This window comes from Ruegeria sp. CG8 (genome assembly GCF_056537165.1).
Genome location: NZ_JBQFRA010000003.1, coordinates 342,219 through 397,760 on the forward strand (window position 1 = coordinate 342,219; position 55,542 = coordinate 397,760).

55 protein-coding genes (1 of these 55 cut by a window edge) are annotated in these 55,542 nt (G+C 63.0%); 28 read left to right on the top strand and 27 right to left on the bottom strand.

Annotation, left to right across the window (positions count from 1 at the left end; translation table 11 throughout):
* Together ACR0EF_RS11835 and ACR0EF_RS11840 are read left to right on the top strand one after the other, a co-directional pair.
* Positions 1-388, top strand: partial view of a bifunctional helix-turn-helix domain-containing protein/methylated-DNA--[protein]-cysteine S-methyltransferase gene (locus tag ACR0EF_RS11835; RefSeq protein ID WP_170370256.1) — the end only. It extends 464 nt beyond the left edge of the window; 388 of the gene's 852 nt are visible here — the last part of the coding sequence; the start codon falls outside the window, past its left edge; the stop codon is at positions 386-388.
* Positions 389-565: 177 nt separating this feature from the next.
* Positions 566-1,000, top strand: coding sequence for a glyoxalase superfamily protein (locus ACR0EF_RS11840; protein ID WP_170372894.1), 435 nt, complete (start codon positions 566-568; stop codon positions 998-1,000).
* Between the two features lie 63 nt (positions 1,001-1,063).
* On the opposite strand, the gene ACR0EF_RS11845 is transcribed toward ACR0EF_RS11840, so the two are convergent.
* A complete protein-coding gene (locus tag ACR0EF_RS11845; protein WP_170372896.1) occupies positions 1,064-2,503 on the bottom strand; it encodes an aldehyde dehydrogenase family protein in 1,440 nt (479 codons plus the stop codon).
* A 217-nt stretch (positions 2,504-2,720) separates the two neighbouring features.
* On the opposite strand from ACR0EF_RS11845, the gene ACR0EF_RS11850 reads away from it, so the two are divergent.
* Positions 2,721-3,371: a peroxiredoxin gene (locus ACR0EF_RS11850; protein WP_093964131.1), complete on the top strand. Its 651-nt coding sequence runs from the start codon at positions 2,721-2,723 to the stop codon at positions 3,369-3,371.
* 53 nt (positions 3,372-3,424) lie between these two features.
* Here the strand turns inward: ACR0EF_RS11850 and ACR0EF_RS11855 are convergent, their stop codons facing one another.
* Positions 3,425-4,120, bottom strand: coding sequence for a type 1 glutamine amidotransferase domain-containing protein (locus ACR0EF_RS11855; protein WP_170370253.1), 696 nt, complete (start codon positions 4,118-4,120; stop codon positions 3,425-3,427).
* A gap of 133 nt (positions 4,121-4,253) precedes the next feature.
* Here ACR0EF_RS11855 and ACR0EF_RS11860 point away from each other — a divergent pair, with 133 nt between their 5' ends.
* Positions 4,254-5,141 carry a LysR family transcriptional regulator gene (locus ACR0EF_RS11860; RefSeq protein ID WP_170372898.1) on the top strand — a complete coding sequence of 296 codons (888 nt, stop codon included), beginning with the start codon at positions 4,254-4,256 and terminating at the stop codon, positions 5,139-5,141.
* Here ACR0EF_RS11860 and ACR0EF_RS11865 read toward each other — a convergent pair.
* Positions 5,138-5,869 (bottom strand): glycosyltransferase family 25 protein, encoded by a 732-nt coding sequence (locus tag ACR0EF_RS11865; RefSeq protein WP_254438872.1) that lies wholly within the window; start codon positions 5,867-5,869, stop codon positions 5,138-5,140. The two genes, ACR0EF_RS11860 and ACR0EF_RS11865, sit on opposite strands and share 4 nt — an antisense overlap.
* 91 nt (positions 5,870-5,960) lie before the next feature.
* A complete protein-coding gene (gene pnp, locus ACR0EF_RS11870; RefSeq protein ID WP_170341993.1) occupies positions 5,961-8,111 on the bottom strand; it encodes a polyribonucleotide nucleotidyltransferase in 2,151 nt (716 codons plus the stop codon).
* 611 nt (positions 8,112-8,722) lie between these two features.
* On the opposite strand from pnp, the gene ACR0EF_RS11875 reads away from it, so the two are divergent.
* Complete coding sequence (locus ACR0EF_RS11875; RefSeq protein WP_170341096.1) at positions 8,723-10,324, top strand: BCCT family transporter; 1,602 nt, start codon at positions 8,723-8,725, stop codon at positions 10,322-10,324.
* Between the two features lie 102 nt (positions 10,325-10,426).
* Here the strand turns inward: ACR0EF_RS11875 and ACR0EF_RS11880 are convergent, their stop codons facing one another.
* Positions 10,427-10,750 carry a potassium channel family protein gene (locus ACR0EF_RS11880; protein WP_170364134.1) on the bottom strand — a complete coding sequence of 108 codons (324 nt, stop codon included), beginning with the start codon at positions 10,748-10,750 and terminating at the stop codon, positions 10,427-10,429.
* Positions 10,751-10,866: 116 nt separating this feature from the next.
* Between ACR0EF_RS11880 and ACR0EF_RS11885 the strand changes: the two genes are divergently transcribed.
* On the top strand, positions 10,867-12,189 hold the full coding sequence (locus tag ACR0EF_RS11885) for a metal-dependent hydrolase family protein (RefSeq protein WP_170372900.1): 1,323 nt from the start codon (positions 10,867-10,869) through the stop codon (positions 12,187-12,189).
* A gap of 74 nt (positions 12,190-12,263) precedes the next feature.
* On the opposite strand, the gene rpsO is transcribed toward ACR0EF_RS11885, so the two are convergent.
* The 6 genes from rpsO to rbfA all read right to left on the bottom strand — a co-directional run bounded on the left by rpsO (position 12,264) and on the right by rbfA (position 16,420).
* Complete coding sequence (gene rpsO, locus ACR0EF_RS11890; protein WP_005980247.1) at positions 12,264-12,533, bottom strand: 30S ribosomal protein S15; 270 nt, start codon at positions 12,531-12,533, stop codon at positions 12,264-12,266.
* A gap of 144 nt (positions 12,534-12,677) precedes the next feature.
* The gene (locus tag ACR0EF_RS11895) at positions 12,678-13,697 is read right to left on the bottom strand and encodes a calcium-binding protein (RefSeq protein ID WP_170370250.1); all 1,020 of its coding nucleotides are present in this window, start codon (positions 13,695-13,697) and stop codon (positions 12,678-12,680) included.
* Between the two features lie 95 nt (positions 13,698-13,792).
* Positions 13,793-14,302 carry a DUF1643 domain-containing protein gene (locus ACR0EF_RS11900; protein WP_170364136.1) on the bottom strand — a complete coding sequence of 170 codons (510 nt, stop codon included), beginning with the start codon at positions 14,300-14,302 and terminating at the stop codon, positions 13,793-13,795.
* 22 nt (positions 14,303-14,324) lie between these two features.
* On the bottom strand, positions 14,325-15,230 hold the full coding sequence (gene truB / locus ACR0EF_RS11905; protein ID WP_170370249.1) for a tRNA pseudouridine(55) synthase TruB: 906 nt from the start codon (positions 15,228-15,230) through the stop codon (positions 14,325-14,327).
* A gap of 54 nt (positions 15,231-15,284) precedes the next feature.
* Positions 15,285-16,028, bottom strand: a complete 744-nt coding sequence (locus ACR0EF_RS11910) for a phosphodiester glycosidase family protein (protein ID WP_170372902.1) — start codon at positions 16,026-16,028, stop codon at positions 15,285-15,287.
* A complete protein-coding gene (rbfA, locus tag ACR0EF_RS11915; protein WP_093964142.1) occupies positions 16,025-16,420 on the bottom strand; it encodes a 30S ribosome-binding factor RbfA in 396 nt (131 codons plus the stop codon). Before rbfA ends, ACR0EF_RS11910 begins: the two co-directional genes overlap by 4 nt.
* Before the next feature lie 92 nt (positions 16,421-16,512).
* Between rbfA and dapB the strand changes: the two genes are divergently transcribed.
* Positions 16,513-17,322 carry a 4-hydroxy-tetrahydrodipicolinate reductase gene (gene dapB, locus ACR0EF_RS11920; RefSeq protein WP_170370248.1) on the top strand — a complete coding sequence of 270 codons (810 nt, stop codon included), beginning with the start codon at positions 16,513-16,515 and terminating at the stop codon, positions 17,320-17,322.
* Here the strand turns inward: dapB and tmpB are convergent.
* Together tmpB and tmpA are read right to left on the bottom strand one after the other, a co-directional pair.
* On the bottom strand, positions 17,319-17,909 hold the full coding sequence (gene tmpB / locus ACR0EF_RS11925) for a (R)-1-hydroxy-2-trimethylaminoethylphosphonate oxygenase (protein ID WP_170372903.1): 591 nt from the start codon (positions 17,907-17,909) through the stop codon (positions 17,319-17,321). The genes dapB and tmpB overlap by 4 nt on opposite strands.
* Positions 17,906-19,042 (bottom strand): 2-trimethylaminoethylphosphonate dioxygenase, encoded by a 1,137-nt coding sequence (tmpA, locus tag ACR0EF_RS11930; protein WP_170372904.1) that lies wholly within the window; start codon positions 19,040-19,042, stop codon positions 17,906-17,908. Before tmpA ends, tmpB begins: the two co-directional genes overlap by 4 nt.
* A gap of 98 nt (positions 19,043-19,140) precedes the next feature.
* Between tmpA and ACR0EF_RS11935 the strand changes: the two genes are divergently transcribed.
* Complete coding sequence (locus ACR0EF_RS11935; protein ID WP_170372905.1) at positions 19,141-20,001, top strand: LysR family transcriptional regulator; 861 nt, start codon at positions 19,141-19,143, stop codon at positions 19,999-20,001.
* 4 nt (positions 20,002-20,005) lie between these two features.
* Here ACR0EF_RS11935 and ACR0EF_RS11940 read toward each other — a convergent pair whose 3' ends face one another.
* The gene (locus tag ACR0EF_RS11940; protein WP_170360604.1) at positions 20,006-20,188 is read right to left on the bottom strand and encodes a DUF1674 domain-containing protein; all 183 of its coding nucleotides are present in this window, start codon (positions 20,186-20,188) and stop codon (positions 20,006-20,008) included.
* An 88-nt stretch (positions 20,189-20,276) separates the two neighbouring features.
* On the opposite strand from ACR0EF_RS11940, the gene ACR0EF_RS11945 reads away from it, so the two are divergent.
* The 8 genes from ACR0EF_RS11945 to ACR0EF_RS11980 all read left to right on the top strand — a co-directional run bounded on the left by ACR0EF_RS11945 (position 20,277) and on the right by ACR0EF_RS11980 (position 29,458).
* A complete protein-coding gene (locus ACR0EF_RS11945) occupies positions 20,277-21,536 on the top strand; it encodes an RsmB/NOP family class I SAM-dependent RNA methyltransferase (RefSeq protein ID WP_170372906.1) in 1,260 nt (419 codons plus the stop codon).
* Positions 21,537-21,624: 88 nt separating this feature from the next.
* Positions 21,625-23,364, top strand: coding sequence for a heparinase II/III family protein (locus ACR0EF_RS11950; protein ID WP_170372912.1), 1,740 nt, complete (start codon positions 21,625-21,627; stop codon positions 23,362-23,364).
* A gap of 21 nt (positions 23,365-23,385) precedes the next feature.
* Entirely contained in the window at positions 23,386-24,975 is a 1,590-nt protein-coding gene (gene purH, locus ACR0EF_RS11955) for a bifunctional phosphoribosylaminoimidazolecarboxamide formyltransferase/IMP cyclohydrolase (RefSeq protein WP_170372913.1), read from the top strand.
* Positions 24,975-25,451 carry a signal peptidase II gene (gene lspA / locus ACR0EF_RS11960; protein ID WP_170372915.1) on the top strand — a complete coding sequence of 159 codons (477 nt, stop codon included), beginning with the start codon at positions 24,975-24,977 and terminating at the stop codon, positions 25,449-25,451. The genes purH and lspA overlap by 1 nt, the downstream gene beginning before the upstream one ends.
* 50 nt (positions 25,452-25,501) lie before the next feature.
* Complete coding sequence (locus tag ACR0EF_RS11965; protein WP_170341119.1) at positions 25,502-26,017, top strand: DUF3035 domain-containing protein; 516 nt, start codon at positions 25,502-25,504, stop codon at positions 26,015-26,017.
* Positions 26,018-26,097: 80 nt separating this feature from the next.
* Entirely contained in the window at positions 26,098-27,438 is a 1,341-nt protein-coding gene (locus tag ACR0EF_RS11970; RefSeq protein ID WP_170370234.1) for a M16 family metallopeptidase, read from the top strand.
* Positions 27,435-28,745 (top strand): M16 family metallopeptidase, encoded by a 1,311-nt coding sequence (locus tag ACR0EF_RS11975; RefSeq protein WP_170370232.1) that lies wholly within the window; start codon positions 27,435-27,437, stop codon positions 28,743-28,745. Before ACR0EF_RS11970 ends, ACR0EF_RS11975 begins: the two co-directional genes overlap by 4 nt.
* Before the next feature lie 275 nt (positions 28,746-29,020).
* On the top strand, positions 29,021-29,458 hold the full coding sequence (locus tag ACR0EF_RS11980) for a cupin domain-containing protein (RefSeq protein WP_217354739.1): 438 nt from the start codon (positions 29,021-29,023) through the stop codon (positions 29,456-29,458).
* Positions 29,459-29,500: 42 nt separating this feature from the next.
* On the opposite strand, the gene ACR0EF_RS11985 is transcribed toward ACR0EF_RS11980, so the two are convergent.
* From ACR0EF_RS11985 to ACR0EF_RS12000, 4 genes are all read right to left on the bottom strand, one after another.
* Complete coding sequence (locus tag ACR0EF_RS11985; RefSeq protein WP_170372917.1) at positions 29,501-30,517, bottom strand: DUF2955 domain-containing protein; 1,017 nt, start codon at positions 30,515-30,517, stop codon at positions 29,501-29,503.
* On the bottom strand, positions 30,507-31,571 hold the full coding sequence (locus ACR0EF_RS11990) for an HlyD family secretion protein (protein ID WP_170370224.1): 1,065 nt from the start codon (positions 31,569-31,571) through the stop codon (positions 30,507-30,509). Before ACR0EF_RS11990 ends, ACR0EF_RS11985 begins: the two co-directional genes overlap by 11 nt.
* On the bottom strand, positions 31,568-32,647 hold the full coding sequence (locus ACR0EF_RS11995) for an AI-2E family transporter (protein WP_170372918.1): 1,080 nt from the start codon (positions 32,645-32,647) through the stop codon (positions 31,568-31,570). Before ACR0EF_RS11995 ends, ACR0EF_RS11990 begins: the two co-directional genes overlap by 4 nt.
* Before the next feature lie 162 nt (positions 32,648-32,809).
* Positions 32,810-33,079: a potassium channel family protein gene (locus tag ACR0EF_RS12000; RefSeq protein ID WP_367646414.1), complete on the bottom strand. Its 270-nt coding sequence runs from the start codon at positions 33,077-33,079 to the stop codon at positions 32,810-32,812.
* A gap of 314 nt (positions 33,080-33,393) precedes the next feature.
* Here ACR0EF_RS12000 and ACR0EF_RS12005 point away from each other — a divergent pair, with 314 nt between their 5' ends.
* Positions 33,394-35,973, top strand: coding sequence for an AsmA family protein (locus ACR0EF_RS12005; RefSeq protein ID WP_170372920.1), 2,580 nt, complete (start codon positions 33,394-33,396; stop codon positions 35,971-35,973).
* A gap of 69 nt (positions 35,974-36,042) precedes the next feature.
* Here ACR0EF_RS12005 and ACR0EF_RS12010 read toward each other — a convergent pair whose 3' ends face one another.
* Genes ACR0EF_RS12010 through deoC form a run of 3 tightly spaced genes read right to left on the bottom strand, consistent with a single transcriptional unit; the run spans position 36,043 to position 40,222 of the window.
* Complete coding sequence (locus ACR0EF_RS12010) at positions 36,043-36,852, bottom strand: SDR family oxidoreductase (protein ID WP_170372921.1); 810 nt, start codon at positions 36,850-36,852, stop codon at positions 36,043-36,045.
* 26 nt (positions 36,853-36,878) lie between these two features.
* On the bottom strand, positions 36,879-39,212 hold the full coding sequence (locus ACR0EF_RS12015; RefSeq protein WP_170372922.1) for an aldehyde dehydrogenase family protein: 2,334 nt from the start codon (positions 39,210-39,212) through the stop codon (positions 36,879-36,881).
* Between the two features lie 11 nt (positions 39,213-39,223).
* Entirely contained in the window at positions 39,224-40,222 is a 999-nt protein-coding gene (deoC, locus tag ACR0EF_RS12020; protein WP_170372923.1) for a deoxyribose-phosphate aldolase, read from the bottom strand.
* A gap of 197 nt (positions 40,223-40,419) precedes the next feature.
* Between deoC and ACR0EF_RS12025 the strand changes: the two genes are divergently transcribed.
* The 6 genes from ACR0EF_RS12025 (at position 40,420) to ACR0EF_RS12050 (ending at position 47,749) form a co-directional block, all read left to right on the top strand.
* The gene (locus ACR0EF_RS12025) at positions 40,420-41,373 is read left to right on the top strand and encodes a metal ABC transporter solute-binding protein, Zn/Mn family (protein ID WP_170372924.1); all 954 of its coding nucleotides are present in this window, start codon (positions 40,420-40,422) and stop codon (positions 41,371-41,373) included.
* Between the two features lie 2 nt (positions 41,374-41,375).
* Complete coding sequence (locus ACR0EF_RS12030; protein ID WP_170341145.1) at positions 41,376-42,179, top strand: metal ABC transporter ATP-binding protein; 804 nt, start codon at positions 41,376-41,378, stop codon at positions 42,177-42,179.
* A 3-nt stretch (positions 42,180-42,182) separates the two neighbouring features.
* Complete coding sequence (locus ACR0EF_RS12035; protein ID WP_170372925.1) at positions 42,183-43,388, top strand: metal ABC transporter permease; 1,206 nt, start codon at positions 42,183-42,185, stop codon at positions 43,386-43,388.
* Complete coding sequence (locus tag ACR0EF_RS12040) at positions 43,385-44,314, top strand: metal ABC transporter permease (protein WP_170360635.1); 930 nt, start codon at positions 43,385-43,387, stop codon at positions 44,312-44,314. Before ACR0EF_RS12035 ends, ACR0EF_RS12040 begins: the two co-directional genes overlap by 4 nt.
* Before the next feature lie 282 nt (positions 44,315-44,596).
* A complete protein-coding gene (mutL, locus tag ACR0EF_RS12045) occupies positions 44,597-46,453 on the top strand; it encodes a DNA mismatch repair endonuclease MutL (RefSeq protein ID WP_170372926.1) in 1,857 nt (618 codons plus the stop codon).
* 57 nt (positions 46,454-46,510) lie between these two features.
* Positions 46,511-47,749, top strand: coding sequence for a DNA recombination protein RmuC (locus ACR0EF_RS12050; protein WP_170370205.1), 1,239 nt, complete (start codon positions 46,511-46,513; stop codon positions 47,747-47,749).
* Between the two features lie 3 nt (positions 47,750-47,752).
* On the opposite strand, the gene ACR0EF_RS12055 is transcribed toward ACR0EF_RS12050, so the two are convergent.
* From ACR0EF_RS12055 to ACR0EF_RS12065, 3 genes are read right to left on the bottom strand one after another with little or no spacing between them, the layout of a single operon-like run.
* On the bottom strand, positions 47,753-48,157 hold the full coding sequence (locus tag ACR0EF_RS12055) for a hypothetical protein (protein WP_170370203.1): 405 nt from the start codon (positions 48,155-48,157) through the stop codon (positions 47,753-47,755).
* A 56-nt stretch (positions 48,158-48,213) separates the two neighbouring features.
* Entirely contained in the window at positions 48,214-48,864 is a 651-nt protein-coding gene (locus tag ACR0EF_RS12060; protein ID WP_170370201.1) for a ChrR family anti-sigma-E factor, read from the bottom strand.
* A gap of 10 nt (positions 48,865-48,874) precedes the next feature.
* Positions 48,875-49,531 (bottom strand): sigma-70 family RNA polymerase sigma factor, encoded by a 657-nt coding sequence (locus ACR0EF_RS12065; protein ID WP_170370199.1) that lies wholly within the window; start codon positions 49,529-49,531, stop codon positions 48,875-48,877.
* A gap of 150 nt (positions 49,532-49,681) precedes the next feature.
* On the opposite strand from ACR0EF_RS12065, the gene ACR0EF_RS12070 reads away from it, so the two are divergent.
* The 5 genes from ACR0EF_RS12070 to ACR0EF_RS12090 all read left to right on the top strand — a co-directional run bounded on the left by ACR0EF_RS12070 (position 49,682) and on the right by ACR0EF_RS12090 (position 52,625).
* Complete coding sequence (locus ACR0EF_RS12070; RefSeq protein ID WP_170370198.1) at positions 49,682-50,452, top strand: DUF1365 domain-containing protein; 771 nt, start codon at positions 49,682-49,684, stop codon at positions 50,450-50,452.
* Between the two features lie 87 nt (positions 50,453-50,539).
* Complete coding sequence (locus ACR0EF_RS12075) at positions 50,540-50,857, top strand: DUF3775 domain-containing protein (protein ID WP_093964170.1); 318 nt, start codon at positions 50,540-50,542, stop codon at positions 50,855-50,857.
* A 91-nt stretch (positions 50,858-50,948) separates the two neighbouring features.
* Positions 50,949-52,022, top strand: a complete 1,074-nt coding sequence (locus ACR0EF_RS12080) for a hypothetical protein (RefSeq protein ID WP_170342061.1) — start codon at positions 50,949-50,951, stop codon at positions 52,020-52,022.
* A gap of 121 nt (positions 52,023-52,143) precedes the next feature.
* Positions 52,144-52,371, top strand: coding sequence for a DUF1127 domain-containing protein (locus tag ACR0EF_RS12085; protein ID WP_170342063.1), 228 nt, complete (start codon positions 52,144-52,146; stop codon positions 52,369-52,371).
* A 50-nt stretch (positions 52,372-52,421) separates the two neighbouring features.
* Entirely contained in the window at positions 52,422-52,625 is a 204-nt protein-coding gene (locus ACR0EF_RS12090) for a DUF1127 domain-containing protein (protein WP_093964173.1), read from the top strand.
* An 81-nt stretch (positions 52,626-52,706) separates the two neighbouring features.
* Here the strand turns inward: ACR0EF_RS12090 and ACR0EF_RS12095 are convergent, their stop codons facing one another.
* The 3 genes from ACR0EF_RS12095 to ACR0EF_RS12105 are packed head-to-tail and all read right to left on the bottom strand — an operon-like array spanning position 52,707 to position 55,537.
* Positions 52,707-53,849: a saccharopine dehydrogenase family protein gene (locus tag ACR0EF_RS12095; RefSeq protein ID WP_170370196.1), complete on the bottom strand. Its 1,143-nt coding sequence runs from the start codon at positions 53,847-53,849 to the stop codon at positions 52,707-52,709.
* A 3-nt stretch (positions 53,850-53,852) separates the two neighbouring features.
* Entirely contained in the window at positions 53,853-54,908 is a 1,056-nt protein-coding gene (locus ACR0EF_RS12100; RefSeq protein WP_170372927.1) for a saccharopine dehydrogenase, read from the bottom strand.
* A gap of 14 nt (positions 54,909-54,922) precedes the next feature.
* Complete coding sequence (locus tag ACR0EF_RS12105; protein ID WP_170372928.1) at positions 54,923-55,537, bottom strand: glutathione S-transferase family protein; 615 nt, start codon at positions 55,535-55,537, stop codon at positions 54,923-54,925.
* Positions 55,538-55,542: the final 5 nt, after the last annotated feature.

Sequence of the window (55,542 nt, forward strand, 5' to 3'; positions counted from 1 at the left end):
GGACATGCTGTCGCGCTGGCCTTTGGCCGACTTTGTCGAGGATCCGATGCGCCTGCGCCCGTGGGTCCTGTCGGCCTTTGGCGCGGCCAGTGACCGGCTTGAACCAACACCACTGTACCTGATCGGCTCACCCTTGCAGATCAAGGTGTGGGAGGCGCTGATGCAGATCCCCTCGGGCCAGGTGACCACCTATTCTCAGATCGCGCAGGCCGTGGGCACGCCGCAGGCGGTGCGGGCGGTGGGCACGGCGGTGGGCCGCAACCCGGTCAGTTGGCTGATCCCCTGCCACCGCGCGCTGCGCAAATCGGGGGGGCTGGGCGGCTATCACTGGGGGTTGCCCGTCAAACGCGCCATGCTGGCCTATGAGGCGGCGCAGGCCGATGCCTGATTGACTTGGGGTTCCGCGCCTGCCACAAGGCACGCAGGTTCGGGTCTCCTGCCGCTCGCGGCCTTATGGCTTTGGTGAAACCCGGTTCAAACCACATCTGTTGCCCTTTCCCGGCGCGCGGATGGCAAGGCGAGCCCCGTCCAATACTCGCGCCCGTTCATGGAAACGAGGCAAGACATGACACAGACCCAAAACATCGCCCCAGTAGGCGAGCTGAAAGTGCAGGCCAAACGCCTGCGCGAGAAACTGCGTGGCGCCGGCGTGGCCCTGAGCTATGCGCAATCGCTTGAGATGATCGCCCATCAGCACGGCGCGCGCGACTGGAACACGCTGCACGCGATGGCCGGAAACCGGCTGCACCTGAAGGTCGGAGACCGCGTGCGGGGCACCTATCTGGGCCAGCCCTTCACCGGGGAAATCCGGGGCCTGACGATGCTGGGCGACGGTGCGCAGCGGCGGATCACGCTGCAGTTCGACACCCCGGTCGACGTGGTGACCTTTGACAGCTTCTCGGCCTTTCGCCAGCGCGTCAGCGGCCAGATCGGCTGGGACGGACGGTCGGCCCGTCACACGTCGAACGGCGAACCACAACTGGTGGTGCGCCCGGCCTGACGCAAACGGGGCAAGGTGCCTGTCCGCGCCTTGCCCCGCATTTTGAACGTTTCCGTGCCGGGGTTATTCCGGCGTCCAGCCGCTGACGGCCTTGACCTCCAAAAAGTCCTCCAGCCCCCAGACACCGCCTTCGCGCCCGTTGCCGGACTGTTTCATGCCGCCAAAGGGCGAACCGGCAGCGCGCGATTGGCCGTTCATCTCGACCATGCCAGAGCGCAAGTGCTGCGCCATGCGGTTGGCGCGGGCGCCGTCCTGCGTCTGGACATAGTTGGTCAGGCCATAGGGCGTGTCATTGGCGATCTCAATGGCCTCTTCCTCGGTGTCAAAGGGGATCATCGTCAGGACCGGGCCAAAGATTTCTTCGCGCGCGATGGTCATCTGGTTGTTGGCGTCGGCAAATACGGTGGGGCGCACGAAATAGCCTTTGTTGAACCCTTCGGGCCGACCGGGACCGCCGGCGACCAGGCGCGCACCCTCGTCGATGCCTTTCTGGATCAGGGCTTGAATCTTGGTCCATTGCAGCTCGTTCACGACGGGGCCGATATGGCGGCCCTCCTGCATCGCCGGGCCCACGGTGACCTTGTTCGCTACCTCGGCCGCGGTTTCCACCGCTTGGTCATAGATCGGACGCTGCACCAGCATCCGGCTGGGCGCGTTGCAGCTCTGACCGGTGTTGTTCATCATGTGCAGCACGCCACGCTTGACCGCCTTGTCATCGGCATCGGCAAAGATCACGTTGGCGCCCTTGCCGCCTAGCTCCAGATGCACCTTCTTCAGCGTGTCGGCGGCGTTCTTGGAAATCGCCGTGCCCGCGCGGGTCGAGCCGGTAAAGCTGACCATGTCAACGTCGGGGTGGCCCGACAGTTGCGAGCCCACGCCCACGCCGTCGCCGTTCACAAGGTTGAAGACACCGGCTGGGAAGCCCGCCTCATGCATCATCTCGGCAAAGATCATCGCGTTCAGCGGGCTTTGCTCGGAGGGTTTCAGAACCATGGTGCAGCCTGCGATGGCCGCCGCGCCCACCTTGAGCGTGATCTGGTTCATCGGCCAGTTCCAAGGGGTGATCAGCGCGGCGACGCCGACCGCCTCGTAGATGATCCGGTCATTGGGGGCGTGATCGCCCAAGGGGCGTTCGAACTGGAAGTTCTTGGCCGCACGCACGAAATTCTTCAGGTGCCAGATGCCGGCGCCCACCTGCTGGGTGCGCGACATGTCGATCGGCGCACCCATCTCCATCGACATCGCCTGCGCGAGGTCTTCGGCACGGGTGGGATAGATCTCGATCAGCTTTTCCACCAGCGCGATGCGCTCTTCGACCGGCGTGGCCATCCAGCCCGGCAGCGCCGCCTTGGCCGCCGCCACGGCCGCGTCGGTATCGGCCTGACCGCCCAGCGAGATCACCGTGCAGGGCTCCTCGGTCGAGGGGTCGATCACTTGAAAATCATTGGGCTGGCTGGGGGCGACCCACTGGCCGTTGATGTAAAAGTCGCGTTTCTCGATCATGGCGTGTCCTCTTGATCCGCATTCATTCGACCGCGCGGTCGGTTTTCTGGGGCACTCTGTCACTGCGGCCCCCTTGGGGCAAGGCAATTCTGGAAATTTGATCAAATTATTGATCGCACGTTTTTTGCCCCTGTACCACATCAATGGTTTAACCTGAGGGCAAAGTGATTAGGTTTGCACCAACCGACTCGGGTTTTCACAGGAAAGGAGATGCATCATGGGTTTGCGCATCAACGATACCGTCCCCAATTTCACCGCTGAAACGGATCAGGGCACCATCCAGTTCCACGACTGGATCGGCGACAGCTGGGCGATCCTCTTCTCGCACCCCAAGGATTTCACTCCGGTCTGCACCACCGAGTTTTCGGCCGTGGCGCAGTTGAACGACGAATGGGCCAAGCGCAACACCAAGGTGATCGGTGTTTCGGTCGATGGGGTCGAGGACCACAAGAAGTGGAAGAAAGACATCGAGGCCTATGGCAAGGCCAACCCCGGCTTTCCGATCATCGCCGATGACGGACTGGCAGTGTCCAAGGCCTTCGACATGCTGCCCGCCGAGGCATATCTGCCCGACGGCCGAACCCCGGCGGACAGCGCCACGGTGCGCTCGGTCTTCATCATCGGGCCGGACAAGCAGTTGAAACTGTCGATGACCTATCCGATGACCGTGGGCCGGAATTTCGCCGAAATTCTGCGCGCGCTGGACGGCCTGCAGATGAGCGCCAAGGGCGTGGCCACTCCGGCCAACTGGGTGCCGGGCGAAGACGTGATCATCCCGCCGTCGGTTTCGAATGACGAAGCCAAGGAGAAGTTCGGCGAGTTCGAGACGATCTTCCCCTATCTGCGCAAGACCAAGGCGCCGAGCTGACATCAAAAGGGGCGGGGCACATCATGCCCCGCCCTGTACCGCATTGAACGTCCTCAGGCCTCAAGCGCCTCAAGCACTTTCCTCGCAACCGCAGCGGACGAAGCCGGGTTCTGCCCGGTAATCAGTTTGCCGTCCTGCACGGCGTGAGGTTGGAACGGCTCCACCTTGCTGAACTGTGCGCCCCTGTCTTTCATCGTATCCTCGACCAGCATCGGCACGATTTTGGTCAGGCCGACGGCGTCTTCTTCTTCATTCGTGAAGCCGGTGACGGTGCGCCCCTTGACCAAGGGTGACCCGTCCGCGGCCTTGGCGTTCGCGAGAACGATCGGGGCGTGACACACGGCGCTGACTGGTTTCCCGGCCGACCAGAACGTCTCGATCAGATCAATCGATTTTTCGTCCGACACCAGGTCCCATAGCGGCCCGTGCCCGCCGGGATAGAAGATTGCGTCATAGTCCTGGGCGTTCACCTCGGACAGTTTGACCGTGTTGGCCAATGCCGCCATCGCTTCGGGGTCGGCCTCGAACCGGCGGGTGTCGTCGGTCTGGCTGTCGGGTGCGCTGCTTTTGGGGTCCAGCGGCGGCTGGCCACCTTTGGGCGAGGCCAGCGTCAATTCGGCCCCGGCATCCTTGAACACGTAATACGGAGCGGCCAGCTCCTCGAGCCAGAACCCGGTCTTTTCTCCGGTGTCGCCCAGCTGGTCATGCGATGTCAGGACGACCAGAATTTTCTTTGCAGTCGAAGCCATGTGTTTTCTCCTCGTTCGGCCGGTTCACCCGGCCCGTGTCTTGTGTGATCGGGATATATGGCTGTTGCCGCTTGTTGATTAGTGCCGGATTTGGCAAAGCATTATTGCTGACATGAAATAATGAGGCTGCGAGATGGCGCTGTGGGACGGGCTGGAAGAATTCCTGATGGTGGTTGAGACGGGGGGCTTCACCGCCGCGGCCCGGCGGCTTGGGGTTTCGGCCAGCCATGTCTCGCGTCAGGTCGCCCGGCTTGAGGATCGTTTGGGCGCCAAGCTTTTGGCGCGTTCGACTCGCGTGGTGCGCCTGACCGACGCCGGACGCGACTATCACGCGCGTGTGGCCGGGCTTGTGGCGGGTCTGGAAGAGGCGAACCAGTCGGCGGCAGGGGATCGGGCCCAGATCGCAGGGCGCATTCGCGTTTCGGCCGCCGGGCCGTTTGCTGAACAGTTCGTGGCGCCCGCTTTGGCGCGGTTCGCAAGCCTGCACCCCAAGCTCTCGGTCACCATCGACTTCAATTCGCGCCTTCTGAACCTGACCGAGGAAGGCTTCGACTTTGCCATCCGCTACGGCACGCTGACCGAAAGCGGGCTGATCGCGCGACGCTTGGCAACCCGACGAATGGTCTGCGTGGCCGCGCGCGGCTATCTCGACCGGAACAGAAGGCCGACCCATCCGGGCGACCTGCGGCATCATCAGTGCCTGATCACCAACAATGACCGGTGGGTATTCCGCGACCCCGGCTCGGGCGACCCGATCGAGGTTCGGGTGCATGGCCGGTGGCAGGCCAACAACCCGCACGCCATTCTTTCTGCCGCGCGGCAAGGTCTGGGGGTCATGTACGCGCCCGAGATTTTTCTGGGCGCGAAACGCCCCCCTGAGCTGGAGCCGATACTGCAGGGGTTCGAAGACCCAAGCCGCGCGAGTTGGATCGTCTATCCTGAACGGCGTCATCTGCCGCTGCGGGTGCGCCGGGCGATGGATTTCCTGGTCGAGGAACTGGGCGATGCGGTGCCCGACTAGGCGGGGCGCTGCGGATGCAGGTGCAGTTGCGCGCGATAGGCGGCGCGCTTGAACTCGCGGGTCAGCTTATCGGTCAACGGCGGTTTCGTCTGGATCGTCGAGCCACCGATTTCACCGGCCACTTCCTGGTTGCCGCTGCCCAACAGCGCGTGGACGGGCTGGCCCGTGATCCAGTGCATCTGCAGGAACGTGTCCACCGGGCGGTCAATGTGGTCGGTGGCCGCCAGCAGACGTTCCGCCGCTTTTCGGCCCACCACCTGACAGACGCATTGCAGCCCGATGACCTTGGGCAGGATCAGACGAAGGTCATCATGCTCAGCGAGGGTCTGGGCTGCGGTTTCGCGCTGCTTGACCGGGATGCGGATATAATGGTCAGGGGTCGCGATCGGGCGTAGCAGATCCAGCGCCGCCGACATCCGGTCCGGATCGACGCGCAGATCATCTTCGGCCGCGATGGCCAGATCGATCCCCTCGTCGACCATCTTGCGCCAGATCCGGCGGTGGCTTTCGAAGACGCCGATCTCGGCCGGGCGCAGGGTGAACGGGTAGCGTGGGCGATGCAGGTTGCCCGGATGCAGTGTGACCCCAGCAATCTGCGCCGGATCGCGCCCGTTGACCGCTTCGATCAGTTCGGCATTGGGCAGGTCGGCGCAGAGCTGCTCGGCATTGGGTCGGCGCGCGGTGCTGGAGGACATATGGATGACGAAGGATCGCATGGTGTCGTGCATAGAACAGGGGCGCCGCCCGGGAAAGGCCTCGGTAAAAAAAAAAGACCCCGGCCGGAACCGGGGTCTTGGATCAAGCAAGGGGCAGGGCGGATTATTCCGCGCCTTCCTCTTTCTTTTCTTTCTTCTCGGGCACGATCTCTTCGCCGGTTTCCTGATCGACGCATTTCATCGACAGGCGGACCTTGCCGCGATCGTCGAAGCCCAGAAGTTTGACCTTCACTTCCTGGCCTTCCTTCAGAACGTCCGAAGGGTGGTTCAGGCGACGGTTTTCGATCTGAGACACGTGGACCAGACCGTCACGCTTGCCGAAGAAGTTCACGAAGGCGCCGAAATCGACGATTTTCACGACCTTGCCGGTATAGATCTGACCTTCTTCCGGCTCAGCCACGATCGAGTGGATCATCTCGTAGGCTTTCTTGATCGACTCACCATCGGGCGACGCGATCTTGATGATGCCGTCGTCGTTGATGTCGACCTTGGCGCCGCTGGTTTCCACTATCTCGCGGATCACCTTGCCGCCCGAGCCGATCACTTCGCGGATCTTGTCGGTCGGGATCTGCATGGTCTCGATGCGCGGTGCGTGGATCGAGAACTCGGCAGTCTCGCTCAGCGCCTTGCTCATCTCGTTCAGGATGTGCAGACGGCCGTCCTTGGCCTGAGCCAGGGCTTTCTCCATGATCTCGGGCGTGATGCCGGCGACCTTGATGTCCATCTGCAGCGAGGTGATGCCGTTTTCGGTACCCGCAACCTTGAAGTCCATGTCGCCCAGGTGGTCTTCGTCACCCAGGATGTCGGTCAGAACGGCATAGTCGCCGTCGTCTTCCAGGATCAGACCCATGGCCACACCGGCCACCGGAGCCTTGAGCGGAACGCCCGCATCCATCATCGACAGCGAACCGCCGCAGACCGATGCCATCGAGGACGAGCCGTTCGACTCGGTGATCTCGGACACCACACGGATGGTGTAGGGGAAGTCGGTCGGAGCCGGCAGAACCGCCTGCAGGGCGCGCCATGCCAGTTTGCCGTGGCCGATTTCGCGGCGACCGGGCGAACCGACGCGGCCCACTTCGCCGACCGAGTAGGGCGGGAAGTTGTAGTGCAGCAGGAAGTTCGATTTGAAGTTGCCGTGCAGCGCGTCGATGAACTGCTCGTCGTCACCGGTGCCCAGCGTGGTCACGGCCAGCGCCTGGGTTTCACCACGCGTGAACAGGGCCGAACCATGGGTCCGCGGCAGCAGGCCGGTTTCGGCCACGATCGGGCGCACGTCGGTGGTCGAACGACCGTCGATCCGCTTGCCGCCCTTCACCACGTCGCCGCGCAGGATGCTGGCTTCGAGCTTTTTCATCGCCGAACCCAGGTTCGAGTCCTCAAGCTGCTCTTCGGTCAGAGCGGCCTTGATGGCCTCGCGCGCGGCGGCGACGGCTGCGGTGCGCTCTTGCTTGTCGGTGATTGCGAATGCGGCACGCATCTGCTCTTCACCGGCAGCTTTCACGGCAGCGTACAGCTCCGAGTAGTCGGGGGCTTCGAAGGCAAAGGGCTCTTTCGCGGCGTCTTCGGCCAGCGAGATGATCAGGTCGATCACCGGCTGGATCTGTTCGTGCGCGAAGGTCACGGCGCCCAGCATCTCGGCTTCAGTCAGCTCGTAGGCTTCCGACTCCACCATCATCACGGCGTCTTTGGTGCCGGCAACAACCAGATCCAGACGCTGTTCAGGGTTCAGGCGCAGGTCCTGCATGTCGTCCACGGTCGGGTTCAGGACGTACTCGCCATCCACGAAACCAACCCGGGCACCGGCGATCGGTCCGCGGAAGGGCGCGCCCGAGATGGTCAGGGCCGCCGATGCGGCGATCATCGCCACGATGTCGGGGTCGTTGACCAGATCGTGGCTCAGTACGGTGCACATCACCAGAACTTCGTTCTTGAACCCGTCAACGAACAGCGGACGGATCGGACGGTCGATCAGGCGTGCGGTCAGCGTCTCTTTCTCGGTCGGACGGGCCTCGCGCTTGAAGAAGCCACCCGGCACCTTGCCGGCGGCATAGTATTTTTCCTGATAGTGCACGGTCAGCGGAAAAAAGTCCTGACCGGGCTTCTGTTCCCGGGCAAAGGTCACGTTGGCCATGACGCTGGTTTCGCCCAGCGTGGCAATCACGCTGCCGTCAGCCTGACGGGCAACCTTGCCGGTTTCCAGTGTGAGCGTTTCCTCGCCCCACTGCATCGATTTCTTCGTTACATCAAACATATGCGTATCCTAGATGGGAGCACTCCCGCCCCTGCGGGTCTCCCGTTTTGCGTGGCGGCCCCATTGCCGCCGACCCCAATTTATCTTCCATTCGAGTGCCGGGGTCAGGGCACAACGTCTCAGATACCGCGCGCATACATGAGATTGCGTCGGATTGAAAGGGATAAGGCCGCAGAAGGCACACGGTCCTGCATCCGTCGTGGTTCGCCGTTGCGTCAGCCGAAACCGCGAACGTTCCGATGCGTAAGCCCGCATAGCATCTGGCGTGTACCCGCTCGCAAACAGGACCATCGCTCGTCATCGAGGATATCCAGATCGGAAATCGGTGCGGCCGAGGCTGGAGAGAAACTCCGGGCTGCGACGGTGGTAGGAAAGCCGCGAAACTAATGCGACCCCGTCCTCTCGACCTCGGTCAGGCCATCGCTGGCCATGCGCAGACATATTCCCGTAGGCGAATGCATTTTGTGAAAAAGTGATTGCAGTGTAGCCTCTTACCACGGAACCCGCGGTCCAGACGACGAAAAGGCGCCAAGGGGGTAAGACTACTCACTGTCGTCCGAAGGCCGAATACCTTGGCGTTTGCAATTCGCGCGAACGAAAGGGACGGCCACATGTCTCAGACCAAGAAAATGCTGGATCCGGATCCGCGGATCTATGATTTCGAAACGGAATACGAGCTGGGGCAGGACAATGTTCGCCCATTCGGGTTGGATATTCACAACCCGGTTTTTCTCATCTCAAGCATCCTGATCTTCGCCTTCGTGCTGATCGCTCTGGCCAATCAAGAGGCCGCAGCAACGTTCTTCGGTTGGCTGCGGCCGTGGCTGACCAGCACCTTCGACTGGTTCCTCGTCCTGTCGGTGGATGCAATCACGCTGTTCTGCCTGGCCCTGATCGTTCTGCCGGTGGGCAAGGTGCGCATCGGCGGCAAAGACGCCAAGCCCGATTACTCCTACGCCGGCTGGATTGCGATGATGTTCGCGGCCGGGATCGGCATCGGTTTGCTGTTTTTCGGCGTGTTAGAGCCGGTCTACTACAATTTCGCCGAGGATGGCGGCGCCCGTCCTTTGGGCATCGACATCGCGGTGCCGGGCAATGAATACATTGGTGTTGTCGGTACCATCCACCACTGGGGGCTGGAGGGCTGGGCGGTCTACGCCGCCGTGGGCCTGAGCCTTGCGATCTTCAGCTACAATCTCGGTCTGCCGCTGACCCTGCGCTCGGCCTTCTACCCGTTGCTGGGTGAACGTGTCTGGGGCTGGTGGGGCCATGCGATCGACACGCTGGCGGTGTTTGCCACCCTGTTCGGCCTGACCACATCGCTGGGGCTGGGCGCGCAACAGGTTGCCGCCGGTCTCTACGAGGTGTTCGGCATCGAACCCAGCCCCACCGTCGTCGTCCTGCTGATCATAGGTATCACGATGATCGCGCTGGGCTCGGTGCTGATGGGAATGGACGCGGGTGTGAAGCGGCTCAGCGAGATCAACATGATCATGGCCGTGGGCCTGTTCCTGTTCGTGATCGCAGTGACCGGGATCGGCACGGCGATCTCGCGCTATTTCAGCGTGATGACCGATTACGTCAGGCTGCTGCCGGCTTTGTCGAACCCGTTCGGGCGCGAAGACACCAGCTTCTTCCACGGTTGGACAACCTTCTACTGGGCCTGGTGGATCGCGTGGTCGCCTTTCGTGGGCATGTTCATTGCCCGCATCTCCAAGGGGCGCACGGTGCGTGAATTCGTGATCTGTGCGCTGCTGGCGCCCACGGCGGTCTGTGCGCTGTGGATGTCCACCTTTGGTGGCGCGGCAATCGACATGCTGAACGTCGGCGGTGCCGAGGGCGTCAAGGCCACGGTGATCGACAGCTATGCCCCCGAAGGCGCGCTGTTCGGCTTCCTGAAAGAGCTGCCGCTCTACGGCATCGTGGCCCCGATCGCGCTGATTTTGATCGTGGTCTTCTTTGTCACCTCATCCGACTCGGGGTCGCTGGTGATCGATACGATCACCGCAGGCGGCAAGATGGACGCCCCGGTGGTGCAGCGTGTGTTCTGGTGCACGCTGGAAGGTCTGGTCGCAATCGCGCTGCTGCTGGGTGGCGGCCTTGCCGCGCTGCAAGGTGCGGCGGTGTCAACTGGCATCCCGTTCACGCTTGTGGTGCTGATCATGTGCTACTGCCTGTGGCTGGCGCTGAAGTCTGAACGCGCCAAGATCTGAGCCGACTTCATCGACCAATAAACGCCCGCCAAATGGCGGGCGTTCTTTCGGTTAAACCGGGCCCAGTCATAGTTCCAAGGATTTGACTCGGGTCGGAAGTCTCTATTCAGGATCTCGCAACAAAGCCTTCGCAAATTGAATGAACATTGCGATGAACACTCCGACCCCGACAAAAATGTAGATCACGGTGAAGACCTTGCCGATCTTGGTCGCTGGGGACAGATCGCCGAACCCGACCGTCGATAATGTGGTTGCGCTGAAATACAGCGCGTCCACCCAATGCCAGCCCTCGACGCTGCTGTAGAACAACGTGCCGGACAGTAGAATGAGCATACATAGCAGCAAACCACCCCGAAAATGCGGATCATCCCACGATCGGACGATCGCCTTGAGCAGACGGTAGGCATTGAGGATCAGAGCTATCATTCTGTACGCCTTCAGATTGTTTTGACGATTTCTTAGGGTTCGGCTTCTCGAGTGAAATTCCGCATCTACAAATCGGATTATTTGCTAAGATGGAGGTGTTTGACAGGAGATACTTCATGCGTATTTATCTTTTGGTGGCGCTGCTTGCCGCCACCTCGGTTTCCGCGCAGCAAGACCCGGCTCAGACCCTGATCACCAATGTGCATGTATTTGATGGCGTCAACGACGGGCGCATCGAGAACGCGAATGTTCTGATCGAGGGCAACCTGATTGCAGCTGTGTCGACAGACCCGATCTCGGCCGAAGGTGCAACGGTGATCGACGGTGGTGGGCGCACCCTGATCCCGGGTCTGATCGATGTGCACTGGCACACTCTCTATTGTTGCAGCCCGCAAAGCTCGGTTGTGACCGATGATATTTTGGGTGTCGCGATCCGTGGCGCTTTGGGGTCCGAAGGCACTCTGATGCGGGGATTCACCAGCGTCCGTGATGTTGGCGGCAATTCCTTCGCCATCAAGAAGATGATCGACGCCGGCGAAATCCCCGGTCCGCGAATCCTGCCATCCGGTCCGCCGATCACGCAGACGGGCGGGCATTTTGACTACCGCCCTTATCAGGCAGTTCCGACAAACGAAGGCGATGCTTTGTGGTATTGGTACAGCGTTGGCCTGATGATGCAGGCAGACGGCGTCCCGGAAGTGACCAAGCGGGCCCGGGAAGTCATGCGTATGGGGGCCACGCAGCTAAAGATTTCGGGCGGGGGCGGTGTGTCGTCCACATACGACCCGTTGGACGTTCGCCAATACACAAAGGATGAAATCGAGGCCTTTGTCGAAGTGGCCGACACCTACAACACCTATGTTGCCTCTCATCTGTTCACCGACGACGCTGCGCGCATCGCGATCGAAGCCGGTGTGAAATCCATCGAACATGGCTTCCTCATGAGCCGTGAAACGATGGAAATGATGCGTGACAATGACGTGTGGCTGTCCGTGCAACCGCTACTGGATGACGAAGACGGGTTTTCCTTTGATGACCCCGTCAGCCAACAGAAGTGGATCGACGTGACCGACGGCACCGATTTCACCTACAGGACCGCAAAGGATGTGGGTGTCAAAACCGCCTTCGGGACCGACATCCTGTTCGACCCGAAATTGGCCGAGCGGCAGGGCGCGTTTCTTGCCAAGCTGCAGCGGTGGTATTCTCCTTACGAGGTTTTGCAGATGGCCACTTCGACCAATGCCGAACTGCTAGAATTGTCCGGCCCCCGGCATCCCTATCAGCAAGGACCGCTGGGCCAGATTACCGAAGGCGCTTATGCCGATTTGATCCTTGTGGATGGCAACCCGCTGGAAGACATCGATCTGGTTGCAAACCCACACGAAAACTTCGACCTGATCATGAAAGACGGTGTGATCTTCAAGAATACGCTGAACTGAATCCCGCGCTCCTCTGACAAAAAACGCCCGCCAAATGGCGGGCGTCTCGAACTTGAAAGCGGTGTATTCCGTGCTTAGCGGCGGATGCCCAGCTTTTTGATCAGGTCCTGGTAGCGCGCTTCTTCCTTGCCCTTCAGGTAGTCCAGCAGCTTGCGGCGCTGGGCGACCATCTTCAGCAGACCACGGCGGCCGTGGTTGTCTTTCTTGTGGGTCTTGAAGTGCTCGGTCAGGGTGTTGATGCGCGAGGTCAGGATGGCAACCTGGACTTCCGGCGAACCGGTGTCGCCGTCCTTGGTTGCGAATTCTTTCATGACGCGTGCTTTTTCTTCAGCAGTGATCGACATCGGGGTCTCCTTCGAAGGTTAGAGTTGATGGCGCAGGCCGGGATGTCGTCCAGCACAGGCCCATGGAGAAAACCGCACCGATTCCGATGCGGATGGGCGCGTATAGGCGCAATCGGAATAAATGGCAAAGGGATTCTGCGTATCTCAGCCCGTGGGGCTGGTCAGGGTCGGGTCCAGACCCGGAGTCAGTTGGATGTCCTCGGGCCCAAGACCTTGGGCGCCGAACAGATAGGCCACCTCACGCCCGTTGACCAGAACGCGCGTCAGAACGGCGTTGTCCGCGTCTTGTTCGATCCCGATTTCGGGCGCGTCAGGGCCGTTCCATTCGATCAGAAGCTTGTCTTCTCCGGGGGTGAAATCCACGATGCTGACTTCCTTCCCGGTGCCCGTTCCATCGATGGCGATCTGGTCCGCTCCCTGACCGCCGGTGACGACATCTCCGACGCCTGCCAGGATCGTGTCGTCCCCTGCGCCGCCGTTCAGAAAATCGCTGGCGGGCGTTTCGCCATCGTCGCGTCCGGTCAGAGTGTCGTCGCCCTCACCGCCGAACAGTCTGTCTGCCCTTGCGCCGCCGGCGAGCATGTCTTCGCCGTCGCCGCCTTGCAGCGCGTCTTCGCCCTCACCGCCGGCAAGGTCATCGTTGCCCTGACCGCCGAACAGATCGTCATTGCCTTCGCCGCCAACCAACTGGTCGTCGCCGGCATGACCGTACAATATGTCGTCACCGGCATTCCCCGAGAGGTCATCGTGACCGTTGCCACCGTGCAGAACATCATTGCCAGTGTTTCCGTTTAGCGTGTCATCCCCGTCCGCGCCGAACAACGTATCATTTCCGGCGCCACCATCGATAATGTCATCGCCGTCATAGCCGTTGATCTGATCGTTGCCCTCGGCCCCGCTCAGATTGTCCACGCCCGGTCCGCCGGCGATGACAAGGTTTCCGTCCACGTCCGACAGTATGGTTCCGGTGGACGCATCCTCGGCCTCGGCCGGCTCTTCGAAAGAATCGTCAATCTCAAGCAGATTTCCTTCGGGAATGTCTTCGACGGCATCTTCTTCGATGACATCGTCGTTGTCCTCGTCCTCATCCCCCGAGAATACGTCGCTGATCGCGTATGCTGCGCCGCCCATTGCGGCCAGGCCGAACAATCCGAGCAGAAACATGGGAACCCTCCGAAAGCGTGCCACCCCGAGTGTGAAATATCCCATGCTGCCAAAGGGTTGGTCAAAGCCAACCTGTGTCTGTGGTTAACCCTTTGTCACCGGTTCCACGGTTCAGGTTGCTGAGTATACGCGATGTAGAGCGGATGCTTGGGGTGCCCTGCCTTGCTGAGCCCCAGGTGGAACAGCGGCTGGCCGGTGCCGCGCAGCAGACGCTCGACCGTCGGGCCGCGATCCAGATGCGCGCCATGCGTGCCCCAGGCGGCGATCACCTGATCGGCCCAGTCCACGCCGGCCAGGATGGCGGCGTCGTTCTCGGGCCCCACCGGATCGGCCGCGGCGCGCATCTTGCGCGGGTCAGTGTCGCGCCAGGCAAAGATGTTGGTCACCTGGAATGCCCCGAACCCCAAGGCCCGCGCGCGCCGCTCGCAACGCTCGACGGTCGGGTCATTCTGCACCTCGGTCGCGGTCGAGGGATTCAGCATCACGAACAGCGCCCGGCGCCCGGCCGGATCCCAGATGCGGGTCAGGCTGTAGCGATAGCGTTCGCAGTCGGAATAGACGGCTGTCGAGGGCGCGTCGCCCTTGGTGTGGGACCGGGTGATCATGCGCCTTCGCTTAGCACGGGACCTAACCGGCGAACACCCGGCTGGGGTGCAGTTCACCGGATTTGTAGACCCCCACCGCCACGGCCTTGCCGTCGAACGATGCCCAGGCCTCGTCGCCGTATTCCACGTCGCCGGCCAGAACCATGCCGGGGTTGCCGTTGCGCAGGCGGGTGGCGCCTTCGGGGGTGCATTTCAGCTCGGGCAGGTCGGCCAGCCCTTCTTCCAGCGGGCGCAGGTAGTCATCCAGCGCCGGGGTTTTCGCCATCGCGTCGATCTGCTCGATGCTCAGGCCGTCCTCCGCCTCGAATGGGCCGGACCAGATCCGGCGCAGCTCCTTGACGTGGCCATGGCAACCCAGCACCTCACCCAGATCGCGGGCGATCGAGCGGACATAGCCACCCTTGCCGCAGGTCATTTCCAGCACGACATGGTCGGGGTCGGGCCGGTCGACCAGCACCAGTTCCTCGACCCACAGGGGCCGGGCGGCCAGTTCCACGTCCTCGCCGTCGCGGGCCAGCTTGTAGGCGCGCTGGCCGTCGATCTTGACCGCCGAGAACTTGGGCGGCACCTGCATGATCTCGCCCACGAAGGGCAGCAGGGCCTGCTTGATCTCGTCATCGGTGGGGCGCAGGTCGCTTTCCGCGATCACTTCGCCCTCGGCATCGTCGGTATTGGTGGCCTGGCCCAGACGCACGGTAAAGGTATAGGCCTTGAGCGCATCGGTGATGTAGGGAACGGTCTTGGTGGCCTCGCCCAAAGCGACGGCCAGAACGCCGGTGGCTTCGGGGTCGAGCGTGCCGGCATGGCCCGCCTTCCTGGCATCCAGCGCCCAGCGGACCTTGTTGACCACGGCGGTCGAGGTCATGCCCGCGGGCTTGTCGACCACCAGCCAACCGGAAATGTCACGACCCTTGCGTTTGCGTCCCATGATGCACCTAGAATTCTGCTGAGGCGCGCGACCTAGCGGATCGGTCCGGCGCTGTCAATTTGTCGGGATGTCCTCGACCACGCCGACGATCGGCCCCAGCGAAAATCCCACGTCCGACCGGTTCGCCGCCCGATCATACATGCGCGAGATGTTGCCATCGAAAAACAGCGCGTTGGGCGTGTTCAGCACGTCGCGGAACAGGCGGCCGAATTCATGGAAGGTGACGTAATCCTCGGAGATCACGAACACCGCGCGGCTGCCATCGGCGCTGGTGCCCACCCCGTTGCGGATATAGCGCGAGGTCGAATCCTCGAGAAACCGCGGATGCAATTCTCCGTCGATCACCAGCATCGGGCCGGATTGGGTGGCAAAGCGGCACTCGGGTTTGCGGTCCAAATAGCCCAGCGTCTCGAACACGTCGGCGCGGCCTTCGCGGATGCAGAACACCCCGTTGGGCACCAGGCCGAAATTGCCGGGGCCGGGGTTGGGAATCACGCGCATGAGTTCCTGCCCGTCTTCGACATAGTGGCCCACGGGCGAGCGGTCCTCGTGATACATGCCGGCATTCATCGCAAAGCTCAGGCGTTGGCCCGCATCGGCCAGTTCCTCGTTCACCGACGAGAAATGGCCCAGTACTTGGCCCGCGTCGTCATACAGGAACAGGCGCAGGTCCTCGGTGGTGGCGTCGACCTCGCACACGGTATAGCGCCGGTCTTCGTGGGCCACGCGCTCGCAGGTCACCGCACCGGCCTGTCCGGCCCAGAGCAGCGCGAGCAGAGCGGCCGCCCTGCGGATCACTCGTCCAGATCCCGGCGCACGGCGTCCTGTTCGAACATCCGGCGCGTGTCGTCCATGCGGTCGAACGTTTCGTCCAGCCGGAAGCGTAGGTCGGGGGCGAATTTCAGGCCGACCTTCTTGCCGACCATGCGGCGCAGCTCGCCTTTGTTGCGGGCCAGCAGCTCGATCACGGTGTCCTGCCCCTTGCCGCCCAACGGCAACACATAGGCGGTGGCGATCTTGAGATCGGGCGAGGTGCGCACTTCGCCCACGGTGATCGACAGGCGGTTCAGGTCGGGGTCGTGCACGTCGCCGCGCGCCAGCACCTCGGACAGGGTGCGGCGGATCAGTTCGCCGACGCGAAGCTGCCGTTGCGAGGGGCCGGGGCCGTCGTGGAATTTGTTCTTAGCCATGTCCCCGATCTAAGCGCAAAGCGGGGCTTTGCCAAGCGGCCCCGAACCGGGTAGGAGGCTTTGAGCCGAATTTCAGAAGAAGGACCAGCGCAATGACGCATATTCCGGGAATCGTCGTGACCGGGGCTTCGGGCCGGATGGGGCAGATGCTGATCAAGACCATCACCGACAGCGATCAGGCGCGGCTGGTCGGCGCGGTCGAGCGCACGGGCCATGACTGGATCGCTCAGGACGTGGGCACCGCGATGGGCGGCCAGCCGCTGGGCGTGACCGTCACCGACGATCCGCTCGAGGCCTTTGCCCAGGCCCAGGCGGTGATCGACTTCACCGCGCCCGAGGCGACGCTGGAGTTCGCCGCGCTGGCGGCGCAGGCGCGCTGTGTGCATGTGATCGGCACCACCGGCATGAGCGACGAACAGATCGCCGCGCTGGAACCTGCCGCGCGCCATGCGGTGATCGTGCGGGCGGGCAACATGAGCCTGGGCGTGAACCTGCTGGTGCAGCTGACCAAGAAGGTCGCCGCCGCGCTGGACGAGGATTTCGATATCGAGGTGATCGAGGCGCATCACCATCACAAGGTCGATGCGCCCTCGGGGACGGCCCTGATGCTGGGCGAGGCCGCGGCCGAGGGGCGGGGCGTGAACCTTGCCGATGTCGCCGACCGGGGCCGCGACGGGATCACCGGCGCCCGGCAGCGGGGCCATATCGGGTTCCACGCCATCCGCGGTGGCGACATCGTTGGCGAACACGACGTGCTGTTCGCCGCACCGGGCGAGCGGATCGTGCTGCGCCACGTGGCGACCGACCGGGCGATCTTTGCCCGAGGCGCGCTGAAGGCGGCGCTGTGGGGGCAGGGCAAGGCCCCCGGCCAATATGACATGGTGGATGTGCTGGGGCTTTAACCCTCGCCCAGATGCCGGTCGACCATGCGCTGAACCATCGGCGCGAAATGGTTGAAGCCGGGGGTGTCCATGTCGGGCCGTTTGCCTGCCTCGTCCAGATACCGGACCTGGATGATTTCCTTCAGGTTCGGGTTGGCCTCGAATGCGGTGACTTCCTCGGCACTCATCGGGCCGCCCTGCAGTTCCAGCGTATGGACCGAGGCCGCCGACAGGCGGTTGAAATACTCGGGCCTGGTTGCACACAGGTACCGCTTGGCCGCGACGTGATAGCGGCAGCAATCGGTGATGACCGACGGAAAGAACCGCTCCAGCACCTCGGCGCCGGCATCCTCGTGGTGGCGATCCTCGGTGTCGTCGGGGTGGTAGGTGCCGAATTCCGAGGTGAAATGCCCGATATCGTGCAGCAGAGCGCCCACGATGATCTCTTCGGGCATGCCGTTCTGCTCGGCGATGGTGGCGCCCTGCAGCATGTGTTGGGCCATGGTTACCGGCTCGCCCAGATATTCTTCGCCCCCGCGCCGGTCGAAGATATCGGCGATGAAGGCCACGATGTTGTCGCGGGTCAGGGTCTGGAAATCGGATTTCATTCCGCCGCCTCCGGTTGCGCCATCCGCATCGCGGCCAGGGTCGACAGCAGCCCATCCTTGTCGGCATAGCACCCCTGCAGCCAGCGCGACCCGGCACCCGAATAACCCAGACGCGCGTGCAGGACGCGGGTGTTGTCGACGATGAAGCTCTCGCCCGGTTCCAGCTTGAACGCCACGCCCATGGCCGGTTCGTCGATGATCTCGCCCAAACGGCGGTAGGCGGCGTAATAGGCCTCCATCCGGTCGAAGGGCACATCCACGAACGGGGCCGAGGACCGGTTGTTGAAGCGGATGCCGATCAATTCGCCATCGGGCGACAGCTCGATCATCGGACGGCGCGCGCGCAGGCAGACCCCGTCCGAACCGCGGTATTCGAACCGCGCGGGATAGCCGGCCAGCAGGGCAAAGCCCTCGGGGTTTTCGTCGCGCAGGCGCTGGGCCGCGCGAAAGCCGTCGACCACGATCGACTCCCCGCCCTCGGCGCTGTTCTCCAGGCAATAGAGGATCTGCAGCGTGGGCACCGGGTCGCGATAGGGGTTGTCGGTATGCGCCTGCAGGCCAAGGCCGGTATAGGCCAGATTGGTCGGGTTCACCTCGGTCCGCACCTCGAAACAGGGGCCATAATTGGTCTCGCGCACATAGCCGAACAGATCGGCGACCTTCAGCAGCGAACCGGGCTCGGTCGGGCCGCCGGTCAGCATGGCAAAGCCGTATTCGGCGACCGCCGCCAGCCAGTCGCGCTTGGCGGCGGGGTTTTCATGCACCTGCGTCCAGTCGCCAGCCGGGGCCGCGAACCCGCCGTCCCAGGTGGTGATACCCGGCGACAGCCAGCCCATCGGGCGGGTCTGGTCCCGATCATAGACATGCGCGGCCAACCAGTTTGCGGGGAAGGTGACGGTCTTGTCTTCGGGGGCGAAGGTCACCTGCAGGTCGCCGCCCGCCACCTCGGCTGCCTGTATCGCGATCTCTGCCGGAATGTCGCCGATCGTGATCAGGCGCTGGCCGCTGCCGGGGTCGCGCGTCTGCGGGTCCAGCGCATTGTCGCGCAGCCAGATGGCGTGGAAACGGGCGCGGGTGCCGTCTTCGAACTCAACCGAAACGACCGCCGGGTCATGGGTGGCGTGGCGCAGCATGGGGCTCTCCTGTTCAGCGCGGGCTTTGATTGAGGAGATACGCGGGATATGGCATTACGACAATTAAGGCTTGTTCCATCTGAGGGTTGGAAAATCTAATGAGCAAGAAAAAGGTCGGCCTGCCCCCGCTGGACTGGCTGCGCGTGTTCGAGGCGGCCGGGCGGCTGGGCGGATTCTCTGCCGCGGCGCGCGAGTTCGGCCTGACCCAGGCGGCGGTCAGCCAACGTATCGCCAATCTGGAATCCTGGCTGGGTCGGTCCCTGTTCGTGCGCGAGGCGCGCGGCGTGTCGCTGACGGTCGAGGGCGAAAGCTATCTGCCGCTGGTGCAGGACAGCCTGCGGGCGTTGGAACGCAACACCGAGGATCTGTTCGGCACCGCCCCGCGCGCGTTGCGGGTGGCCGGGCTGTCCTCGCATATCCAGGCGCTGGTCCTGCCCAGCCTGGGGGCATTTCGCGCCCTGCGGCCCGAGGTGCAGGTCACCACGGATTCGGTGGCCCGGCGGTCCTCGCTGGAGGACGAGCGGACCTGGCTTCAGATCCGCTATGGGCGCGGCAGCTGGCCGGGGCGCGCCGCCGACCTGATCGCGCCCGAGATTCTGACCCCGATGGCGGCGCCGGGCGTCAGCTGGGGCGCGCCGGTGATCGACCTGCGCGGCGAACGGCCCGGCTGGCAGGACTGGATGCAGAAGACGGGCGACACGGATCTGCCACGCACCGGTCTGAGCTTTGATTCGATGGAACACGCCCTTGGCGCGGCGCGGCAGGGGCTGGGGGTCGCCTTGGGGTCGGTCGCTCTGGCCTCGGCAGATCTGGCCTCGGGCCGTCTGATCCGGCTGGGGCGTCCCGATTTGAAAACCCGCGACGGATACTGGCTGACCTGGCCGCGGGACCGGGCGCAGTCGAAAAAGCAGCAGGCCCTGATCGGCGATTTCCTGCAGGCCCTGCGCGCGGCGGTCTGAGCGGTCAGAAATCGATCGCGATGCCCTTCTTCTCCCAATCGCCATAGCGCGCGGGATCGAGGCCGTCGCGTCCGCCCAGCTCCTTGGGCAGGGGTTTGGCCTCGGCTTCAGCCTTGCGCCGGCGCTCTTCGGCCTCGGCCAGGGCGCGCCGGGCGGCGGGCGGCAGGTCTGTGCGGTCGTCGCTCATGACATCGGGTTCCTTTCCGTGCATGGCCTTGATATACGCCCTCGTCCGCTGATGGCAATGCGGGCGAAAACCTTGCAAAGGCGGTTTCATGACCAACACCCCGACTGCGGCGCGGCGCAGCGCCATCTATCTGCTGGATCAGATCCTGGGCGAGGGGCGCTTGCTGTCCGAATGCCTGGCGGCCGGGGCGCTGGACCGCCTGGCCCCCGAAGACCGCGCCCGGGCGCAGCGGCTGGCGCTGGAGACCCTGCGCGGGCTTGAGCGCGCCGACCGCCTGCTGGAGGAGCATCTGCGGCGCACACCGGCGCTGACCGTCCAAAACGCGCTGCGTCTGGGAACGGTCGAACTGTGCCAAGGTGAGGCTGCGCATGGCGTCGTGAACGCGATGGTCGATATCATCGGCCGCTCGCGCAAGCACGGGCGGCTCAAGGGGCTGGTCAACGCGGTTCTGCGCAAGATCGCAGCCGAAGGCCCCGAGGCCTGGCCGAAGATGCGGGTGCCGCGCCTGCCGGACTGGCTGCGCGAACCGCTGATCGCGGCCTGGCGCGCGGAGGCGGTCAAGGGCATGGAGCAGGCCCATTTCGCCGGCGCGCCGCTGGACCTGACGCCAAAACCCGGCGCAACGATCCCCATGGGCACCGAACTGCCGACCGGCTCGGTGCGGGTTGCTGACGCGGGGCAGGTCTCGGCCCTGCCGGGCTATGCGGCCGGAGACTGGTGGGTGCAGGATGCCGCCGCCGCCTTGCCGGCGCGGATTCTGGCGCCCCGGCCCGGCGAGCGGGTTCTTGACATGTGCGCCGCGCCCGGCGGCAAGACGCTGCAACTGGCGGCGGCGGGGGCTGAGGTCACCGCGCTGGACATTTCCGAGGCCCGGCTGGCGCGGGTGCGGGAAAACCTCGAACGGACCGGTCTGTCGGCCCGGGTGGTCGCCGGAGACGCGCTGGACCATCAGGGCCAGTACGACGCGGTCCTGCTGGACGCGCCCTGTTCGGCGACCGGCACCATCCGGCGGCACCCGGATCTGCCCTTTGCCAAGGACGGCTCCGAATTCGGTGGGCTGATCGCGTTGCAGGCCCGGATGCTGGCCCATGCCTGGACCCTGCTGAAACCCGGCGGGCGGCTGGTCTATTGCACCTGCTCGCTGCTGCCTGACGAAGGCGAAGTGCAGATCGAAGAGGCTTTGCCGCAGCATTCCGACATGCAGGTGGACCGTGCCGCGCTGCAGGTGCCCGGCGTTCAGCCCGACTGGCTGACCGAGGAAGGCGGGCTGCGCCTGCGTCCCGATTTTTGGGCCGATCTGGGCGGAATGGACGGGTTTTATATCGCCTGCCTGAACAAATCGGCCTGACCGGTCGCTTTTCGATGACTTGACGAACCGGCCCGGCTATCGTTGGTTCAAACGCCAGCAGAGCGGCAGGGGCAGAGCAACACACGTCATGTCGAATTCGGACACCATGGCCAACCGATGGGTGCGGTTTCAGAACCGTCTCTACGCGCGCCTCAGCCAGCGCCGGAAACCCGTCAGCGGCTTTGTCGGTCAGCCCGAGCCGCGCACCGTCGGTTCATTTGCGCGCGGGCGGCAACTGGTGGCGGGAAATCTATTGTTTGCCGGTTACCTTGTAGAAGCCCCGGACACGGGCTTGTGGGAGGTCGTGGCCCCCAACGCCGCATTCGATGCTGAACGCCACGGGTTTGCCTGGCTGGACGATCTGGCCGCGGTGGGTGATGCCGCGGCACGGGAAAAGGCGCAACGCTGGGTCTGGGGCTGGATCGAAACCCACGGCAAGGGGCAGGGTCCGGGCTGGGCTCCGGACCTGACCGGACGCCGCCTGATCCGCTGGATCAATCACGCGCTGTTCCTGCTGCGCGGTATGGACGAGGCCCATAGCCGCCTGTTTTTCCGGTCTCTGTCACAGCAGACCTGGTTCTTGTCCAAACGCTGGCACGCGGCGACACCGGGGCTGCCCCGTTTCGAGGCGTTGGCAGGTTTGGTTCAGGCCGGTTTGGCGCTGGAGGGGATGGAAGACATCTCGGACCCGGCCGTTCGGGCTTTGGCGCGGGAATGCGAGGCCCAGATCGACGCCCAAGGCGGCATTCCCACGCGGAATCCTGAGGAACTGCTTGAGGTCTTTACCCTGCTGGCCTGGACATCCGCTGCGCTCAGCGAAGTGGGGCGCGGTACGCCCGCCGCTCAGACGGCAGCAATCAAACGGATTGCCCCGACCCTGCGCAGCCTGCGTCATGCAGACGGCGGGTTGGCCCGGTTTCACGGCGGTGGCCGCGGTATAGAAGGCCGGTTGGAACAGGCGCTGGCCCAAAGCGGGGTCAAGCCCAAACCCGTCAAAGGTCTGACCATGGGCTATGCCCGTCTGGCCGCCGCCCGCACCACGGTGATCATCGACGCAGCACCCCCGGCCAAAGGGGCGGCCTCGTACATGGCGCACGCCTCGACGCTGGCTTTCGAGCTGACCTCGGGGCGACGGCCATTAATCGTCAACTGCGGTTCGGGCGAAAGCTTCGGGTTGGAGTGGCGCCGGGCCGGGCGGGCCACGCCTTCGCACTCGACCCTTTGCCTGGATGGATACTCCAGCGCCCGGTTGGCTGCCCCGACCAAGGGAACCGCGAACGAAGCGCTGGTGGATGGCCCGAGCGAGGTGCCGGTAGAGTTCGAGGATTCGTTCGAAGGCGCGCGCGTGATGGCGGGCCATGATGGGTACGCCAAGGTGTTCGGACTTACCCATGCCCGTACGATCGAGCTGCGCTTTGACGGGCGCGAGGTAACAGGTGAAGACATCCTTCTGACGGCCACCGACAAGGCAAAACGCCAGTTTGACCGGGCGGTTGACGCATCCAAGCTGTCAGGGATCGGTTTTGACATCCGGTTTCACCTGCATCCGGACGTGGACGCAGCGCTGGATCTGGGGGGGTCTGCGGTGTCGATGGCGCTCAAAAGCGGCGAGATCTGGGTTTTTCGCCATGACGGCGCCGGAAAATTGTCTCTTGAGCCAAGCGTTTATCTGGAAAAAGGCCGTCTGAAGCCCCGCGCGACAAAACAGATCGTTCTCTCCGGCCGCGCAATCGAGTATGCGACGCGCATCCGGTGGACGCTGAGCAAGGCGCAGGATACAGCCTATGCCGTGCGCGACGTGCACCGGGACGAGCCCGATTTCGACTGAGCCAAAAGGATCTTTGGACCCATGACCGACCTTCACCCCGTGCGCCGCGCGTTGCTTTCCGTTTCCGACAAGACCGGATTGATCGATCTGGGCAAGGCCCTGGCCGACCGCGGGGTCGAGCTGCTGTCGACCGGCGGCACCGCCAAGGCGCTGCGTGATGCGGGGCTTGCGGTCAAGGATGTCAGCGAGGTCACGGGGTTCCCCGAGATGATGGATGGCCGGGTCAAGACGCTGCACCCGATGGTGCATGGTGGCCTGCTGGCGCTGCGCGACAATGACGCCCATGTGGCGGCGATGCAGGAGCATGGCATCGGCCCGATCGACCTGCTGGTGGTCAACCTCTACCCGTTCGAGGAAACGGTGGCCAAGGGCGCGGGCTATGACGAATGCATCGAAAACATCGACATCGGCGGTCCCGCGATGATCCGCGCCGCGGCCAAGAACCACACCTTCGTCAACGTGGTGGTGGATGTCGAAGACTACTCGGCCCTGCTGGATCAGCTCGAGGAAAACTACGGCAAGACGTCGCTGGGCTTCCGCCAGTGGCTGGCGCAGAAAGCCTATGCCCGCACCGGAGCCTATGACGCAGCCGTGTCCAGCTGGCTTGCCGACGCGCTGCAGATCGACACGCCCAAGCGCCGCGTGTTCGCCGGCGAACTGAAACAGCCCCTGCGCTATGGCGAGAACAGCCACCAGCAGGCGGCGTTCTATGTCGATGGCTCGGGCCGCCCCGGCGTCGCCACCGCCGTGCAGCATCAGGGCAAGGAACTGAGCTACAACAACATCAACGACACCGACGCCGCCTTTGAACTGGTGGCCGAGTTCGACCCGCGCGACAGCGCCGCGTGTGCCATCATCAAGCACGCGAACCCCTGCGGCGTGGCCAAGGGCGCGACGCTGCTCGAGGCATACAAGGCGGCGTTCGACTGCGACCGGACCTCGGCCTTTGGCGGGATCGTGGCGCTGAACCGGCCGCTGGACGCGGAAACCGCGCGCGAAATCACCGGCATCTTCACCGAGGTCGTGATCGCCCCCGGCGCCACCGACGAGGCCAAGGCGATCTTTGCCGCCAAGAAGAACCTGCGCCTGCTGACCACCGAGGCGCTGCCCGACGTGCGCGCCGGCGGCAAGACCGTGCGCCAGGTGGCCGGCGGGCTGCTGGTGCAGGACAAAGACAACGGGCATATCGAGATGGATGACCTCAAGGTCGTAACCAAGCTGGCCCCCACGCCTGAGCAGATGCGCGATCTGCTGTTTGCCTGGAAAGTGGCCAAGCACGTCAAGTCGAACGCCATCGTCTACGTCAAGAACGAGGCCACGGTGGGCGTCGGCGCCGGTCAGATGAGTCGAGTGGACTCCGCCCTGATCGCCGCCAAAAAGGCCGAGCGTATGGCTGAAAGTCTGGGCCTGCCCGAGCCGCTGACCATCGGGTCGGCCGTAGCCTCGGACGCGTTCTTTCCCTTCCCCGACGGGCTGATGGAGGCCGCCGCCGCAGGCGCGACCTGCGTGATCCAGCCGGGCGGGTCGATGCGCGATGACGAGGTGATCGCCGCCGCCGACGAAGCCGGTCTGGCCATGGTGTTCACCGGCATGCGGCATTTCCGTCACTGATGCGGGCCCGGGTTCTGCTCTGGGCCGGGCTGGCCGCATTTGTGATCGACCAGCTCAGCAAATACCTGGTGGTCCACGTGTTGCGCGTGGCCGACCGGCCCGGCGGCATCGACGTATTGCCGCCGCTGCTGACCTTTCGGTACGGCGAGAACCGCGGCATCAATTTCGGCCTGTTTCAGGGCAATTCCGAAGCCGCGCGCTGGTTTCTCATCGCTATTTCGCTGGCCATCAGCATCGGCGTTTTCGTCTGGCTCTGGCGCACGACCGCATCAACGCGGATGCTGGTTTTCGGCGGATTGCTGATCGGAGGAGCGTTGGGGAACGTGGTTGACCGGGTGTTGTATGGATACGTTCTGGATTTCCTGAACATGTCCTGCTGCGGCATCAACAACCCGTTCGTCTTCAACCTCGCCGACGTGTTCATTTTCGCCGGTGCCCTCGGGTTGGTGCTGTTCGAAGGCAAAAAGCCCTCGTGACGCGCCGGATGTTATGCGATAAAAGCGCCTGAAACAGGCTGGAGACCAAGATGCGGATGCCGCGCGCCATTATTGCTCTGACACTTGCTGCTGCGGTCGCAGGATGTTCCGATATCGGCCTGCGCCATCTCGAAGCGCCGGGGCCCGGGCCTGACGAGTTTTCGGTCATGCCGGTCAAGCCACTGACCCAGCCCAAAGATTATGCGTTTCTGCCCGCGCCGACGCCGGGTGGCGCGAACCTGACCGACCCAAACCCGAATGCCGATGCCGTGGCTGCGTTGGGTGGAAATCCCGGGGCGCTGAACCCCGGCACTGGTATTCCGTCGTCTGATGGGGCGCTGGTGACGGCTTCCAGCCGCTATGGCGTTTCCCCCAACACCCGCCAGGTTCTGGCGCAGGAAGATGCGGATTTCCGCAAACGTCAAAGCCGTTGGACGCGGTTGCGCCTGTTCAAGGTGGACCGCTATTCGCAGGTCTACAAGCGCAATTCCATCGATCCCCAGGTGCAGACCGAAGCTTTGCGAAGACAGGGCGTGGAAACACCCTCGTCGCCGCCGGATGAATAATTCTTAACTTTCCGTCATCGCTCTTGAACCCGTTCGGCGTCACCGTAGTTTGAACACCGTAACGAAACGGAGGATGCCCCATGGCTCGGGCCTTGGCGTTTTGCGCCGCTTTGATGACCGCAACCCCGGTTTTGGCTGAAACCGGGCACGAGGCCGTCACCACCTTTACCCTGGATAACGGCATGGATGTCGTCGTGGTCGAAGATCACCGCGCGCCCGTGGTTCAGCACATGGTCTGGTATCGGGCCGGATCGGCGGACGAGCCGATCGGGTCGTCAGGTGTGGCACATTTCCTCGAGCATCTTCTGTTCAAGGCCACCGATACGATGGAGGCGGGCGAGCTTTCCGCCACCGTTGCGGCCAATGGGGGCAACGACAACGCCTTCACCTCGTATGACTACACGGCCTATTTCCAGCGCGTGGCCGCCGACCGGCTGGAGTTGATGATGAAGATGGAGGCCGACCGGATGCGCAACATCCGGCTGACCGAGAGCGACATCGCCACCGAGCGCGACGTGATCCTGGAAGAGCGCAACCAGCGTACCGAGAACAACCCCCGTGCCCTGTTCGGCGAACAGATGAGCGCGGCGCAGTATCTCAACCACCGCTACGGCGTTCCGGTGATCGGCTGGAAGCACGAGATGGAGACATTGGACATGGAGGACGCTCTGTCTTTCTACCAAACCTATTATGCGCCTAACAATGCGATCCTGGTGGTGACCGGCGATGTGGATCCGGCTGAGGTCAAAGCCTTGGCCGACACCTATTATGGTGTGATCCCCGCCAACCCGGACCTGCCTGAACGGGTCCGATCACAGGAGCCGCCTCAGACCGCCGAGCGGCGGCTGACCTTCAAGGATGCGCGGGTGTCGCAACCATATGTTCAGCGCAGCTACCTCGCGCCCGAGCGTGATGCCGGTGCGCAGGAAAAGGCTGCGGCGTTGTTCCTGCTGGCCGAACTGCTGGGCGGCAGCACCACGTCCTACCTGAACGAGAAACTGCAGCTTGAACAGCAGTTGGCTGTATATGCCGGGGCGTTTTATCGTGGGGTGTCGCTGGATGACACGACCTTTGACCTGATCGTTGTTCCGGCTGAAGGCGTGTCGCTGCAAGAGGCCGAGGATGCGATGGATCAGGCGGTGGCCGATTTCATCGCCGAAGGCGTCAACCCGGAGGATCTGGACCGGATCAAGATGCAGCTGCGCGCCGCACAGGTCTATGCCCGAGACAACGTCGATGGAATCGGCAACCGCTATGGCCGGGCGCTGACCAGCGGCCTGACGGTCGAGGACGTGCAGGCCTGGCCCGACATCCTGCAGGTCGTCACCGGCGAAGAAATCATCGCCGCCGCGCGCGAGGTGCTTCAGCCCGAAGCGTCGGTCACCGGCTGGCTGATGCGTGATGACGAGGTGACCCAATGATCCGTTTCCTTGCCCCCTTGATCGCCCTGCTGATCGCGCTGCCTGCCTGGGCCGAGATCAAGGTTCAGGAGGTCACCTCGCCCGGCGGCATCCGGGCCTGGCTGGTCGAGGATCACTCGATCCCCTTCACCGCGCTGGAGTTGCGGTTCCGCGGGGGCACCTCGCTGGACGATCCCGACAAGCGCGGTGCGGTCTACCTGATGAGCGGCCTTCTCGAAGAAGGCGCGGGCGACATGGATTCCCGCACCTACGCGCGGGCGCTGGAATCTCTGGCCGCGTCGATCGGATACAGGGCCACCGATGACAGTGTTGCGATCTCGGCCCAGTTCCTGACTGAAAACCGGGACGACGCCGTTGAGCTGCTGCGCACCACCATCCAGAAACCGCGCTTTGATCAGGACGCGATCGACCGGGTTCGGGCGCAGGTCCTGTCCGGGCTGCGCTCGGAACAGACCGACCCCAATGACATCGCGGGTGAGGCATTCGCCAAGATGGCCTATGGCGATCATCCGTATGGATCCAACGGCAAAGGCTCGATCGACAGCGTATCGGCCCTGACCCGGGACGACATCATCGACGCATACAAAGGCGTCTTCGCCAAGGACCGTCTGTATGTGGGCGCAGTGGGCGACATCACACCCGAAGAGTTGGGTGCATTGCTGGACAATCTGCTGTCGGACCTGCCCGAAACGGGCAAACCGATTCCCGGGAATGCCGAGGTAACGATCCCCGGCGGCGTCACCGTGGTCGAGTTCGACACGCCGCAATCGGTGGCGCTGTTCGGCCAGAAGGGCATCGACCGCGACGATCCGGATTTCTTTGCAGCCTACATCCTGAACCACATCATCGGCGGCGGCGGCTTTGAAAGCCGCCTGATGCAGGAAGTGCGCGAAAAACGCGGCCTGACCTATGGCGTCGGGACCTATCTGGTGCCCAAGGATCTGGCCTCGGTCTATCTGGGGTCGGTATCCTCGGCCAATGACCGGATCGCGCAGGCTATCGAGGTAATTGGCGACGAATGGCGGCGCGCCGCGACCGAAGGTTTAACCCAGAAAGAGTTGGACGACGCCAAGACCTATCTGACCGGTGCCTATCCGTTGCGCTTTGACGGCAATGCCCAGATCGCGGGCATCATGGTGGGCATGCAGATGGAAGATCTGCCGATCGACTACATCGCGACCCGAAACGACAAGGTGAACGCGGTGACGCTGGACGAGGTGAACCGCGTCGCGGCCGAGCTGCTGGACCCGGACGGGCTGCATTTCGTGGTTGTAGGCAAACCCGAGGGGCTTGAGACCACGAACTGACGCGAAGGGCCGGCAGTCGGCAGGCCTTTTGCAAAACTCCCGACGAGCGGTCATTCAGCGCCGCTCGCCCCGGGACCCCGTGATCCGGAAGCGTGTGCAACCTCTGGATCGTCCGCGTATCCGGCACCCGTTCCGTAAAACCGGTACGGTGTTCACGGTCATGCGGGTCCACCGGCGGGCTTGTTTCACTTGATGGACAGATGTCATCATGAAGCGGAACTGTTTTCGCGGGTAAGGAAGGATCATTGATGCCTTATAATTTCTGGCATTCGAAGTTGACCGACCCTCCCATCCACGTCCCGGCGATTGGACTGCAGTTGTTTGTCCGGATACCGCACGACACCACCGACGAGAATATATCGGTCATAGAGACAATCAACGAACCGGGGTTTGGCCCGCCTCTGCACCGTCACCCACAAACTGAAATCTTTCGCGTTTTGGACGGGCAGTATCTCTATGAGTGCGATGGTAAGCGCTTTGTTGCAGAAACAGGGGATGTCGTAACGATCCCCGGGGGCGCCGCGCATGCGTTTCGCAACCTTTCCGACGGGCCGGCGCGGCAACTGGTCATGATACTGCCATCCTTCGACACGGTCGCCTTTTTCAACGGGCTGGGAGACATCATGGCAGACGGAGTTCCCGACCGGGACGTGCTGAATGCATTCTCCGAGAAATGGCAGATCGAGTTTCTGGGGCCGCCCCTGCAGCTTTGACGTCAGTCCAATTTGCCTCGGGCGCCAAAGTTGGCGGCTGCGTCAAGCATTCACCGGGTTTTCGCGTTTCTTTTCCGGCCAGAACTCATCCACGACCACGTAGGCTATGATGACGAACAGGGCCGCGCTTGCGACTTGCAGAACGCGAGTGATGCTTTTGACATCGGCCTCGTCCGAAAACGGTGAAATCGACCCGCCGTAGACAATCAGGACCGTCGTCAGGGCCGATCCGGCGGCGGCGGCCAGCGGGATCTGGGATTTGCCGAGCGCGCCCAGCGTCACGCAGGCGAAAAAGCACAACAGGATCGGCGTGAGAATGACCGGCGCGATGACGTTGACTTCGTAGCAGATGATGGACGCCGCTGCGCCGAGCAGGTTTGCCGTCAGCATCGCCTTGGCCACGGCTTTGCCGGCGGCAGGCATCGCAGCGAGCTGCTGGCTGAGAAGGGCCACAAAGAACAGAACCAACAGGGCAGACGCACCAGCCACAAAAAACGCCAGGGCGAAAGGAACCGTGACAAGCGACATTCTGACGATGCGCCGATGCTTGTCAAAGTCAGCGGCGGATGCGGCTTTGGCCTGCGTGGCGTTCTGGGGGGCGGCCGGAATCAGCGTGAACATCAGCGTCGATACGAAACCGGCAAACAACAGATTCAGCGGGATCCAGAATACAAGCACCAGCGCCAGATCCTGAGATTGCAGAACGAGGTTGGGGATCATCAGCGCCCCCATCAGGGCGATGACGCCCGGCAGGACACCGGCACCAGACACGGACCATATGAAGGACAGGATTATCCCGATCGCCACCAATATCAGAAACACGACCGGATAGGGCGCGAAAACCGATGAGAGCAGGAAAGAAACGAACATCAACGCAATCGAGAAAACGAACAGTTTCGCAAACGCGGCCAGGGGCAACGCGGTAGGTGCCTGAAGGAAGAGCGCGGTGAACACCGCGCCAACAACCGCCAATGGCCACCCGAGAAAAAGCCCCAAGGAAAAGACGGCGGTCACACCCAGTGCAAGTCTGTAAACGGCGTTTCTGTCCTCAGTACGCATAAGAAAAGATCGAAACCAAACGAATGTATGTCCGACCGACCGCGTTCAGTATCCCGTTGTCGCTGAGGTACATGATGACATCCGCCTGACCGTTCAACTGAAACCTGAGGTCGTCTTCCGCGCTTCCGGCCTCGTAGCCCGGCAGTATGATGCGCACGGGAAACCGTTCAGGTTCACGCAGAAAGCCTTTGGTGCTCGGCGGGCTTGCCAATTGTCCGGGTGTGTCGCCGCCACTCAGCGAGACCGCCGCGCTGAAGCTTTCGATTTTGCCCGGGATGATCTGACCGGGGTGCATATCCAGCACGACATCCACCGGAGACCCGACGGTGGCGCGCCCCAGATTGTTCTCGGTGAAATACGCCTCGATCCACACGTCCGTCGCATCAAGAAACGTCAGCAGATCCTGGCCGGACCGGGCGTATGTGCCGGGTGCAATCAACAAGTTGGATATGACGCCCGTAGCCGGCGCGCGCAGTTCGGTCCATTCCAGATTGAGCTCGGCATCGGCCAAAGCCGCCAAGGCACGTTGGATTTTGGGATTCTCATTCCCTTCGTCCCCAAGCCTTTGCTTGGCCTTCTCCAGATCTGCTTTGGCGTTTTCATAGTTCGCCTCGGACTCGGCCAGCTGGCCTCGGGCATCGTCGGCTTTCGAGATGGCAATCAGCCCTTTCTTCTCGAGCGCGAAGACCCGCTCCGTCTGAATGCGCATCGTATCCAGATCGCTCTGCGCGCGGGCCAACTTGGCTTGCGCCGCACTTACCTCGGCCGAGGACGCACCCACCTCCTGAGTGGCCGCCTCAAGGTCGGCCTGGGCTCTGTCGCGATCAATCTCGTAGGGTCTCGGGTCGATCCGAACCAGCAGATCGCCGGCCGAGACGACCTGCCCGTTTTCTACCAATACCTCGATCACGGTTCCCGTGACCTGCGGAACGATTTGGGTCGCCACGGCCTTTACCCGTGCGTTCCCGGTGAACGGCGTCTTGCGGTCGGCAACCAGATACCAGGTGAGGAAGATGAGAATGACGGCCAGTGTCGTCCAGATCGTCTTCCTCATTTTGCGGCTCCCTCGGCGGTGTCATCGGTCGTTGGTGAGGCGTCGATCCAGACCTTGAATAACTCGTAGAAGACGGCGAACAAGACCGGACCCATGAAGATGCCGATCAGGCCATAGGCCATCATCCCGCCCAGCACCCCGATGAGGATCACGAGCATCGGGGTCTCCAGGCCTTTTGAAATGAAAACCGGCCGCAGGAAGCTGTCCATTATGCTGACGGGAATGGCCAGAACGGTGAAGATCAGCGCCGCACCGCCGGACATGGAACTCCATGCATAGATGACCAGCGGCAGAAGGACGAGGCCGGGGCCGATCTGGATGATCGAGAGGATCAGGCAGATGAACGCCAGCGTCGCGGCCGAGGATATCCCGAACAGCGCCAACAGGACCCAGACAACGACGGCCTGAATGGCGGCAACCCCGATTACTCCCTTGGTGACGTTCCGGATCGTGGCCCCAGCCAGAGTGACGAATTCGCCGCCGCGTGGCGCAAAGACGCGGTTGGCAAAGCGCTGAAGGCCCTGCACCAGATCCGGTCCGGGGCTGAACAGGGCGCCCATGATCAACACCGACAGCGCAAGGCCGAGAAGCCCGATTCCGATCCCCAGGACTTTGCCAAAGAGCGATTTGGTGATCTCGAGGATTTGTGGGCCGTATTTTGCAAGCGCACCATCCAAGTTCCGTTCGAACATGCCCCAGGCATCGGCAAGCTTGGCGCCGACCAGAGGCAGATCCTTCAGGCCTTCCGGCGCCGGCGGTATCTTCAACTCGCCCTTGTCAGCTTGCTCGGCAAACTCGGACCCCAGTTCCGCAGCCCCAGATACCGCCGTTGCTACCGGCCCCAATGTGAGAACCAGACCCAGCAAAACCAGGATCGTCGTTGCCAGCTTCTTCCGTCCTCCCAGCTTGGACTGAAGCCAATCGAAGGCCGGATAAAGCGCAACGCAGAGAATTGTGGCCCAGATGACCACGCTTGCAAGCGGGGCGACCATGACCAAGGCGCTGTATAGGAACAGCCCGAGAAACAGCAACCTTATCGCAAGATCGACAATCTTTGCGTCCTGAGTCTTTTCCATTCCATCCCCCTGGTATGTTTTTCCGTATGTTACACTCAAAAAAGCAAATATGTATATTTTTTGAGCTTTTAGGGGTTTCCGGCAGAGCGGTGGTTGACTCAGCCCCCACTTTGCAAGCGGATCCTGAGGTGCAAAGCACGCGGCTGCTCACCTTGCCAGAGCCTATTTTTGCGAGGTCTCGTCGTCTTGGGACAGGATCGTGTCGGCCACGGTCGTGGCGGCGGTGACGAAGATACCCAGACCCACGATTATGTACGCCATCGTAAAGATCTTGCCCGCAGCGGTTTCGGGAGAAAAGTCGCCAAAACCCACGGTCGAGATCGTTACTACGGAAAAATAGACGGAGTCCAACCAGCTCCACCCCTCGACAAAATGGTAGAACACGGACGCCCAAAGGATCATTCCGACGGTGAAGGCGAGTATGCCCTTCACTCTGCCGTCCTTGAATGCGACACCTATCCCACGCGTTATTCTGGTTAGTGAATTCATCATGCCCTCATTCGCAAAAGAATTCACATATAGCAGTAAATGGATGATTGTGTGAATCCAAAGGGTGAGTTGGCCCGGGCAACGGCGATCTCGTGGCCTCGGAAGGCGCGCGAAACATGTATTCCATTAACATGATGGATAAATGCTCTAGGGTAATCACATGCTGAATCGGGACGCTGAGGGATAACGTGCGAATAATTGTCAAAGGTGTCTTGATCTGTTGCGCGGTCGCGCTTTTGGTTTTTGCCGCGGCTTGGTTGTTTCTGTCTTCCGCTTTGTTCTCGTCGGTGCGGACCAGTTTCGTTGAGAACCTGATCTCAAAAAAGCTGGGTCAGCAGGTTTTGATTGAGGATGAGGTGCGTTTGGGCCTTGGCCGTCAGTTGCAGGTATCAGCATCTGGACTGGTCCTTCCCGCTACGCCCAAGGCCGAGGCGGATCTGGCAGCGATTGATCAGATCGAATTCGAAGTATCTGCACGGGACCTGTGGAACAGCAAGCTGTCGGTGAGCAATCTTTCAGTGTCGGGGGTTCATCTGAACTTGATCAAAGACGAAGAAGGCGTGACCAACTGGCAGTCCTTTTCGCGCGCCGGGGCCGAAACCGACAAGACTGCGGAACGCCCGACCCAACCTTTGGCCGGTATCCTGACGGATAGCACGATCGACCTCAAGGATGTCACCGTACTCTATCAGAACGACCTGAACGGCATTGGACTGGACTTGCAGCTTCCAGAACTGGTTTTGCAGCGCGATGCCGAAACCGATGTTGCCTCGGCGGTCGGAACGGGGTCGCTCAACGGTCAGAGTTTTGACTTGAAGGGCACGTTTCCGCCCCAGGACCCGTTCCAAGTGGCATTGAACTTTGATCAGATTTCGGTTGAAGCTCAACAGATTCCTGTTGAGACCGGCCTTCAGGTCAAGGCGACCCTCGAGGTCGATCAATTGGGTCAACTGCTCGATGTCTTGAAACTCAACCGCGTGTTGGAGGGTTCGGGCAATGTTGGTGCAACATTCAAGCTGGCAGACGGCGTCGCAAGGGTTGATGACCTGTCTGTTCTGGCCGAGCTGGATGGTGGCCAAAGCCTTTCCGTCACCGGACAAATCGGGGAATTGGGCAATCCAGAAGACGTTTCTCTGACGACCCGCATTCGCCTGTATCCTGAGGATGCCGAGCCGGCGCCGGCAGCCTCGCGGTATGACCTCAAGCTTATTGCCGTGGATATGGTCATCGACAGTGTCCCTGGACAGGTCCCGCAACGGCAGATGGTCATCAAGACGAACGGTTTCACCTTGGACACCTCTGGTGAGGGCCCGCCGCCGATCAAATTCTCCGAGCTTGCCAGAACGCCCGAAGGCGCCCTGAGCGTGGGCAACATCAATTTGAGGATCGGAAACCCTGCCGATCCGTTTATCATTCTGACCGGTTCGGTCGAGGATGCGTTGCAGTTGCAGGGCGTATCCGCCGAAGGTTTGATCGATATTCCGGCAAGCAGTCTGATCTCGCCCGAACTGCTGGGCCCCGATGACCAGCTGGGCAGGTTTTCGGGAAACTTTCATTTGAACGGAAACATCGAACAGCTTGCTTTGACCAATCTGGATGGTCAGACAAGCGAAACCGAGGTCTGGAGCCTGGAGGTGCACGGGTCCGTAGAAAATGTCCTCAAGTTCGAGAATCTGGATCTGGCAATCGACGTGGATGTTCCGTCGGGCGCAGATCTTCTGAAGGCCTTGTCGCTGGAGCCGGTGGACACCGGTCGAGCCCATCTTGAAATCGACCTGGTAAGTGAAGGCACCGATTGGAATGCCAAAGCCAATGTCGAGGTTTCCGAGTCGGTCTTGAAAATCGCGGCGGATCTTGATGACGCAACAAGCGATCCCGTGCTGCAGGGGTCGATCGAGAGCGATCTGATAAAAATCGATCAAATCCGGACCATCGTTCAGGCGGCCGCCCAACTGCGCAAGATAGGTGGTTCACCGCCGGAGCAGGAAGATGCCGAGCAAGGCGACGGTGACACAGGTCCGTTGAGGGATGTGACCCTCAAACCCATCGGGCGGGCCATTTTGCTGTCGGGTGTGAATGTAGATGTCGACATAGACCTGCGTCACATTGAGGGTGCAAAGGGCATCAGCAGCCTGCAGAGCGAACTGACTCTGGACGAAAACGAGCTACGGGCCGGACCTCTGAAGTTTGAATACGGAGGTGGTCATTTCGACGTCAGCGGGCAAATGGATCTTTCGAATGAGGCACATCTGCTGACCCTGACCGGAAAGGCGGGCGGATGGCAGTTGGATGACCTTCTGCAAAACCTGAACTTCAAGAAAGGCGCCAGCGGCACGGTGTACGCAGATTTCTCGGTTACGGGGGGCACGGATACCGTCAAGCAATTCGTCGGCAGTATGAGTGGCAATGCCACGGTTTCCATGCGTGACGGTTCGATCGAAACCCAGCTTCTGGATCTGGCCGGGCTGGGTATTCTTCCGTGGGTATTTACCAAGGAAAAACAGAAAGTGGCGCCAATCGTGTGCCTGCGCGCGCCGATCAGCATTTCCAACGGAAAAATCGAGACGAAACAGACGACGCTGGAAACAGATCATGTTCAGGTCGTTGTCTTTGGCGCTGTCGACCTGACGGACAAGGTGTTGGACCTGAACATCCAACCAAGAAAGATTGGCGAGCCACTTGCGCGCAGCCCGTGGCCAGTGACCCTGAGGGGCGCGCTCGCTGAGCCCAAGGTCAAAGTCAAGGATGGTCCGAAAAGGCTGAAGCGGTCGGATGGTGCAGACCAGATGCCGGCACAAAGAAAGCTCTGCATCCCGGATATCCTGCAGTTGCAGTAGAGGCGGTTTGCCAAGCGGCCACGGCCCTGCCTGTGTTCGGCAAGGCCGGCCGAGCCTGTCGGACGCGGATCACCCCTTTTTCATGCTGCGCAGCATCTGCCCCATCATCTGGCCGAACTGACCCGAGCCGCGCTGATACAGCGCCCCGTCCACGGCCAGAACCGTACCGCTGACATAGCTGGCCATGTCCGAGGCCAGGAACAGACAGGCGTTGGCCACGTCCTGGGGCGTGCCCCAGCGGCCCAGCGGCACGTCTCGGCGCAGCTGCTCGCCCGCGTCGGGGGTGGGGGCCAGACGCTTGGCGCCCTCGGTGCCTTCGATGAAACCCGGCACCACCGAGTTCACCCGGATGCCTTCCACGCCCCATTCCATCGACAGGGTGCGGGTGATCTGATCGACCCCCGCCTTGGCCGCGCAGACATGGGCCTGGCCCTCGTAGGGCAGATAGGATTGCGGGGCCGAAATGTTGATGATGTTGCCGCCGGGCCGTTTCAGATAGGGATAGGCGCCTTTCAGCACATGCACAGTACCCATCAGGTCGATCTCGACCACGGTGCGGAAGGCGTTGACCGACATCTCCGCCATCAGCGCCGGGAAGTTGCCCGCCGCCCCCGAAACCAGCACGTCGAAATCACCGAGCGCCGCGTGGAACTGTTCCAGCCCCGCGGCGACCGCCTCGGCATCACGCACGTCGAAGGCCGCGCCGATGGTCTCGGCCGCGCCGGCTGCCTTCAGCGCGGCGATGGTGTCGTCCACCTTCTCCTGCGAGCGGCTGGCCACGGCCAGTTTGGCGCTCGAGGCCGCGAAGGCCTCGGCGATGCCCCGATTGATACCGCTGGTCCCGCCGATGACGATGACCGTCTTTCCTGCAAAGTCCATGTAGAGCCTCCCGCTTTGGAGGGGCCCTACTCGCCGTAGGGCACCCAGATGTTCTTGATCTCGGTCGCAGCCTGCAGGAAGCGGCGGGTGTGGTCCATGCCCCAATCGAATGCCGTCGCGTTATTGACCCAGGTCCGTTTCAGGTTCCCGGCCGAGACGACCTCGATCTGTGCTGACAGGTCCGACGACGAGAAGGACCAAACCGCATCCACGTTCAGATGCGAGGCCAGCGGTTTGGCCAGCTCCTCGTGGCTGCCCGTCAGGATATTGACCACGCCTGCGGGCACGTCCGAAGTGTCCAGCACCTGATAGAAATCGGTGGCCGCCAGCGGATAGGGCTCGGACGCCACCAGAACCACCCGGTTGCCCATCGCGATCGCCGGCGCCATGGCCGAGACCAGACCCAGCAGCGGCGCCTCATCAGCGCAAAGCGCGCCGATCACGCCAACCGGTTCCTTCATTGCAATCGCCACGCCCCGGATAGGAACGCCATGCACCTGGCCGTCATACTTGTCGGCCCAGGCGGCTGCAGTGAACAGGCGCTGGATTGCGGCGTCGACTTCTTTCGCGCCGTCCTTGCGGCCGGTCATTGCGTCGATGCGATGCGCGAACTCGTCGGCGCGGGCCGAGAGGTTCTCGCCGATGTAATACAGAATCTGCGCGCGCAGATGGCCGGTTGTTTTCGACCAGCCCGCCGCGCCTGCCGCGGCCTCGACCGCGTTGCGCACGTCCTTGCGGTTGGCCAGACCCACATGGCCCAGCAGCCCCGCCTTGCCCCAGACCGCGCGGGAATAGCCGCCATCGGGCCGCGCCTGCTTGCCGCCGACATACAGTTTGGCCGTGCGGTCGACCGGATCGACTGGGCCGCCTTCGCCCACAATAGGTTCGATCTTGGCCAGCGGCTTGGCTTTGCCCTTGGGCTTGGTATAGGCGCTCAGCCCTTCCCAGCCGCCTTCCCGGCCAAAGCCGCTTTCGCGCACGCCGCCAAAGCCTGCGGCCGCGTCGAACAGGTTGGTGGCATTGACCCAGACCACGCCCGCGACCAGCTTGGGCGCGATGTCCAGCGCAAGGTTGACGTTCTCGGTCCAGACCGTGGCCGCCAGTCCGTAGCGGGTGTTGTTGGCCAGCTCGACCGCCTCGGCCGGGGTACGGAAGGTCGACGAGACCAGAACCGGGCCGAATATCTCCTCCTGCATCAGCGGGTCCGAGGTTTCGAGGCCGGTGATCAGCGTCGGCGGGTAGTAGCAGCCGTTGGCGGGCAACTCACAGGCGGGTTGGTAAACTTGGCCCACCGCGTTGCCCTCGACCATCGATTTGATGGTCTGCAGCTGTACCGGGTCCACCACGGCACCCACGTCGATACATTTGTCCAGCGGGTTGCCGATGCGCAGCGTGTCCATACGCGCGCGCAGCTTGGCGTAGAACCGCTCGGCGATGCCCTCCTGCACCAGCAAGCGCGAGCCCGCACAGCAGACCTGGCCCTGGTTGAACCAGATCGCATCGACCAGACCTTCGATGGCTGAATCGATGTCGGCATCGTCAAAGACGATATAGGGCGACTTGCCCCCCAGCTCGAGCGTCAGGGCCTTGCCAGACCCGGCGGTGGCCTCGCGGATGCGGCGCCCCACGATCGTCGAGCCGGTAAAGGCGATCTTGTCCACGTCCGCGGCCACGATCATCTCGCCCACCGCGCCGTCGCCGGTGACGATGTTGACCACGCCCTTGGGCAGACCGGCCTGCATGCAGACATCGGCAAACAGCAGCGCCGTAAGCGAGGTGTATTCGGCAGGTTTCAGAACCACCGTGTTGCCCATGGCCAGCGCCGGGGCCACCTTCCACGCCAGCATCAGCAGCGGGAAGTTCCACGGGATGATCTGGCCGCAGACCCCCAGCGCCTGCGCGTCGGGCAGCTCGGCTTCCATCAGCTGGGCCATGCCTGCGTGATAGTAGAAATGCCGCTGCACCAGCGGAATGTCGATGTCGCGCGATTCCCGGATCGGCTTGCCGTTGTCCAGCGTTTCCAGCACTGCGAACAGGCGGGCATGCTTCTGGATCAGCCGCGCGATGGCATAGAGGTAACGGGCGCGGGCCGGGCCGCCCAGCTTTTCCCATTTGGGTTGCGCCTTGCGGGCGGCGGCCACGGCGGCGTCCACATCGGCTTGGGTGGCCTGGGTCAGCTTGGCCAGAACCTCGCCCGTGGCCGGGTTGCGGCTTTCAAACCCTTGGCCGGGCTTGGTGAAGGCGCCGTCGATGAAATGGCCGAACTTGTCGCCCTGGTCGACCAGCCATGCCAGGGCTTCGGCGGCACTTTCCGGGGCGGGTCCGTATTCCATGGTCTCGAAAATCTCTTTGACTGTCATTGTTCCTGTCCTCAGCCCATCGGGTGCCGGTATCCGGCCGAGTATGCCCCGGTGACGAAATGTTCCAACTGCCGCTCGATATCGCCCAGCAGGGACGACGCGCCGAACCGGAACAGGTCGGGTTGTAGCCAGCGGCCGCCCAGCTCGTCCTTGATCAGCGAAAGGTAGACCAGCGCGTCCTTGGCCTTGGAGATCCCGCCCGCGGGCTTGTAGCCCACGCGATAGCCGGTGCGGTCATAATAGTCACGGATCGCGCGGATCATCACCAGCGACACGGGCAGGGTGGCGTTGACGCTTTCCTTGCCGGTCGAGGTCTTGATGAAATCGGCCCCGGCCATCATGCAGACCAGCGAGGCGCGCGCCACGTTGCGCAGGCTGCCCAACTCGCCGGTGGCCAGGATGGCCTTAACATGCGCCTCGCCGCAGGCCGCACGAAACGCTTTCATCTCGTCATACAGCGCCTGCCAGTTGCCCTGCAGCACATGGCGGCGCGAGATCACGATGTCGATCTCCTCGGCCCCGGCCTTCACGCTTTCCTCGATCTCGGCCACGCGCAGGTGAAAGGGCGACAGGCCCGCCGGAAAGCCGGTGGACACGGCCGCGACCGGAATGCCGGTGCCTTTCAGCGCATCCACCGCCGTTTCGATCATGTCGTGATAGACACAGACCGCGCCGGTGGTGATCGGCGGCATGTCCAGCGCCTTCAGAAGCGCGGGGGACACCGGCTGCCGGGCCTTGGCGCACAGGCGGCGCACGCGGCCCTCGGTGTCATCGCCCGATAGGGTGGTCAGGTCGATCATGGTGATCGCCTTCAGCAGCCAGGCGGCCTGATGCTCTTTCTTGACCGACCGGCGCCCGGGCAGGGTCGCGGCGCGGCGTTCAATGGCCGAGGTGTTGGCCTGCACGGCGCGCACCCAGTCCAGGTCCAGATCCATGCCGGGGTTTCGGGGCTCGGTCACTTGCGGCAGATGCGCGGTGCGCACGGGGCTTTCTGAGCTCTGCGTATCCATTGTCACGTCCTTTGGGAGGTTTGCGCCAAAATCGCACGGGAAACGGCCAAAGGAAAGGCAAACTGGACGCCTTTGGCCACTTTTTTGACCAAATGGACAAATCCGGCTTTTTCTTGCGAGTAATTCGCAACACGGTTGACTTAGTTGCGAATGGTTCGCATATTCATTCTCAACTGGTACTCGGAACGAGGTCACATATGATTCGCCGCAGTTTTCTTTTTGCCCTTGCTCTTGGTGCCGCGCTGCCCTTGGCGGCGTGGGCCGAGGCGCCGCTGAAGGTCGTGGCGACGACCGGAATGATTGCGGACGCCGTGCAGCAGGTCGGCGGTGATCAGGTCGAAGTCAAAGGGCTGATGGGTCCCGGAGTCGACCCGCACGGCTATCGCCAGACCCGCAGCGATATCGTTGCCGCGACAAGGGCCGACCTGGTCTTGTGGCACGGCTTGTATCTTGAGGCGCAGATGGAAGACTTCTTCCACGACCTCGGGCGCAAACGCAAAGTCGTTGCCGTGGCGGATGCCATCGACAAGTCTAAACTGCGTGCACATGCCGACTATGCCGACAAATACGATCCGCATGTGTGGATGAGCCCGGTCTTGTGGAAAGACGTCGTGGTCGAGGTGCAAAAGGCGCTGACCGACGTGCGGCCGGACTCCGCCGCTTATTTCGCCGCCAACGCCCAGCGTTTTCTGGCTGAAATCGACCAGTTGGACGCTTATGGGAAAAAGGTGCTGACCCAGGTGCCCGAAGACAACCGGGTGCTGGTCACCGCCCATGACGCCTTTGCCTATTTCGGCGAGGAATTCGGGTTCGAAGTGTTGGGGATACAGGGTATCTCGACCCAGTCCGAGGCGGGGCTGAACCGGATCGGAGAATTGGTCAACACTTTGGTCGCGCGCAACCTGACCGCCGTCTTCGTTGAAAGCTCGGTCTCGGATCGGTCGATGCGGGCGTTGATCGAGGGTGCGGCGGCGAAGGGTCATACCGTCTCGGTCGGGGGTGAGTTGTATTCGGACGCCATGGGCGAGCCGGGCACCTACGAGGGCACCTATATCGGGATGCTGGATCACAACATCACGGTCATTGCACGGGGCCTGGGTGCGGATGTGCCCGAACGCGGCATGACCGGCAAGCTGTCGGCGGGGCTCTGACCATGTTGGAACTTGCGGCTGGCAAATCGTCATCAAACGGGGACCTGACGGTGCAGGACAGCCCACTTGTGATCCGGGGGATGACCGTATCCTACGGTCAGAAGCCGGCCATTTTCTCGGTAGACATGACGGTGCAACCCGGGGCCATGACGGCCATCATCGGACCGAACGGCGCTGGCAAATCGACGCTGCTCAAGGCGGCGCTGGGTATCGTCAAGCCGCTGTCGGGCCAGGTGCTGGTGTTCGGCAAGGCGTTGGACCGGCAGCGGGCCCGAATCGCCTATGTTCCGCAGCGCGCCAGCGTCGATTGGGATTTCCCGACGCGGGTCATCGACGTGGTCCTGATGGGCCTGTCGCGGGAACTGGGCTTGCTGGGCCGGGTCCGGATGCGACACATGGCCCACGCGATGGAGTGTCTGCATCGGGTCGGGATGCATGAGTTTGCGGACCGCCAGATCGGCCAGCTTTCGGGTGGTCAGCAGCAACGGGTGTTTCTGGCGCGCGCACTGGCTCAGGATGCCGATCTGTACCTGCTGGATGAACCGTTTGCCGGGGTCGATGCCGCCACCGAAAAAGCCATAATCTCGGTCCTCAAGTCCCTTAGGGAAGCCGGCAAGACGGTGGTCGTGGTCCACCATGACCTTGCCACGGTCACGGATTATTTCGACCACGTGTTCCTGATCAATACCCGCAAGGTCGCCGAGGGCCCGGTGGAGCAGGCCTTTACCGCCGAGACTCTTCAAGCCGCGTATGGAGGCCGGCTGGCCACCGCCCAGATCGACCAGATCTCGGGCGCTGCGGGCTGACACATGCTGTGGGACGCACTGACCCTGCAATTGGGGTACAACGCCACCTTGGTTGCCATCGGGGCCACGCTGCTTGGGTTTTCGGCCGGCGTGACAGGCACCTTCCTGTTTCTGCGCAAGCGGGCGCTGGTTAGTGACGCAATTAGCCATGCGACCCTCCCGGGCGTCTGCATCGCCTTTATGGTTTTGGTGGCGCTGGGCGGAACCGGGCGAAACCTGATCGGACTGCTGAGCGGCTCGGCGATTTCGGCCGCCGTGGGTCTGTTGTGCATGAACTGGCTGATCCGCCGCACCCGTCTGGCCGAAGACGCGGCGATCGGGGCGGTCCTGTCGGTCTTCTTCGGCTTCGGTATCGTTCTGCTGACAATCATCCAGACCATGGGGGTGGGCCGACAGGCCGGGCTTGAGGGGTTCTTGCTGGGCTCGACGGCCGGGATGCTGTGGTCTGACGCTCTGATCATCGCGATCGGCGGCGCTGCAACGCTGCTGCTCGTCATGATCCTCCGCCGCCCCATGATGACGGTGGCGTTCGATTCCGAATATGCGGCCGCCTTGGGGCTGCCAGTGCATCGCATCGACCTTGCGATGATGGGACTTGTCATGGCGGTCACGGTTGTCGGGCTGAAGATCGTCGGATTGATCCTGATCGTGGCTTTGCTGATCATACCCGCCGTCACGGCGCGGTTCTGGTCGGACCGGTCCGACCATGTGGTGCTGTTGTCGGGGGTCATTGGTGGGTTGTCGGGCTATCTGGGTGCGGCGGTGTCCGCCTCGGCGCCCAACTTGCCGACCGGACCGATCATCGTCCTGTTCAGCTTTGGCTTTTTTGTCGTATCGCTGTTTCTGGCTCCGGTGCGTGGCGTGTTGGCCGCGATCGTGCGGCATCTGCGGTTCCAGCGGCGGGTTCACATCCGACAGGGGTTGCTGGCGCTTGCTCAAGGCCAGAACATCTATGAGCCCTACACACTGCGCCTGCTGCGTCAGACCGGACTTGCCCGGCCCGACGGGGTGGCTACGGATGCCGGCAGAGCGCAGGCGGCCAAGGCGCTGCGCGACGAGAAACGCTGGGAAATCGTACGCGCCGACAATGCGCACGAGGCAGCCGCCGCCCTGTATGACGGATTGCGCGACATCGAAACGGTTCTGACCCGGGACCAGATCGACGACATTGACCGCCGCATCGGCGGACCACGGGAGGTTCGCCCATGAGCGGTGAAGAATTCGTTCCCCTGTCCCTGACGCCGCTGCTGATCGGGACCTTCGCGGCCATCGCCTGCGCATTGCCCGGAAACTTCCTTGTGCTCCGCAAACAGGCACTGATCGGCGACGCCATCAGCCATGTGGTTCTGCCCGGAATCGTCGTGGCCTTTCTCGTCACCGGCGCGATCTCAACCTGGCCGATGATGCTGGGCGCCGCGGGCGCGGCGGTTGTCGCCGTTGTGCTGATCGAGACCATCCGGAGGCTGGGCCAGATCGAACCGGGCGCCGCAATGGGCGTCGTGTTCACCACCATGTTCGCCGGAGGGGTGCTGCTGTTGGAGCAGACCGACACCTCGAGCGTTCATCTGGATGTCGAACACGCACTGTATGGCAGCCTGGAAAGCCTGATCTGGCTTGACGCGACTGGCTGGTCCTCGCTGCTGGATCCGGTCGCGCTGGCCGGTCTGCCACCCGAGCTTGCTCGGATCGCCCTGACATTGGTGGGTGTCAGCCTGTTCGTCTGGCTGTTCTGGCGGCCGCTCAAGATCTCGACCTTCGACGAAGGCTTTGCCCGGACGATCGGCATTCGAACCGGGGCGCTGGGAATGGCGCTGGTGATTGCGGCGGCGATTGCAGCCGTGGCCGCGTTTGATGCCGTCGGCTCGATCATCGTGATCGCAATGTTCATCTGCCCGCCGGCCGCCGCCCGGATGATGACCGACCGGCTTGAGACCCAGATTGCCTGGAGTGTTGTCTTCGCCATCCTATCCGCCGTGTCCGGCTATATCCTGGCTGGATATGGCCCGCTGTGGTTGGGCGGGTCGGACGCCGTCAGTGCGGCCGGGATGATTGCCACCATGTCCGGCCTGATTCTGGCTTTCGCGGCCGTGTTTGGCCCCTGCCGGATGCGCGCAGCAGCGCCGGGTCCGGGCTGATCCGGCGTGTTCCCGCCACCCGGTCCGGTCGGTGATCGGCCAAACTTTGCCCACCAAACGGGGCAAGCGAACCTTAAGCAGATTTGTCCAACGCACCGTGTTAGACACCGCGCCATTACATCTTTAATGACCACCACTCACCACGGATCGTCCGGGCAATCGTGAAACTCTTGGCAACCAATTCGGGTTGCGCATCTCGATTGGCCGGGCGATCCGACCCCCTAGACCAAAGCAGCGTAAACCGGTGGCAGAATCGCGTGCGATTGTGCTAGGTCTAGCGGTATGGCGCAGGCAAACCCCAATATCAGCGAAAATCGCCCGGCAATCCGGCAACTCGACGAGGCCGCGATCAACCGTATCGCCGCCGGTGAGGTGGTCGAACGCCCGGCCTCGGCCGTCAAGGAACTGGTGGAGAACGCGATCGACGCCGGAGCGACCCGGATCGGCATCGACATCGCCGATGGCGGCAAGACCTTGATTCGCGTCACCGACGATGGATGCGGTATCGCGCCCGAGGATCTGCCGCTGGCCCTGTCGCGCCACGCGACCTCCAAGATCGACGGGTCGGACCTGCTCAACATCCACACCTTCGGGTTCCGGGGCGAGGCGCTGCCCTCGCTGGGCGCGGTGGGGCGCCTGACCATCACCAGCCGCGCGACGGGGACCGAGGCGGCCCAGATCCGCGTGGCCGGCGGCAAGATGGAACCGGTGAAGCCCGCCGCCCTGCGCGCCGGCACCGCAGTCGAGCTGCGCGACCTGTTCTATGCCACGCCCGCGCGGCTGAAATTCATGCGCACCGACCGGGCCGAGGCTCAGGCGATCTCGGACACGGTCAAGCGGCTGGCCATGGCGGAACCCTCCATCACCTTCACCCTGCGCGATGTCTCGGGCGGGGGCGAGGGGCGCGTGGTGTTCCGCGCCGACCGCGAGAACGGAGACCTGTTCGACGCGCTGCACGCCCGTCTGGCCCGCATTCTGGGGCGCGAGTTCGCCGAGAATGCCTTGCGGATCGACGCCACCCGCGAGGGGATCAGGCTGTACGGATATGCCGCGTTGCCGACCTATTCGCGCGGGGCCGCAGTGGCGCAGTTCCTGTTCGTCAACGGCCGACCGGTGCGCGACAAGATGCTGACCGGCGCCCTGCGCGCGGCCTATTTCGATTTCCTCAGCCGCGACCGGCACCCGGCGGCGGCGCTGTTCATCGACTGCGAGCCCACCTTGGTGGACGTGAACGTGCACCCCGCGAAATCCGAGGTGCGGTTTCGCGATCCCGGCGTGGCGCGCGGGCTGATCGTCTCGAGCCTGCGGCACGCGCTGGCCGAGGCGGGGCACCGCGCCTCGACCACCGTGGCCAACGCAACGCTGGGTGCGATGCGGCCCGAGCCGGCCCCCGCGGTACCCGCGCGGGTCTATCAGATGGACCGGCCCTCGCCCGCGGCGCGGGCCATGGCCTATCAGGCGCAGGCGCCCGGCTTTGCCGATCTGGCCAATGCCTACAGCGGCAGCGTGGTCGAGCCCGTGGCCGAAGCCGAGCAGCCCGACCAGACCCCGCCCGAGCACCTACCCCTGGGGGCCGCGCGCGGGCAGGTGCATGAAAACTACATCATCGCCCAGACCGCCGACGGCATGGTGATCGTGGACCAGCACGCCGCGCATGAACGGCTGGTCTATGAGAAACTCAAGACACAGATGGCCGAGAACGGCGTGGCCGCGCAGGCGCTGCTGATCCCCGAGATCGTCGAACTGTCCGAGGGCGACTGCGCCCGCCTGCTCGCGGTGGCCGACGACCTGTCGCGCCTGGGCCTGACCATCGAGCCCTTCGGCGGGGGCGCGGTGGCGGTGCGCGAGACCCCAGCCATTCTGGGCGAGGTCAGCGCGCGGGCGATGATCCTCGACATTCTGGACGAGCTGGCCGATCAGGGCGAAAGCCAGACGGTGCAGGCGCGGATCGAGGCGATCCTCAGCCGGGTGGCCTGCCATAGCTCGGTCCGCTCGGGCCGCCGGATGCGCGCCGAAGAGATGAACGCCCTGCTGCGCGAGATGGAGGCCACGCCCCATTCCGGCCAGTGCAACCACGGGCGGCCGACTTACGTTGAGCTGAAGCTGAGCGATATCGAACGGTTGTTCGGCCGCAGTTGATCCGGCCGCCGATCGGCGGTAGAAAATAAGAAACAAAACAAGAACGCACAGGTTGAGATGATCGAGATTGCAGGCACCCGATATTCGCTGGAAGACCCCATGGTGATGGCCGCCCTGATCGGGGCGGGCGTGGTTCTGTTGATCCTCGTCCTGCTGTTTCTGGCCCTGCGCGCGGCCAACCGCTCGGCCCGGATGGCCGAGCCGCTGGCGCAGCAGCTGGCCTATCTGGGCCAGCATGTGCAGCAGTTGGGGCAGGGGCAGGAGCAATTGCGCGGCGGGTTGCAGCATGTCTCGGACACGCAGGCCAATGCGCAGGTGCAGGTGATCCAGACGGTCGAGGCGCGGCTGTCGGCGGTGCAGCAGCACATGAACGACCGGCTGGCCGACAACGCCATGAAATCCGCCCGCGCGCTGGCCGAGATGCAGGAGCGGATGAAGGAAACCCTGCATGGGTCTTCGAAACAGACCGCGACCTCGCTGACCCAGTTGCAGGAACGGCTGGCTGCCATCGACAAGGCGCAGGACAACATCACCAAGCTTTCGGGCGACGTGCTGTCGCTGCAGGACATCCTGTCGAACAAGCAGACCCGCGGCGCCTTCGGCGAGATCCAGTTGAACGACATCGTGTCCAAGGCGCTGCCCTCGGACAGCTATGTGCTGCAGGCGACCCTGTCGAACGGCAGACGCGCCGACTGCCTGATCCGCCTGCCCAACCCGCCGGGGCCCATCGTGATCGACAGCAAGTTCCCGCTGGAGGCCTATGAGGCGCTGGTGGGCGCGGGCAATGACATGGAGTTGAAGGCGGCGGTGCAGATGTTCCGCAGCACGGTGCGCAAGCACATCACGGACATCTCGACCAAGTACATCCTGGATGGTGAAACCGCCGACGGGGCGCTGATGTTCCTGCCCTCCGAGGCTGTCTATGCCGAATTGCACGCCAAGTTCCCCGAACTGGTGCAGGAGAGTTTCTCGAAACGGGTCTGGATCGTCTCGCCGACCACCTGCATGGCCACGCTGAACACGATGCGGGCCATCCTCAAGGACGCGCGGATGCGCGAACAGGCGGGCGCGATCCGCAAGGAACTGGGCCTGCTGCACAAGGATGTCGAGCGTCTGGGCGACCGGGTGGCCAATCTCGACCGGCATTTCGGGCAGGCGGCCAAGGATATCTCGGAAATCAAGATCAGCGCCGAAAAGGCCGGCAGGCGGGCGCAGCGGCTGGACAATTTCGATTTCGAGGAGCTGGCCCCGGAGGACCGCGCCAACGTGGTGCCGCTGGGCAAGTCCGAGGGCTGACGCCTACTGGATCGACAGGTCCAGATTGTATCCGATGGTCTTGCCGGTATCCCGATCATTGCCCATCAGGTAGACGCGGATGGTATAATCTCCGTCCTCGGGCAGGGTGATGCGGGCTGTGTTGCCGTCGATTGAGCCGTTGTAGATCGCGACCCCGTCGCTGCCTGGCGGCAGGATGTTGAAATAGACTACGCCGCTGCCGTTGGTATCGCTGACCTGAAGCTCGGCGAACAATTCCTGCCCACCCTTCGCACCCAGCACGTAGTCGAAATATTCATCACCGGTAATGGTGCCGTTGACCATGGTGCCGAAGTTTCCGGGCTGGAATTTCACCTCAGCTGTCCTTTGGGCCAAGGCCGGCACGGCCACAACAGCAATGAACAGAGCTGCCAGAGCTTGTTTCAACATTCTGCATATCCTCCCGGTGGTTCCCGGCTCCAAGCCTAGCACAAACGAGGGACCGTTCAGATTCGCAGGAAGGGCTGCACCAACCGTGGGATCAGGCTATTGAACTTCAGCGGAGCGTCGGTCACCGCCAGGCAGATGCAATCCTCGGACATGTCGGCCACGGGTGTGTGTTCCAGATCCTCGTCTGCAATCTCGACATCGCCGCGGGCGAAATGATCCACCTCGTCGGAAAACGCGCCTTGCAAAACCATGGTCAGTTCCATGCCCTTGTGGCCGTGGTCGGGTACCGCGGCACCGGCCGGGATGAACAACAGGCGCGCCGTGGCATCGCGCGAGGTTGGCAGAATGGCCTGCTTGACGCCCATCCCAATCGACTTCCAGCGGATGCTGGTCACGTCACCGCCGACGTAATCCTGCAATGGGGCCGGCAGAACGTCGCATTTCGCGCGCGCGGGCTTGGGGGTCGGAGCACCCTGCGCGATCAGAGCCATTGTCGATGACAAGGCATCCGCGGACAAAGGTGCGGCTTCGACCTGGTCCTCAAGCATGTGTCCGCCCACCGCGTCATAACTCTCAGCGCGGGCGCGACAATGGTCGCACAGGGACAGGTGGGTCGCGACCATCAGGTCGAACGCTTCGGGCAGTGTGCCCGAGGCGTAGGCCATCAGCAGGTCGTCCGTCAGGTGATGTTTGATCTCGTTGCTCATCTCTATCATCTCAGTTCATCGCGTGGCGCAAGCGGTCCAGCGCCAGCCGTATTCTTGATTTGATGGTGCCCAACGGAAGCCCGGTCTGCGAGGCGATCTCGCGATGGCTCAGGTCACCAAAATATGCCTTCTCTATCAGTTCCCGCTGTGCCTCGGGCAATTGCAGCAGGGCCGTCTTCAGTTGCGCCGTTTCCTGTTGCAGCGCGATTACGTCTTCCTGTTCGGGTTCCGCTTCGGGACCCCATGTCAGTTCTTCCGGTTCAGGACGCCGCTGTTTGCGAATGGCGTCGATGCGTTTGTTCCGCGCGATCGTAAAGACCCATGTCGCCACGGTGGCCCGTGACGGATCAAACAGATGCGCCTTGTGCCACAACGTGGCCATGACTTCCTGCGCGCACTCCTCGGCCAACGTCGCGTCCGATCCCGACCGGATCAGAAACGCTTTGACCCGAGGGGCAAAGTGCTGGAACAGCTCGGCAAACGCCGCCTGATCCTGAGACTGCCGGATGCGTTGGACGTGAGACACCCACTCGCATCTTGGCGCGCCATTATTCTTCGTACCGTTCACCGACGATCCCTTGGTTCGTTTCGTGCCGCGCCCCGCCGATCGCGCCGCCGGGGCGGTCGCGACATCGTCCGGAACAACGGTGTCCATCTCGGTAAACATAACTGTATTACGCTGCCGCACCCAAGTCGGATCACGCCTGCCCGAGATTTTTGATCCGGTCGCGCGTTTTTTTCGTATCATGATTATGGATGTTCGCTGAAAAACCCAGCCGATCCAGAATGTTGACCGCTAGAAAAGATCAGTCCGACCATGCCAGAAATCGACTTCGTTCCGGCCCATACCTTTCACGGAAGGAAAGGTGCGATCGAGAACGCCTTTCGCTACTCGGTCGACTACATCCTGCTGGATCCCGAACAGGCATCGGAAACGCCCGCGTTGTTTTCGGTGGATAAACCCAACCTCACCGGCTGGCGGACCCGCGATCACGGAGGGGAGCCCGGTGTTGGTCGGGGTGCCCCTTGGCTCCGCGACAGTCTGCGGGCGATGCAAATCCCCCAACCCGCGCAGGTTCTGCTGCTGACCCAGCCCAGAGTGCTGGGCCATGTATTCAACCCGGTCAGTTTCTGGTTTTGCCTGAATGACGCAGGCGCGCTGTTTGCCGTGGTGGCCGAGGTCACCAACACTCATGGAACGCGGCACAGCTATGTCTGCCACAAGCCGGGGTTTGACGTGATCGCTCCCTCTGACCGGATTTGCGCGACCAAAGTGATGCATGTCTCGCCGTTTCAAAAGATCGAGGGCACTTACACTTTCCGGTTCGACCTGCGCCCGGACCGGGTCGGGGTTTGGATCGACTACGGCCGCGACGGGGGCGGTTTGATTGCTACGCTCACGGGCGTCCGGCAACCTCTCACCAATGGCGCGATCCTTCGTTCGCTGCTGCGACGCCCGTTTGGTGCGCGGCGGGCGGTTGCATTGATCCACTGGCAGGCGCTGAAACTGTGGATCAAGAAGGCCACTTTCCGACCGTTCCGCACCGCACCGGTGCCATCTCACCCCGTCTCGCGCCCGCACGAGTGACGATCTGCAGTTTGCGCAAGATCAAGGACGCAGGCGCGATGCAATGGTTGAGATGGACTTCAATTGCGGACAGAGGAGTTGAAACCAATGCTGGAAATCTCGCCAACCAAAGTCGCCCAGGTCGCCATGATGGGCCGCGAGCTGGATCGCGCCGAGGGCGAGCTGCGGGCTTTTATCGATCGCATGGACGAGGACGAGCAAGCCGAGTTGGTCGCGATCATGTGGATTGGACGTGAAAGCTTTTTCCCGGACGACCTCAGCGAGGCGATCGCTACGGCCAAGGCCGAGGCCTCGACCCCATGTGCCGATTACCTCATCGGCACGCCGCATCTGTCGGATCACCTTGAGAACGGGTTGGACGCGCTGGGCATCTCGGCCGAAGATGTCGAGAACGACCTGATGTAGACTTGGTCGCCCGCACGGTGTTTCTGCGCTATGCTCCGGGGCAGAGGGCGCCGTGTATTGCACAGCGCCCGGTCCACAGCAGGGGCGCCAGATGCCGCGTATGTTGAAGACGATATTGGTGTTGGCCCTTATGTCCGTTCCGGCGTGGCCGCAGCGTCCGGCGCTGGCCTGCACCGTTTGTCTGGCACTTCCCGAAAACTCTCTGGCCGACCGGTTGTTGTCTGCTTCGGTCATCGTTCTGGCCGCGCCCGCGCCCGACGACCCGTTCCGCTATGCACCCGTCGGGTTGCTGAAAGGCAGTTGGGACGAGGTTGCGGACCTCCCCCAGATACCGTTTCTGGTGGACAGCAGCACGCGGAATGCTCTGCGGGCCGATCCTGACCGGGTGGTCCTGATGATCTATGGCCCAGGCCGCCGGGACAAGGCCGGGCGCGCCTTTGATCAGTCCTGGACCAAGGGATTTCTGATGACGCCGCAGCGGGCCGATTTTGTTGCCGAGGTACAGGCGCAAGGCCAAGGCTGGCGGTTGGACGGATCCCGATCCGCCGAGCGCGCCGCGTTTTTCGCGGCCTATCTGAATTCCGGAGACCGGTTGTTGCGGAACACCGCTCTCATCGAACTCCACCGGGCACCCTATGCGTCTGTGCGCGGCCTGCGCGACGCTGCTGCAACCCCGGATCTTCTGCGCGATTTGCGGAGCCTGAATCGCGTAGCCTATGCCCCGGCAACGATCCGGCTGCTGGGCCTGCAATCTGATCCGGCCGCGGCAGAGGCGGTGCGCGCGGTCTATCCAAAGGCGGTCGCCACCGGAGGGTTCAACCTGCGCGAATGGGCGCTTGCCGGTATCGAAATCGACGGCGACCAAGCCCTGAATACGATCCAGGAGGCTCTGACCGCCAGCCCGCTTACCCCACAGGATCGGCAGGCGATCATCGCGGCGCTGATCGACGGCGGCGATGCGATGCCGGAACACCGCGGGAAGATCCTGGATATCTTTGTCGGTGAGATAGCGCGCGACCAAAGCACGGCCGGGCAGATCGCCCTGGCCACGCGCGATTGGGGGGATGATACGCTTGCCCCTGCGCTGCGGGCGCTTCTGGCTGACCCGCAGATCGACCCCGCCACCGCCTTCGCCATCCGGGTGGCCCTGCCATCCGGTCAGTGACCCCGCCCACCCTTACGTTAGGTTAACAAAGCTTAATCCGTTGGTCCGGAACCGTTAATGCGGCGTCCTTTTATCTGATGACAGTACCGCGATGCAGTTCGGATTTCAGGAGGACAAACCAATGGCAACCGCACAAACCACACAGTCGAACCACAGCCTGTTTCATGACCTTTTTGCAAAATACGCCGAGGCCAAGACCGAACGGTTTCGGAAGCAGATCTTTGCGAAGACGGTCCGTGACCTCGAACGCCTGAGCGACCAGCAGCTCCACGATATCGGCATCAGCCGCTCAGACATTCCCCAAACGGCCTATCAGAGCGTCTATCAGCGCGCCGCGTTGACGCAGTAGCCGGGGCCGCGCCCCACCAGGACACCGGCCAAACAGGGAGGAAACAGCCGATGCTCGACACAATGCAACCGACTCAACAACCCTGCCCATCCGCCAGCGCGCTGCTTCTGTTCGACCGCGCCATGCGCATCCGGGCGGTCAAGGATGACATCGTACGCGCGGCGCAACATCTGAGCGGTCTGGATGACCGGCAGTTGTCCGAGCTTGGCATCAACCGCAGCGATCTTGAGGAAACGATCGAGCGCTACATCTGAACCACAAGCGCCAATCCAACGGTTGGTGAAAACACCAGTAAAAAGCCATTCCGGTGCGTCCGGAATGGCTTTTTGGTTGGGTCAGGCCAGGTGGTCGACCACCTGCAGGTGCTGTGCCAGCTTGTCGATCTCGGCCATCCAGCTCTGAACCAGTTTCGGATCGCTGGGCGCGGCATGGACGCCGGCGGGGATGGCGCGGTTCAGCACCGCCTCGACCGCAAGCGAGACCGGGATCGACACCAGACGCGCCATCGCGCTGCCGCGTGCGTCGCCCCAGGCGTCCATCACATAGGTCTTGTGCCAGACCGGTACGCCGTCCTTCTCGGCCTTCAGGCCGACGCAGAGCACGACGCGGTCGGGCTCGCCCTCCTCATAGGCGTTCTCGGCCCAGAACTGGTCGGACATTTCCTTGAGCCTGGCATCGCCCTCGGGGCCTTCCAGCGTTTCGATTTCGCGGAACACGTCCGACCACGCATCCGACCAGCCGTTCAGCCGCAGAGTGCCGCGGACGAATTCCTTGACCGGCCAGTGCTCCTCGAAATGGTACTGCTGCATGAAGGGGATTGAATCGCGGTTCGGATAGACCTCGAAGCTTTCGGGCGTGGGCAGCGGGGCGACATAGGTGCTGATCGCGTCCCAGGGCCGGGCCACGTCCAGCGGGGCATAGTCGCGGATCGACCGCGAGGGCGAGCGCAGCGCCTTGAGTACGCCCAGAGGCGACCAGCTGAACTTGTAGCGGAACGGGTTGGGGTGTTTGGGGATGCCGCCGCAATAGGAAATGAAGCTCAGGTGGTTTTCCGGGTCGAAGGCGTCGGAGGCGCGGTAGTCATCGACCAGCGCATGCGCCATCAGGTGGTCGATGCCGGGGTCCAACCCGACCTCGTTGACCAGCGCGACGCCGGCTTCGCGGGCCTTGTCGTCCAGCGCGCGCATTTCGGGCGCGATATACGAGGACGAGACGAAATGCGCGCCCTTCTCGATCGCCAGTTCCGCCAGCGGCACGTGCCAGTCGCCCGGCAGCATCGAGACGATGACGTCGCCCTTTTCCAGCACCGCGCCCAGCGCGTCGATGTCGAAGGTCCGAATGTCGTCGGTCAGATCGCCGACCTCGGCGCGAGCCTTGTCAACGGTCCGGTTCCAGACGGTGACCTTGTGGCCGGCCTCGATCAGGCGGCGCAGGCCAGGGATGGCCGACAGGCCGGTGCCACACCAGTGAATCGTCATGGCTCAGATCCTTTCGATATGGGATTTGAAGGTGTCCTCGGCCCGCGCCCAAACGCCCGAGGTCAGGTCTGTCAGGGTCAGCAACGAGGGCAGAAGCTGCGCGGCGTAGTCTTCCGAGCTTTCGACCGGCAGCATCGAGGGCAGGTTGTCGATGGCCATCACGTCCAGCACAGGGTCGGTGGCCACGCGCAGGGCGGGTTCTTCCCAGGTTGTGGCGCGGTCATAGACCGGCACCGGGTTGTAGTCGCTGTCGGGGTCGCAGGCCACGTCGCCGATGGCGGTCAGCTTGCGCGGGGCATTCAGCGCCTCGCGCGGGACAAAGACCGGGGTGCCGGGGCGCGCGAAGATGCAGTTGAGGAAGATGTCGTGTGCAAGGATCTCCGGGAACGGCCCGCCATCGGCGGTTTCGGCCATGTCCCACTTGGTCACCTCGACCCCCATGGCCTCGCACAGGTCGGACGCGCCGGTGCCGACCCTTCCCAGCGCGCCGATGACCATGGCGCGGGGGCGGGGGGCGCCGGTTGCTTCCAACTCGGCCAGCAGCTCGGCGTTCAGCGCGTCCTTGCCGGGATAGACACCGACGGGGCCGCAGATCTCGCCGCGCTGCTGCGCCGCCCAGGTCTTGAGCGTCACCGCTGCCCCCGCGTAGCCCGCCCAATAGCCGAAGGCCGCGACCCGCCGGCCGTTCTCGTCCACCAGGTATTCCAAATCATACAGCGTGCCGCCGCCGGCCTTGAAGCGCTCCAGCAGCTTGCGGCCCGAATGCTGGCCCTTGAAGGCATGGCCGAACATGATGTGGCGGTGCGGCAGCGGCGTGCCGTCCTCGGGCAGTTCCTTGAGGCCGAAGATGATCGCATCCAGCGGCGCATCCGGCCAGGAGTTTTCCGGCGCGATTTCGCAGCCCGCGTCGCGGTAGCCGTCGATCGGGATGGCCCGGACATGGCTTTCCTCGACCGTCACGCGGATGCCGGCGGCGATCAGTTGTGCCGCACCCTCGGGCGTCAGGCCAACCCGTTCCTCGTTCGGGCGTTGTTCAGCCCGGACCCAGAGATGTGTCATGCGATGTCCTTTTGTCAGAGCATTCCGTCGGCCCGTACCGCCTGAACCGCGGGTCGGGCCTCCATCGCCGCGCGGAAGGCCTGGATCTTGGGAAAGGCCGTGACATCGACACCGTCACCTTCCAACCAGCTGCAAACCACGTAGAGATAGGCGTCGGCCAGCGAGAATGCCTCGCCCAAAACAAACGGGCCGCGCAGCCCGTTTGACGAGATGTAAGCGCAGGACTCGGTCATCGTCTGGGCCACCTTGCCCTTCATGTCCTGCCAGCTGGACTCCTGATCCGCCCAGCGGTGACCGCGCATCTTGTGCGCATGGTTCACATGCATGGTCGAGGCCAGGTAATACATCACCTCGCGCATCCGCGCGGCCAGGACCGGATCGTCCGGAACAAGCCCGGCCTTCGGGGCCTTGGCTGCGATGTATTCAAGCAGAGCGCCGGTTTCAGTCAGAATGCCACCATCGACCACCAGAGCGGGAACGCGACCCTTGGGGTTGATCTGCTTGTAGGCCGCCGTCGTCTGCTCGCCCGCTGCGAAGTCGAGCCTGATCGCCTCATAGTCCAGACCGGCTTCCTCCAGCGCGATGACGACGGCGATCGAGATAGTGCGGGGTGCGTAGTAGATCTGCATCTGGG

Bases quoted from the DNA above. Each gene is read 5' to 3' on its own strand.
- ACR0EF_RS11840 (WP_170372894.1), top strand. From the start codon at position 566: ATGACACAGACCCAAAACATCGCCCCAGTAGGCGAGCTGAAAGTGCAG.
- ACR0EF_RS11845 (WP_170372896.1), bottom strand. From the start codon at position 2,503: ATGATCGAGAAACGCGACTTTTACATCAACGGCCAGTGGGTCGCCCCC.
- ACR0EF_RS11850 (WP_093964131.1), top strand. From the start codon at position 2,721: ATGGGTTTGCGCATCAACGATACCGTCCCCAATTTCACCGCTGAAACG.
- ACR0EF_RS11855 (WP_170370253.1), bottom strand. From the start codon at position 4,120: ATGGCTTCGACTGCAAAGAAAATTCTGGTCGTCCTGACATCGCATGAC.
- ACR0EF_RS11860 (WP_170372898.1), top strand. From the start codon at position 4,254: ATGGCGCTGTGGGACGGGCTGGAAGAATTCCTGATGGTGGTTGAGACG.
- ACR0EF_RS11865 (WP_254438872.1), bottom strand. From the start codon at position 5,869: ATGCACGACACCATGCGATCCTTCGTCATCCATATGTCCTCCAGCACC.
- pnp (WP_170341993.1), bottom strand. From the start codon at position 8,111: ATGTTTGATGTAACGAAGAAATCGATGCAGTGGGGCGAGGAAACGCTC.
- ACR0EF_RS11875 (WP_170341096.1), top strand. From the start codon at position 8,723: ATGTCTCAGACCAAGAAAATGCTGGATCCGGATCCGCGGATCTATGAT.
- ACR0EF_RS11880 (WP_170364134.1), bottom strand. From the start codon at position 10,750: ATGATAGCTCTGATCCTCAATGCCTACCGTCTGCTCAAGGCGATCGTC.
- ACR0EF_RS11885 (WP_170372900.1), top strand. From the start codon at position 10,867: ATGCGTATTTATCTTTTGGTGGCGCTGCTTGCCGCCACCTCGGTTTCC.
- rpsO (WP_005980247.1), bottom strand. From the start codon at position 12,533: ATGTCGATCACTGCTGAAGAAAAAGCACGCGTCATGAAAGAATTCGCA.
- ACR0EF_RS11895 (WP_170370250.1), bottom strand. From the start codon at position 13,697: ATGTTTCTGCTCGGATTGTTCGGCCTGGCCGCAATGGGCGGCGCAGCA.
- ACR0EF_RS11900 (WP_170364136.1), bottom strand. From the start codon at position 14,302: ATGATCACCCGGTCCCACACCAAGGGCGACGCGCCCTCGACAGCCGTC.
- truB (WP_170370249.1), bottom strand. From the start codon at position 15,230: ATGGGACGCAAACGCAAGGGTCGTGACATTTCCGGTTGGCTGGTGGTC.
- rbfA (WP_093964142.1), bottom strand. From the start codon at position 16,420: ATGGCTAAGAACAAATTCCACGACGGCCCCGGCCCCTCGCAACGGCAG.
- dapB (WP_170370248.1), top strand. From the start codon at position 16,513: ATGACGCATATTCCGGGAATCGTCGTGACCGGGGCTTCGGGCCGGATG.
- tmpB (WP_170372903.1), bottom strand. From the start codon at position 17,909: ATGAAATCCGATTTCCAGACCCTGACCCGCGACAACATCGTGGCCTTC.
- tmpA (WP_170372904.1), bottom strand. From the start codon at position 19,042: ATGCTGCGCCACGCCACCCATGACCCGGCGGTCGTTTCGGTTGAGTTC.
- ACR0EF_RS11935 (WP_170372905.1), top strand. From the start codon at position 19,141: ATGAGCAAGAAAAAGGTCGGCCTGCCCCCGCTGGACTGGCTGCGCGTG.
- ACR0EF_RS11940 (WP_170360604.1), bottom strand. From the start codon at position 20,188: ATGAGCGACGACCGCACAGACCTGCCGCCCGCCGCCCGGCGCGCCCTG.
- ACR0EF_RS11945 (WP_170372906.1), top strand. From the start codon at position 20,277: ATGACCAACACCCCGACTGCGGCGCGGCGCAGCGCCATCTATCTGCTG.
- ACR0EF_RS11950 (WP_170372912.1), top strand. From the start codon at position 21,625: ATGTCGAATTCGGACACCATGGCCAACCGATGGGTGCGGTTTCAGAAC.
- purH (WP_170372913.1), top strand. From the start codon at position 23,386: ATGACCGACCTTCACCCCGTGCGCCGCGCGTTGCTTTCCGTTTCCGAC.
- lspA (WP_170372915.1), top strand. From the start codon at position 24,975: ATGCGGGCCCGGGTTCTGCTCTGGGCCGGGCTGGCCGCATTTGTGATC.
- ACR0EF_RS11965 (WP_170341119.1), top strand. From the start codon at position 25,502: ATGCGGATGCCGCGCGCCATTATTGCTCTGACACTTGCTGCTGCGGTC.
- ACR0EF_RS11970 (WP_170370234.1), top strand. From the start codon at position 26,098: ATGGCTCGGGCCTTGGCGTTTTGCGCCGCTTTGATGACCGCAACCCCG.
- ACR0EF_RS11975 (WP_170370232.1), top strand. From the start codon at position 27,435: ATGATCCGTTTCCTTGCCCCCTTGATCGCCCTGCTGATCGCGCTGCCT.
- ACR0EF_RS11985 (WP_170372917.1), bottom strand. From the start codon at position 30,517: ATGCGTACTGAGGACAGAAACGCCGTTTACAGACTTGCACTGGGTGTG.
- ACR0EF_RS11990 (WP_170370224.1), bottom strand. From the start codon at position 31,571: ATGAGGAAGACGATCTGGACGACACTGGCCGTCATTCTCATCTTCCTC.
- ACR0EF_RS11995 (WP_170372918.1), bottom strand. From the start codon at position 32,647: ATGGAAAAGACTCAGGACGCAAAGATTGTCGATCTTGCGATAAGGTTG.
- ACR0EF_RS12010 (WP_170372921.1), bottom strand. From the start codon at position 36,852: ATGGACTTTGCAGGAAAGACGGTCATCGTCATCGGCGGGACCAGCGGT.
- ACR0EF_RS12015 (WP_170372922.1), bottom strand. From the start codon at position 39,212: ATGACAGTCAAAGAGATTTTCGAGACCATGGAATACGGACCCGCCCCG.
- deoC (WP_170372923.1), bottom strand. From the start codon at position 40,222: ATGGATACGCAGAGCTCAGAAAGCCCCGTGCGCACCGCGCATCTGCCG.
- ACR0EF_RS12025 (WP_170372924.1), top strand. From the start codon at position 40,420: ATGATTCGCCGCAGTTTTCTTTTTGCCCTTGCTCTTGGTGCCGCGCTG.
- ACR0EF_RS12030 (WP_170341145.1), top strand. From the start codon at position 41,376: ATGTTGGAACTTGCGGCTGGCAAATCGTCATCAAACGGGGACCTGACG.
- ACR0EF_RS12035 (WP_170372925.1), top strand. From the start codon at position 42,183: ATGCTGTGGGACGCACTGACCCTGCAATTGGGGTACAACGCCACCTTG.
- ACR0EF_RS12040 (WP_170360635.1), top strand. From the start codon at position 43,385: ATGAGCGGTGAAGAATTCGTTCCCCTGTCCCTGACGCCGCTGCTGATC.
- mutL (WP_170372926.1), top strand. From the start codon at position 44,597: ATGGCGCAGGCAAACCCCAATATCAGCGAAAATCGCCCGGCAATCCGG.
- ACR0EF_RS12050 (WP_170370205.1), top strand. From the start codon at position 46,511: ATGATCGAGATTGCAGGCACCCGATATTCGCTGGAAGACCCCATGGTG.
- ACR0EF_RS12055 (WP_170370203.1), bottom strand. From the start codon at position 48,157: ATGTTGAAACAAGCTCTGGCAGCTCTGTTCATTGCTGTTGTGGCCGTG.
- ACR0EF_RS12060 (WP_170370201.1), bottom strand. From the start codon at position 48,864: ATGAGCAACGAGATCAAACATCACCTGACGGACGACCTGCTGATGGCC.
- ACR0EF_RS12065 (WP_170370199.1), bottom strand. From the start codon at position 49,531: ATGTTTACCGAGATGGACACCGTTGTTCCGGACGATGTCGCGACCGCC.
- ACR0EF_RS12070 (WP_170370198.1), top strand. From the start codon at position 49,682: ATGCCAGAAATCGACTTCGTTCCGGCCCATACCTTTCACGGAAGGAAA.
- ACR0EF_RS12075 (WP_093964170.1), top strand. From the start codon at position 50,540: ATGCTGGAAATCTCGCCAACCAAAGTCGCCCAGGTCGCCATGATGGGC.
- ACR0EF_RS12080 (WP_170342061.1), top strand. From the start codon at position 50,949: ATGCCGCGTATGTTGAAGACGATATTGGTGTTGGCCCTTATGTCCGTT.
- ACR0EF_RS12085 (WP_170342063.1), top strand. From the start codon at position 52,144: ATGGCAACCGCACAAACCACACAGTCGAACCACAGCCTGTTTCATGAC.
- ACR0EF_RS12090 (WP_093964173.1), top strand. From the start codon at position 52,422: ATGCTCGACACAATGCAACCGACTCAACAACCCTGCCCATCCGCCAGC.
- ACR0EF_RS12095 (WP_170370196.1), bottom strand. From the start codon at position 53,849: ATGACGATTCACTGGTGTGGCACCGGCCTGTCGGCCATCCCTGGCCTG.
- ACR0EF_RS12100 (WP_170372927.1), bottom strand. From the start codon at position 54,908: ATGACACATCTCTGGGTCCGGGCTGAACAACGCCCGAACGAGGAACGG.
- ACR0EF_RS12105 (WP_170372928.1), bottom strand. From the start codon at position 55,537: ATGCAGATCTACTACGCACCCCGCACTATCTCGATCGCCGTCGTCATC.